The organism is Nocardioides pollutisoli (assembly GCF_040045055.1).
Taxonomy (GTDB): domain Bacteria; phylum Actinomycetota; class Actinomycetes; order Propionibacteriales; family Nocardioidaceae; genus Nocardioides; species Nocardioides tweenelious.
Genome location: NZ_JBDZDU010000001.1, coordinates 2,991,720 through 3,049,390 on the forward strand (window position 1 = coordinate 2,991,720; position 57,671 = coordinate 3,049,390).

The 57,671-nt window shown below is 70.4% G+C and carries 52 protein-coding genes (1 of these 52 only partly in view); 40 read left to right on the plus strand and 12 right to left on the minus strand.

Annotation, left to right across the window (positions count from 1 at the left end; translation table 11 throughout):
* The 9 genes from ABLE68_RS14675 to ABLE68_RS14715 form a co-directional block, all read left to right on the plus strand.
* Nucleotides 1-131, plus strand: the 3' portion of a protein-coding gene (locus ABLE68_RS14675) for a 5'-3' exonuclease (RefSeq protein ID WP_348872330.1). The gene continues 907 nt to the left of window position 1, outside the view; the window shows 131 of its 1,038 coding nt (coding positions 908-1,038); the start codon falls outside the window, past its left edge; it ends in the stop codon at nt 129-131.
* A 68-nt stretch (nt 132-199) separates the two neighbouring features.
* On the plus strand, nt 200-679 hold the full coding sequence (locus tag ABLE68_RS14680) for a hypothetical protein (RefSeq protein ID WP_348872331.1): 480 nt from the start codon (nt 200-202) through the stop codon (nt 677-679).
* Nucleotides 680-714: 35 nt separating this feature from the next.
* Nucleotides 715-1,629, plus strand: coding sequence for a glycosyltransferase family 2 protein (locus ABLE68_RS14685; protein WP_348872332.1), 915 nt, complete (start codon nt 715-717; stop codon nt 1,627-1,629).
* Nucleotides 1,626-2,534, plus strand: coding sequence for a glycosyltransferase family 2 protein (locus tag ABLE68_RS14690; protein ID WP_348872334.1), 909 nt, complete (start codon nt 1,626-1,628; stop codon nt 2,532-2,534). The genes ABLE68_RS14685 and ABLE68_RS14690 overlap by 4 nt, the downstream gene beginning before the upstream one ends.
* A 3-nt stretch (nt 2,535-2,537) precedes the next feature.
* A complete protein-coding gene (glf, locus tag ABLE68_RS14695) occupies nt 2,538-3,716 on the plus strand; it encodes a UDP-galactopyranose mutase (protein WP_348873280.1) in 1,179 nt (392 codons plus the stop codon).
* On the plus strand, nt 3,713-5,707 hold the full coding sequence (locus tag ABLE68_RS14700) for a glycosyltransferase (RefSeq protein WP_348872335.1): 1,995 nt from the start codon (nt 3,713-3,715) through the stop codon (nt 5,705-5,707). The genes glf and ABLE68_RS14700 overlap by 4 nt, the downstream gene beginning before the upstream one ends.
* A complete protein-coding gene (locus tag ABLE68_RS14705; protein WP_348872336.1) occupies nt 5,700-6,611 on the plus strand; it encodes an ABC transporter permease in 912 nt (303 codons plus the stop codon). The genes ABLE68_RS14700 and ABLE68_RS14705 overlap by 8 nt, the downstream gene beginning before the upstream one ends.
* On the plus strand, nt 6,611-7,402 hold the full coding sequence (locus ABLE68_RS14710) for an ABC transporter ATP-binding protein (protein ID WP_348872337.1): 792 nt from the start codon (nt 6,611-6,613) through the stop codon (nt 7,400-7,402). Before ABLE68_RS14705 ends, ABLE68_RS14710 begins: the two co-directional genes overlap by 1 nt.
* A 466-nt stretch (nt 7,403-7,868) precedes the next feature.
* Nucleotides 7,869-10,805 carry an FG-GAP-like repeat-containing protein gene (locus ABLE68_RS14715; RefSeq protein ID WP_348872339.1) on the plus strand — a complete coding sequence of 979 codons (2,937 nt, stop codon included), beginning with the start codon at nt 7,869-7,871 and terminating at the stop codon, nt 10,803-10,805.
* Nucleotides 10,806-10,835: 30 nt separating this feature from the next.
* Here the strand turns inward: ABLE68_RS14715 and ABLE68_RS14720 are convergent, their stop codons facing one another.
* A complete protein-coding gene (locus tag ABLE68_RS14720; RefSeq protein WP_348872340.1) occupies nt 10,836-11,564 on the minus strand; it encodes a TIGR03089 family protein in 729 nt (242 codons plus the stop codon).
* A 17-nt stretch (nt 11,565-11,581) separates the two neighbouring features.
* Here ABLE68_RS14720 and ABLE68_RS14725 point away from each other — a divergent pair, with 17 nt between their 5' ends.
* The gene (locus ABLE68_RS14725) at nt 11,582-12,658 is read left to right on the plus strand and encodes a mannose-1-phosphate guanylyltransferase (protein WP_348872342.1); all 1,077 of its coding nucleotides are present in this window, start codon (nt 11,582-11,584) and stop codon (nt 12,656-12,658) included.
* Nucleotides 12,659-12,674: 16 nt separating this feature from the next.
* Here ABLE68_RS14725 and ABLE68_RS14730 read toward each other — a convergent pair whose 3' ends face one another.
* The 3 genes from ABLE68_RS14730 to cofD are packed head-to-tail and all read right to left on the minus strand — an operon-like array spanning nt 12,675 to nt 15,469.
* Nucleotides 12,675-13,430, minus strand: a complete 756-nt coding sequence (locus ABLE68_RS14730; protein ID WP_348872343.1) for a DUF3105 domain-containing protein — start codon at nt 13,428-13,430, stop codon at nt 12,675-12,677.
* Between the two features lie 60 nt (nt 13,431-13,490).
* A complete protein-coding gene (gene cofE, locus ABLE68_RS14735; protein WP_348872344.1) occupies nt 13,491-14,453 on the minus strand; it encodes a coenzyme F420-0:L-glutamate ligase in 963 nt (320 codons plus the stop codon).
* Nucleotides 14,450-15,469, minus strand: coding sequence for a 2-phospho-L-lactate transferase (cofD, locus tag ABLE68_RS14740; RefSeq protein ID WP_348872345.1), 1,020 nt, complete (start codon nt 15,467-15,469; stop codon nt 14,450-14,452). Before cofD ends, cofE begins: the two co-directional genes overlap by 4 nt.
* 202 nt (nt 15,470-15,671) lie before the next feature.
* On the opposite strand from cofD, the gene ABLE68_RS14745 reads away from it, so the two are divergent.
* The 3 genes from ABLE68_RS14745 to ABLE68_RS14755 all read left to right on the plus strand — a co-directional run bounded on the left by ABLE68_RS14745 (nt 15,672) and on the right by ABLE68_RS14755 (nt 20,326).
* A complete protein-coding gene (locus tag ABLE68_RS14745; RefSeq protein WP_056154191.1) occupies nt 15,672-15,926 on the plus strand; it encodes a WhiB family transcriptional regulator in 255 nt (84 codons plus the stop codon).
* A 111-nt stretch (nt 15,927-16,037) separates the two neighbouring features.
* Nucleotides 16,038-18,902 (plus strand): glycosyltransferase, encoded by a 2,865-nt coding sequence (locus ABLE68_RS14750; RefSeq protein ID WP_348872346.1) that lies wholly within the window; start codon nt 16,038-16,040, stop codon nt 18,900-18,902.
* Complete coding sequence (locus ABLE68_RS14755; protein ID WP_348872347.1) at nt 18,899-20,326, plus strand: DUF5719 family protein; 1,428 nt, start codon at nt 18,899-18,901, stop codon at nt 20,324-20,326. Before ABLE68_RS14750 ends, ABLE68_RS14755 begins: the two co-directional genes overlap by 4 nt.
* A 27-nt stretch (nt 20,327-20,353) precedes the next feature.
* Here the strand turns inward: ABLE68_RS14755 and ABLE68_RS14760 are convergent, their stop codons facing one another.
* A complete protein-coding gene (locus ABLE68_RS14760) occupies nt 20,354-20,821 on the minus strand; it encodes a metallopeptidase family protein (protein WP_348872348.1) in 468 nt (155 codons plus the stop codon).
* Between the two features lie 49 nt (nt 20,822-20,870).
* Here ABLE68_RS14760 and ABLE68_RS14765 point away from each other — a divergent pair, with 49 nt between their 5' ends.
* The 18 genes from ABLE68_RS14765 to secA all read left to right on the plus strand — a co-directional run bounded on the left by ABLE68_RS14765 (nt 20,871) and on the right by secA (nt 42,390).
* The gene (locus tag ABLE68_RS14765; RefSeq protein WP_348872349.1) at nt 20,871-21,230 is read left to right on the plus strand and encodes a DUF3499 domain-containing protein; all 360 of its coding nucleotides are present in this window, start codon (nt 20,871-20,873) and stop codon (nt 21,228-21,230) included.
* A 10-nt stretch (nt 21,231-21,240) separates the two neighbouring features.
* On the plus strand, nt 21,241-22,617 hold the full coding sequence (locus tag ABLE68_RS14770; RefSeq protein WP_348872350.1) for a phosphomannomutase/phosphoglucomutase: 1,377 nt from the start codon (nt 21,241-21,243) through the stop codon (nt 22,615-22,617).
* On the plus strand, nt 22,614-22,799 hold the full coding sequence (locus tag ABLE68_RS14775; RefSeq protein ID WP_425475634.1) for a Trm112 family protein: 186 nt from the start codon (nt 22,614-22,616) through the stop codon (nt 22,797-22,799). Before ABLE68_RS14770 ends, ABLE68_RS14775 begins: the two co-directional genes overlap by 4 nt.
* 8 nt (nt 22,800-22,807) lie before the next feature.
* The gene (locus ABLE68_RS14780; protein ID WP_348872351.1) at nt 22,808-23,839 is read left to right on the plus strand and encodes an SIS domain-containing protein; all 1,032 of its coding nucleotides are present in this window, start codon (nt 22,808-22,810) and stop codon (nt 23,837-23,839) included.
* 28 nt (nt 23,840-23,867) lie between these two features.
* Nucleotides 23,868-24,968 (plus strand): acyltransferase family protein, encoded by a 1,101-nt coding sequence (locus ABLE68_RS14785; RefSeq protein ID WP_348872353.1) that lies wholly within the window; start codon nt 23,868-23,870, stop codon nt 24,966-24,968.
* A gap of 10 nt (nt 24,969-24,978) precedes the next feature.
* Complete coding sequence (locus tag ABLE68_RS14790) at nt 24,979-25,959, plus strand: cation diffusion facilitator family transporter (protein ID WP_348872355.1); 981 nt, start codon at nt 24,979-24,981, stop codon at nt 25,957-25,959.
* A gap of 52 nt (nt 25,960-26,011) precedes the next feature.
* The gene (locus ABLE68_RS14795; RefSeq protein ID WP_348872356.1) at nt 26,012-27,466 is read left to right on the plus strand and encodes a basic amino acid/polyamine antiporter; all 1,455 of its coding nucleotides are present in this window, start codon (nt 26,012-26,014) and stop codon (nt 27,464-27,466) included.
* A 19-nt stretch (nt 27,467-27,485) separates the two neighbouring features.
* Nucleotides 27,486-28,727 (plus strand): arginine deiminase, encoded by a 1,242-nt coding sequence (locus ABLE68_RS14800; RefSeq protein WP_348873282.1) that lies wholly within the window; start codon nt 27,486-27,488, stop codon nt 28,725-28,727.
* Between the two features lie 49 nt (nt 28,728-28,776).
* Nucleotides 28,777-29,742 (plus strand): lysylphosphatidylglycerol synthase domain-containing protein, encoded by a 966-nt coding sequence (locus ABLE68_RS14805; protein WP_348872359.1) that lies wholly within the window; start codon nt 28,777-28,779, stop codon nt 29,740-29,742.
* Between the two features lie 118 nt (nt 29,743-29,860).
* The gene (gene ahcY / locus ABLE68_RS14810) at nt 29,861-31,291 is read left to right on the plus strand and encodes an adenosylhomocysteinase (protein WP_348872360.1); all 1,431 of its coding nucleotides are present in this window, start codon (nt 29,861-29,863) and stop codon (nt 31,289-31,291) included.
* A 38-nt stretch (nt 31,292-31,329) separates the two neighbouring features.
* The gene (gene mtrA, locus ABLE68_RS14815) at nt 31,330-32,064 is read left to right on the plus strand and encodes an MtrAB system response regulator MtrA (RefSeq protein ID WP_425475635.1); all 735 of its coding nucleotides are present in this window, start codon (nt 31,330-31,332) and stop codon (nt 32,062-32,064) included.
* An 8-nt stretch (nt 32,065-32,072) separates the two neighbouring features.
* Complete coding sequence (gene mtrB, locus ABLE68_RS14820; RefSeq protein ID WP_348872361.1) at nt 32,073-33,704, plus strand: MtrAB system histidine kinase MtrB; 1,632 nt, start codon at nt 32,073-32,075, stop codon at nt 33,702-33,704.
* Nucleotides 33,701-35,440 carry an LpqB family beta-propeller domain-containing protein gene (locus ABLE68_RS14825; RefSeq protein ID WP_348872362.1) on the plus strand — a complete coding sequence of 580 codons (1,740 nt, stop codon included), beginning with the start codon at nt 33,701-33,703 and terminating at the stop codon, nt 35,438-35,440. Before mtrB ends, ABLE68_RS14825 begins: the two co-directional genes overlap by 4 nt.
* Before the next feature lie 57 nt (nt 35,441-35,497).
* Nucleotides 35,498-36,229, plus strand: coding sequence for a ComF family protein (locus tag ABLE68_RS14830; RefSeq protein WP_348872364.1), 732 nt, complete (start codon nt 35,498-35,500; stop codon nt 36,227-36,229).
* Nucleotides 36,230-36,652: 423 nt separating this feature from the next.
* A complete protein-coding gene (gene hpf, locus ABLE68_RS14835) occupies nt 36,653-37,267 on the plus strand; it encodes a ribosome hibernation-promoting factor, HPF/YfiA family (protein WP_348872365.1) in 615 nt (204 codons plus the stop codon).
* 114 nt (nt 37,268-37,381) lie between these two features.
* The gene (locus tag ABLE68_RS14840; protein WP_348872366.1) at nt 37,382-38,077 is read left to right on the plus strand and encodes a response regulator; all 696 of its coding nucleotides are present in this window, start codon (nt 37,382-37,384) and stop codon (nt 38,075-38,077) included.
* A 198-nt stretch (nt 38,078-38,275) separates the two neighbouring features.
* On the plus strand, nt 38,276-39,478 hold the full coding sequence (locus ABLE68_RS14845; RefSeq protein WP_348872367.1) for a winged helix-turn-helix domain-containing protein: 1,203 nt from the start codon (nt 38,276-38,278) through the stop codon (nt 39,476-39,478).
* Between the two features lie 98 nt (nt 39,479-39,576).
* Nucleotides 39,577-42,390 (plus strand): preprotein translocase subunit SecA, encoded by a 2,814-nt coding sequence (secA, locus tag ABLE68_RS14850; RefSeq protein WP_348872368.1) that lies wholly within the window; start codon nt 39,577-39,579, stop codon nt 42,388-42,390.
* 193 nt (nt 42,391-42,583) lie between these two features.
* Here the strand turns inward: secA and ABLE68_RS14855 are convergent, their stop codons facing one another.
* The 3 genes from ABLE68_RS14855 to ABLE68_RS14865 form a co-directional block, all read right to left on the minus strand.
* Complete coding sequence (locus tag ABLE68_RS14855) at nt 42,584-43,084, minus strand: Rv3235 family protein (protein ID WP_348872371.1); 501 nt, start codon at nt 43,082-43,084, stop codon at nt 42,584-42,586.
* Between the two features lie 14 nt (nt 43,085-43,098).
* A complete protein-coding gene (locus ABLE68_RS14860; protein ID WP_348872372.1) occupies nt 43,099-43,743 on the minus strand; it encodes a LysM peptidoglycan-binding domain-containing protein in 645 nt (214 codons plus the stop codon).
* A 137-nt stretch (nt 43,744-43,880) separates the two neighbouring features.
* The gene (locus ABLE68_RS14865) at nt 43,881-44,408 is read right to left on the minus strand and encodes a hypothetical protein (RefSeq protein WP_348872374.1); all 528 of its coding nucleotides are present in this window, start codon (nt 44,406-44,408) and stop codon (nt 43,881-43,883) included.
* Nucleotides 44,409-44,476: 68 nt separating this feature from the next.
* Between ABLE68_RS14865 and ABLE68_RS14870 the strand changes: the two genes are divergently transcribed.
* Nucleotides 44,477-45,010, plus strand: coding sequence for a hypothetical protein (locus ABLE68_RS14870; RefSeq protein WP_348872376.1), 534 nt, complete (start codon nt 44,477-44,479; stop codon nt 45,008-45,010).
* Nucleotides 45,011-45,012: 2 nt separating this feature from the next.
* Here ABLE68_RS14870 and ABLE68_RS14875 read toward each other — a convergent pair whose 3' ends face one another.
* From ABLE68_RS14875 to ABLE68_RS14890, 4 genes are read right to left on the minus strand one after another with little or no spacing between them, the layout of a single operon-like run.
* Nucleotides 45,013-45,345 (minus strand): sec-independent translocase, encoded by a 333-nt coding sequence (locus tag ABLE68_RS14875; protein ID WP_348872378.1) that lies wholly within the window; start codon nt 45,343-45,345, stop codon nt 45,013-45,015.
* An 18-nt stretch (nt 45,346-45,363) separates the two neighbouring features.
* On the minus strand, nt 45,364-46,527 hold the full coding sequence (locus ABLE68_RS14880; protein WP_348872379.1) for an Mrp/NBP35 family ATP-binding protein: 1,164 nt from the start codon (nt 46,525-46,527) through the stop codon (nt 45,364-45,366).
* Nucleotides 46,528-46,538: 11 nt separating this feature from the next.
* Nucleotides 46,539-47,081 carry a DUF1003 domain-containing protein gene (locus tag ABLE68_RS14885; RefSeq protein WP_348872380.1) on the minus strand — a complete coding sequence of 181 codons (543 nt, stop codon included), beginning with the start codon at nt 47,079-47,081 and terminating at the stop codon, nt 46,539-46,541.
* Nucleotides 47,074-48,348 (minus strand): magnesium transporter MgtE N-terminal domain-containing protein, encoded by a 1,275-nt coding sequence (locus tag ABLE68_RS14890; RefSeq protein WP_348872381.1) that lies wholly within the window; start codon nt 48,346-48,348, stop codon nt 47,074-47,076. Before ABLE68_RS14890 ends, ABLE68_RS14885 begins: the two co-directional genes overlap by 8 nt.
* Nucleotides 48,349-48,560: 212 nt before the next feature.
* Between ABLE68_RS14890 and ABLE68_RS14895 the strand changes: the two genes are divergently transcribed.
* The 8 genes from ABLE68_RS14895 to ABLE68_RS14930 all read left to right on the plus strand — a co-directional run bounded on the left by ABLE68_RS14895 (nt 48,561) and on the right by ABLE68_RS14930 (nt 57,577).
* On the plus strand, nt 48,561-49,655 hold the full coding sequence (locus ABLE68_RS14895; RefSeq protein ID WP_348872383.1) for an endonuclease/exonuclease/phosphatase family protein: 1,095 nt from the start codon (nt 48,561-48,563) through the stop codon (nt 49,653-49,655).
* 95 nt (nt 49,656-49,750) lie between these two features.
* Nucleotides 49,751-50,926 (plus strand): phospholipase D-like domain-containing protein, encoded by a 1,176-nt coding sequence (locus ABLE68_RS14900; protein ID WP_348872386.1) that lies wholly within the window; start codon nt 49,751-49,753, stop codon nt 50,924-50,926.
* A 53-nt stretch (nt 50,927-50,979) separates the two neighbouring features.
* The gene (locus tag ABLE68_RS14905; protein WP_348872387.1) at nt 50,980-52,578 is read left to right on the plus strand and encodes a class I SAM-dependent methyltransferase; all 1,599 of its coding nucleotides are present in this window, start codon (nt 50,980-50,982) and stop codon (nt 52,576-52,578) included.
* On the plus strand, nt 52,569-52,784 hold the full coding sequence (locus tag ABLE68_RS14910) for a DUF6752 domain-containing protein (protein WP_348872388.1): 216 nt from the start codon (nt 52,569-52,571) through the stop codon (nt 52,782-52,784). Before ABLE68_RS14905 ends, ABLE68_RS14910 begins: the two co-directional genes overlap by 10 nt.
* A 7-nt stretch (nt 52,785-52,791) precedes the next feature.
* Nucleotides 52,792-53,850: a hypothetical protein gene (locus ABLE68_RS14915; RefSeq protein WP_348872389.1), complete on the plus strand. Its 1,059-nt coding sequence runs from the start codon at nt 52,792-52,794 to the stop codon at nt 53,848-53,850.
* A 103-nt stretch (nt 53,851-53,953) separates the two neighbouring features.
* Nucleotides 53,954-55,303: a phospholipase D-like domain-containing protein gene (locus ABLE68_RS14920; RefSeq protein WP_348872391.1), complete on the plus strand. Its 1,350-nt coding sequence runs from the start codon at nt 53,954-53,956 to the stop codon at nt 55,301-55,303.
* 4 nt (nt 55,304-55,307) lie between these two features.
* A complete protein-coding gene (locus tag ABLE68_RS14925) occupies nt 55,308-56,327 on the plus strand; it encodes a hypothetical protein (protein WP_348872392.1) in 1,020 nt (339 codons plus the stop codon).
* Nucleotides 56,328-56,380: 53 nt separating this feature from the next.
* On the plus strand, nt 56,381-57,577 hold the full coding sequence (locus ABLE68_RS14930) for an acyl-CoA dehydrogenase family protein (protein ID WP_348873284.1): 1,197 nt from the start codon (nt 56,381-56,383) through the stop codon (nt 57,575-57,577).
* Nucleotides 57,578-57,671: the final 94 nt, after the last annotated feature.

A 57,671-nucleotide genomic window follows, 5' to 3' on the forward strand; every position in this document is an offset into this window, starting at 1 on the left:
TCCGCGAGACGGGGCCGCGTGCCGACACGCCCGAGCCTGCATGGGTCGGCGCACCGGCTCCACAGCGCTTTCCCAGGCTCGTCCGGCCCGCTCCGGTCGAGGAGCGCTCGGTCCAGGAGGCGTTGTTCTGATCCGCGTCGGCTGACGACGCGATAGGTTTCCCGGGACCCGGGGGGATCCGCTCTCGAGAGGTATCCCCATGAAGCGCTCCACCCTGCTCCTGCCCGCGCTGGCCCTGGTCCTCGGTGGCCTCGTCGCCGGGTGCGGCGGCTCCGACGGTTCGGACGGCAGCGACGCCGGCTCCGACGCCAGCTCGGCAGCCCCGACGATCACGCACGACGACTTCGTGACGCAGGCCAACGCGATCTGCACGGACGCGGCCGCAGAGCTCCAGACCGCCGGCGCGGAGCTGACCGACACCTCGACCCAGGACGAGGTCGTCGCGTTCATCACCGACACGGCGATCCCGAGCTTCCAGAAGCAGCACGACGACATCGCCGCCCTCGGGGTGCCGGAGGGTGACGAGGACGCCGTCGACACGCTGCTCACCTCGCTGCAGGCCGACATCGACAAGGTCGCCGCCGACCCCGCCGCCTTCACCACCGCCACGGACCCGTTCGCCGAGGCCAACGCCGCGGCCGACGACCTCGGTCTGACCGAGTGCGGCAGCAACAGCTAGCGGCTGCGCGGTGACCGACCTCTAGGGTGGTCGCCGTGAGTGGGAGCGACGGACGACGTGTCATCGCCGTCGTCGTGACCTTCAACCGCCTCGACCTCGTCCAGCGGCTCGTCGAGCGGCTGGGCGAGGTGCCGGAGCTCGCCGAGGTCCTCGTCGTCGACAACGCGTCGACCGACGGCACGGGGGAGTGGCTCGCCGGTCTCGACGGGTCGGTCCACGGCCGCACCCTCGCGGAGAACAGCGGCGGCGCGGGTGGCTTCCACGACGGACTGGCCTGGGCGATCGAGCGCGACGCGGACCTCGTCTGGCTGATGGACGACGACGGCCTGCCCGACCCCGACTGCCTCGCCCTGTTGCTCCAGGAGCCCGGCCTCGACTTCTGGGGGCCGCTGGTCGTCGACCAAGACGACCCGACCCGCCTGGTGTTCCCGATCCGCCTACCCGGCGGGACCCGGGTGGTGCACCGGATCGGGGACGTCGAGCGCGCCGCCACCGATGGCCGGATCGACGGGATCGTGATCCCCTTCAACGGTGTGCTGGTGACCCGCGAGCTGGTCGAACGGATCGGCCTCCCGCGCGCCGAGTACTTCATCTGGGGCGACGACCACGAGTACCGCCTCCGTGCCGAGGCCGCCGGCGCCAGGATCGCGACCGTCGTCGGCGCGCAGGTCAGGCACCCGGCCGTCGGTGAGCTCGGCACACCGATGCTCTTCGGCCGGACGACGTACAACCACACGCCGAGCGACCTCAAGCACTACTGCATGGCGCGCAACAACCTGCTCAACCTCCGCGACTACCGCGGCTGGCCGCACGCGCTCGCGTTCGTCGCGAAGACGATGTGGTTCTACACCTTCACCCGGCCCAGCGCCGGTCGGATCGCGATGAGCTTCCGGGCGATGTACGCCGGCCTCCGCGGCGACTTCACCGGCCACCGGAAGTACCTGCGATGAGCGCCGCGCCGGAGACGGTCGCGGTCGTGGTCGTCACCTACAACCGCGCCGAGCTGCTGGTCGGCATGCTCGACGGCCTGGCCGCGCTCGACCGGCTGCCGGACGCGGTCATCGTGGTCGACAACGCCAGCACCGACCGCACGCCCGAGGTCCTCGCCGCGGCGACCAACCCGGGTCTGCAGGTGGTCCGGTCCGAGGACAACCTCGGCGGCGCGGGTGGCTTCCACCTGGGGGTCCGCACCGCCTACGAGCGCGGCTTCGACCGGATCTGGCTGATGGACGACGACGTCGTCCCCGCGCCCGACTGCCTCGGCGTCCTGCTCGCGCAGGACGAGGCCTGCCTGATGGCCGTCCGTGAGGACACCCACGGCCGGCTTGTCGAGAAGGCCGCCACGCGCTTCGACCTCACCAGCCCGCTGGCGATCCGGCCCAAGACGGGCATGGTCGAGACGACGTACGGCCGCCGGGACGCCATGCCCGAGCGGGTCGAGCTCGAGAACGTCGCCTTCGAGGGCTTCATGGTGCGCCGGGACGTGGTCGACGCGATCGGGCTCCCGGACCCGTCGTACTTCATCTTCTACGATGACGTCGACTACGCCCTGCGGGCGCGTCGGGCCGGCTTCCGGATCTGGGCGGTCCGCGACGCGGTGCTGGTCCGCCAGCTCGACTTCGACCAGCAGCACGACCTGAGCGGCTGGAAGGGCTACTACATGTACCGCAACCTCTTCGCGGTCCACCTGCGGTACGGCGAGAACGCGCTGGTCCGCCTCAAGCCGTGGCTGATCACCGCGGCCGTCGTCGTGCTCAGCCCGTTCCGGGGCGGACGCCGCGAGGCCGGCAATGTGATCCGAGCCATGCGCGACGCGCGGGGAATGCGGGTCGTACCCGCGCGATCCGTAGACTGACCGATCGTGTCAGCACCTGATCTCGTCGTTGTCGGCTCCGGCTTCTTCGGCCTCACCATCGCCGAGCGCTGCGCCTCGGAGCTGGGGCTCAACGTCCTCGTGCTCGAGCGTCGCTCCCACCTCGGCGGCAACGCCTACAGCGAGTTCGACGAGGAGACCGGCATCGAGGTGCACGTCTACGGGACGCACCTCTTCCACACCTCGAACAAGAAGGTGTGGGACTACGTCACCGGCTTCACCGACTTCACGGGCTACCAGCACCGGGTCTTCGCGAAGTACCAGGGGCAGGTCTACTCGTTCCCGATGAACCTGGGCCTGATCAACCAGTTCTTCGGCAAGGCGCACACGCCCGACGAGGCGCGCGCGCTGATCGCCGAGCAGGCCAGTGAGATCGCCACCGAGGACGCGACCAACCTCGAGGAGAAGGCGATCAGCCTGATCGGCCGCCCGCTCTACGAGGCGTTCGTGAAGGGCTACACCGCCAAGCAGTGGCAGACGGACCCGAAGGAGCTTTCGGCCGACATCATCACGCGGCTGCCGGTGCGCTACACCTTCGACAACCGCTACTTCAACGACACCTACGAGGGCCTCCCGGTCGACGGCTACACCGCCTGGCTGGAGCGGATGGCCGACCACCCCAACATCGAGGTGCGTGTCGACACCGACTTCTTCGACGTCGCCGACGAGTTCAAGGGCAAGGTCCCGATCGTCTACACGGGCCCGGTCGACGAGTACTTCGGCAACTCCGAGGGCCGGCTCTCGTGGCGCACCATCGACCTGGAGCGCGAGACCGTCGACGTCGACGACTACCAGGGCACCGGTGTCGTCAACGCCAACGACGAGGACCTTCCTTACACCCGTACGCTGGAGTTCAAGCACCTCCACCCTGAGCGGACGTACCTCCCCGGCAAGACGATCGTCGTGCACGAGTACTCCCGCTTCGCGGAGGAGGGCGACGAGCCCTACTACCCGATCAACACCGCCGATGACCGCGCCAAGCTGCTGAAGTACCGCGAGCTGGCGAAGAAGGAGCCGATGGTGCTCTTCGGCGGTCGGCTCGGCACCTACAAGTACCTCGACATGCACATGGCCATCGGTTCGGCCCTCTCCATGTTCGAGAACAAGCTCCGGCCGCACTTCTCCGAAGGCGAGCCCCTCACGAGCGGAGGCGTCGACGAATGACCACCCGACTCCTGCAGCGCCAGATCCTTCCCCAGGACCGTGACTTCGAGGTCATGGCCCTCTACGTCGACCCCGAAGAGGCCAAGCTCGACGCGGACAAGTACGAGATCGGCGGCAACCGGGCGGCCAAGGACCTCAACAACGCTGCCATCCGGCAGTCCACGTCGACCGGTCTCTCGATCCACCCCGACCAGATCGAGTCGCGCACGGCGCTCCGGGTCCGGTCCGGCGAGCGGCTCTCGTTCGGCACCTACTTCAACGCGTTCCCGGCCAGCTACTGGCGCCGCTGGACGATCGTCAAGGACGTCGAGCTCACCGTGAAGGTGGCCGGCGCCGGCGCCACGGTCATCGTCTACAAGTCGATGGCCCGGGGCCACGCCCAGCGGGTCGCGTCGGCGAGCACCGGGCTCGAGGGCACCGGCACCTTCGTCTTCGAGCTGCCGCTCAAGCCCTTCGTCGACGGTGGTTGGTACTGGTACGACGTGATCGCCGGCGACGACGACGTGGTCGTCGAGTCCGCCGAGTGGACCGCCGAGGTGCCGGACGACCGGGCCGAGCACGGCACCGTCGACATCGCGATCACCACGATGAACCGCCCCGACTTCTGCGCCAAGCTGATCGGCCAGCTCGCTGACGACGAGGTGCTGCGCCCCTACCTCGACACCGTGCTGGTGATGGAGCAGGGCACCGACAAGGTCACGGACTCGCCGTACTTCGCCAAGGCGGAGGGTGCGCTCGGGGAGACCCTGCGCGTCATCGAGCAGGGCAACCTCGGCGGCTCGGGCGGCTACGCCCGCGGCCAGCTCGAGTCGGTCCGCAAGGGCACCGCGACCTACGCGATGATGATGGACGACGACGTCGTCTGCGAGCCCGAGGGCGTCATCCGTGCGATCACCTTCGGCGACCTCGCCCGCCGCCCCACGATCGTGGGCGGCCACATGTTCAACATCTACTCCCGGGCCCGGCTGCACAGCTTCGGCGAGATCATCCAGCCGTGGCGCTTCTGGTGGCAGTCGCCGCTCGACACCTACAGCGACTGGGACCTCTCCTCGCGCAACCTGCGGTCCAGCCGCTGGCTGCACAAGCGGATCGACGTGGACTTCAACGGCTGGTTCATGTGCCTGATCCCGCGCTCGGTGCTCGAGGAGATCGGCCTCTCGCTGCCGCTCTTCATCAAGTGGGACGACTCGGAGTTCGGCCTGCGCGCCAAGGCCGCCGGCTACCCGACCGTGACGTTCCCGGGTGCGGCCGTGTGGCACGTCCCGTGGACGGACAAGAACGACGCGACCGACTGGCAGGCCTACTTCCACCACCGCAACCGGCTCGTGGCGGCGCTCCTGCACTCGCCATACCCCAAGGGCGGCCGGATGGTCCGCGAGAGCCTCAACCACCAGATCGCCCACCTGGTCTCCATGCAGTACTCCACCGCCGAGCTCCGCCTGATGGCGATGGAGGACGTGCTCGCCGGGCCCGAGGGACTGCACGCGCTGCTGCCCACCCGGCTCGCCGAGGTCAACGCCTTCCGCAAGCAGTTCCCCGACGCGCAGCTCGAGGTCGACCCCGACGCCTTCCCGTCGGTGCGGCGCAAGAAGCCGCCGCGCAAGGGCAAGGACAACGCCGAGATCCCGGGTCGGCTCTCGCAGCTGATCAGCGCCGGGCTGCAGCCGATCCGCCAGCTCAAGGCGCCCCGAGAGATGTCTCGCGAGCACCCCGAGGCCGAGGTCCGCGCGATGGACGCCAAGTGGTACCGCCTCGCGAGCTACGACTCGGCGATCGTCTCGATGAACGACGGCTCCTCGGCCGCGTTCTACCGCCGCGACTCGGCCCAGTTCCGCGACCTGATGAAGCGCACCCTCGCCATCCATGAGCGCTACCGCCGCGAGTGGCCGCGGCTGGCCGAGGAGTACCGCGCCAAGCTGGGCGACATCACGTCGCCCGAGGCGTGGGAGGAGACGTTCCGTCCGTGGATGGACGGGGGACTCGATGACTGACCTCTCCGACCCGGTCGCCGCCACGCCGCGACCCGTCCACCACGTCGAGGGCCCGCTCGTCTCGCCGGCGTCGACCACCGGCCTGCTGGAGGTCTTCCGGCGCCGCTACCTGCTCCGCCTGCTCGTGCGCCGCGAGGTCAGCGCCCGCTACCAGGGCTCGTTCCTGGGGCTGCTGTGGTCGTACGTCAACCCGCTGTCGCAGTTCCTCATCTACTACGTCGTGATGGGCGTGCTGTTCCAGCTGCACAAGGATGTGCCGAACTTCGCCATCCACATGTTCTGCGGCATCATCATCGTCCACTTCTTCAACGAGACCTTCAACGCCGGCACCCGCTCGATCGTGCGCAACAAGGCGCTGGTGCAGAAGATGGCGCTGCCCCGCGAGATGTTCCCGGTGGCGTCGATGCTCGTCTCGGGCTACCACGTCATCCCGCAGGTCGTGATCCTCCTCATCGCCTGCCTGCTGCTCGGCTGGACACCTGCGGTCGGGGGGCTCGCCGCGTTCGTGCTCGCCCTCCTGATCATCGGCCTCGTCGGTACGGCGATGGCGTTGCTCTTCAGCGCCGCGAACGTCTTCTTCCGCGACGTCTCCAACGTCGCCCAGATCATGACCAACCTGGTCCGCTTCGGCGTCCCGATGATCTACCCCTACTCGTTGGTCCAGGAGCGGTTCGGCGAGGCAGCTCGCTTCTACCTCTACAACCCGCTCGCGGACGCCGTGCTGCTCTTCCAGAAGGCGTTCTGGGTGGGCACCACCGACGACCCCGCCGCGACGTCGGCCAAGCACATCCCGAGCGACCTCTGGGCCTACTCCTTCCTCGCCCTCGGGGTCGGCATCGTGCTGCTCGTGGTCGGCCAGCTCGTCTTCTCCCGGCTGGACAACAAGATCCCGGAGCGCCTCTGATGTCGGGCAACGAGTCGATCGTCGTCGACCACGCGACGAAGTCCTTCACGCTGCGCTACCACCGCACGTTCAAGCAGATGACCGTGGCCGCGATCCGTCGCCAGGAGATCAGCAACACGTTCCGTGCGGTCGACGACGTCTCGTTCACCGTCAACCAGGGTGAGTCGATCGGACTGATGGGCCTCAACGGCTCCGGCAAGAGCACCCTGCTCAAGCTGATCAACGGCGTGATGCGCCCCGAGGGCGGCCAGGTCCTCACCCGGGGCCGGATCGCCGGCCTGATCGCGACCGGAGCGGGCTTCCACCCCCAGCTGACCGGCCGCGAGAACGTCTACCTGAACGCCGCCGTGCTCGGCATGTCCGAGGCGGAGACCCGGCGGAAGTTCGACGCGATCGCCGACTTCGCCGACCTCGGCAAGTTCCTCGACTCCCCGGTGGGCCACTACTCGTCCGGCATGAACTCGCGACTCGGCTTCGCCGTCGCGATCCACGTCGACTCCGACATCTTCCTCGCCGACGAGGTCCTCGCGGTGGGGGACAAGCCCTTCAAGAAGAAGTGCCTCGAGAAGATGCAGGAGATCCGCGACGGCGGCCGCACCCTGGTCTACGTCAGCCACGCCGCGGGCTCGGTCCGCAAGATGTGCGACCGCGTGATCGTCCTCGAGAAGGGTCGGGTCGGCTTCGACGGCGACGTCGACGAGGGCATCAAGTACGTCAAGTACGACTCCGACGAGGAGAACGAGAACGACCTCGAGCAAGACGAAGACTCGGACTACGGCGCCGAGATCTGAGCTGCCCGAGCCTGAGCCTGCGAAGGCTCGGATGCTGCAGCCAGGTCGAGTAGCCGCGCGAGCGACGCAGGAGCTCGCGACCGGCGTATCGAGACCGCATCAGGGTCTCGATACGCTCGCTGGCGCTCGCTACTCGACCAGCGAGTAGCTGAGGACGCTCGCTACTCGACCAACGAGTAGCTGGGGACGCTCGCTACTCGACCAGCGAGTACGCCTGAGCGATGGCGGAGCCTGCGGCTTCCGTTTCCTCCCTGGCCTGCTCGACGTACGAGGTCGTCGTGGTCTGGACCTGTCCACGCCTGGGGCAGGAATTACACGTCTGAGATTTCTTGACAAATCTCGGATTCATCGGCGTGGCGAGTGGAAATTACACGTTTGTAGTTACTCACGAAACCTTCCGTCACTCCTGTGACGCGTGTGAAAGTTGCGCACTGTGTGAACTTCCCCGCGCACTGGAGTACAGCCGATGCCCCCCAGCAAGATCCGCTTCGTCACCGCCTGCCAGCAGCTGCTGGCCCTCGGTGTCGTGCTCGCCGCGCTCACGCCGGCAGCCAGCGTCGTCAGCCTCGACGTCGTCCGTTCGAGCCCCGACAGTGACGGCCTGACGACCACCACCGACGGGCTCTCGGCCGAGATGAGCGCCTACACCAAGGCAGCCCTGAAGCCGTCGAAGGTCCCGACCGAGGTCGTCGACCCCACCGTGCACGAGGTGGCCCTCACAGCGCCCGCCGGTGCCTCGCAGCGCGAGCGCTCTGCCGTCGAGAAGAACGTCGTCGCGCACGGGTCGGTGGGCCGCACCAAGGCCGACGCCCTGGCCGACGACGAGGTCACCAGCGTCCCGTCGCCGGTCGTCGGGTACGGCGCGGTCGGCGTCACCTGGGCGCACGGCATCGTCCTCCCGGAGGACGGCATCAGCCTGAAGGTGCGCACCCGCACGGACGACACCTGGTCGAAGTGGATGGACCTCGAGTACCACGACGACCACGGTCCCGACCCGGGCAGTGCCGAGGCGCGGCACGCCCGCCCGGGCACCGACGCGCTCCTCGTGGGCGACGTGGACGACGTCCAGGTGCAGATCGACACCACGCGTGGCACGCTGCCCGCCGACCTCAAGCTCGCGGTCATCGACCCGGGCAAGGCGAAGACGAGCGCGGTGGAGAAGCCCGCCCTTGACACGAACGAGATGGACGGTGGCACCGAGTCCGCCGAGGACGTCGTCGCGGACGCCGCGACGCTGCCCGGCTCGATCGAGACGGATGCGGGCGAGGGCACCGACGGTTCCGACCAGATCAGCCTGCAGGCCGCGACGTTCACCCCGAAGCCGGTGATCTACTCGCGGGCCCAGTGGGGCGCCGACGAGAGCATGCGCCAGGCCAGCTCGCTGCACTACTACGAGGTGCATGCCGGCTTCGTCCACCACACGGTCAACGCCAACGACTACAGCCGCGCCGAGGTGCCCGCGATCCTGCGGAGCATCTACGCGTACCACACGAAGTCCCGCGGCTGGTCGGACATCGGCTACAACTTCCTGGTCGACCGGTTCGGTCGGATCTGGGAGGGCCGGTACGGCGGCATCGACCGGCCGGTGGTCGGCGCGCACACGCTCAACTACAACGACTACTCCTTCGCGATGTCCGCGATCGGCAACTACGACATCAAGCAGCCGTCACAGGCGATGGTCGAGGCGTACGGCGCCCTGTTCGCCTGGAAGCTCTCCCTCCACGGGGTCGACGCGTCCTCGACCAAGCAGTGGGTCGGCTCGAAGTACTTCGAGGCGATCAACGGCCACCGCGACGCCGCGGCGACCGCCTGTCCTGGGCGATATCTCTACGCCAAGATCCCCGAGATCAGACAGCTCGCCGCCCAGGCCCAGCGAGGCTGGTCCGGACGTGAGCTCGAGTCCGACCTCGCCTCCTCACAGCATCCCGACCTCATCGTCAGGCGGGCCAGCGACGACCATGCCGTCATCCTCCCGACCGGTGGTCTCACCGCCTTCGGGCCGGCGGCCACCGCTGCCTCGGGCCTGGCAGATAGTGACACGACCGTGGTCTCGCCCGACCTCACCGGCGACGGCATCGACGACCTGCTGGTCAGCGCGGCGGACGGGACCGCCCAGATCCGCCCCGGCACCGGCAGCGGCACCTTCGGGGACGCGCAGAAGAAGGTCCTGACCTCGCTGGCGGGCCACGACCTCGTCACCGCGGTCGGCGACCTCAACGGCGACGGGCGCAACGACCTGGTCGCCCGCGCCGCAGGGACCGGTCGCCTGGATGCCTACCTCGGCCGCAAGAAGACCGGTTTCAAGGTGAAGCACCTCGCGAACGTGTGGGGCGACTACAACCTGCTCGTCGGAGCCGGCGACCTCGACGGTGACGGACGCGCCGACCTGCTGGCTCGCGATCCGAGCGGGACGCTGTGGCTGCACCCGGGCAAGGGCAACGGCACCTTCACCGCTCGCGTCCAGGTGGCCGGGAGCTGGAAGGGCTACTCCACGATCACGGGGTACGGCGACTTCGACGGCGACGGCCACTCCGACCTGTTCGTCCGCTCGGCCGACACGGGCTACGCCGCGGTGATCCCGTCCCACGGCGACGGCACCTTCGGGCACGCCCTCGGTCCGTTGACGGGCTTCGCCAAGGTCGGCAAGGTGGTCGGAGCCGCTCAGGTGGCCGGTGACGCCACCCCGGACGTCGTCGTCCGAGGCAGCGCCGGTCGGGTGGTGGTGCTCACCAACAAGGGCACGACCGAGATGCACAGCCCGATCGACACCGGGGTGACCATCGCGGGCGCCAACGCGGTCTTCAACGCCGGCGACTGGGACCGCGACGGGCACGGTGACATGATCACCCGCAACGCGGCCGACGGCGCCCTCTACCTGCGTCGCGGCGACGGCCAGGGCCACTTCGGGCCAGCGACCAAGATCGGCACCGGCTTCAAGGGCGTCGGACTGCTCGCCGCGGTGGGCGACATGACCGGCGACGGTTGGCCCGACCTGATGGGCCAGCCCAAGGGTGCTGCGATCCGGATCTACCCCGGCAACGGGATGTCCGGCCTGAAGACGAGCTACGTCGCCCATGGCGCGATCGACGCCGGCAAGCAGGTGGCGGTGGGTCGTTGGAACGCCGACGGCGCTCCGGACTCGCTGTTCCGCAAGGGTGCCAAGCTGACCCTCTACCCGGGCAACGGTCCGGGCGGGTTGACCAGCGGCAAGCCGCTGAGCCTCGACCTGTCGCCGTACGACTGGGTCGTCGGCATCAGCGACGAGGGCCTCACCGGCCACCCGGACCTGGTCGTGCGCGAGAAGAAGACCGGCTACCTCTGGCTGGTCCCCGGCACCAACAGCGGTTTCGGTGCCCGACGGTTCCTCGCTGAGGGAATGGGGGGCTACGACCTCGCCGGATGATCGGCGAGAGGACGTGCTGGTCGACCCGTTCTAAGGGAAGCGAGCCGTGGCGCGCTCGGCGACGTAGGTCGTCTCGAGACGTTCCGGTTCGGTGCGGGTGACCAGGACCAGTGAGCCGCCCCGTGTGAGCGGCTCCGTGAAGGTGGCGATCTCCGGTGGGGAAGCCGGGTTCGCCTCCGACAGGAGGCGGCCGCCGTCGGTGAGGAGACTCCCGGCGGCGGCCGCTCTCCACATTTCGCCGTGGCTGGTGACGGCACCGTCGACGGCGTACGCCGGGTCGTCGGCACCGGGCGGGTCCCAGGCCGTGAAGGCGTCGGGCTGCGACCAGACGTCGATGCCGACGTCGTGCACGCCCGGCGGCACGGGGTCGGCGAACCGCACGCCGAGCGGCAGCAGCGCGCAGGCCAGCACCGGGAGGTCGTCGGCGCGCTCGGCCCAGGTGGAGAGGGTCGCGGGTCCGCAGACGACCGCGTCCGGCTCGCCGGGCTCGCCGGGCCCGGTCACGACCAGGCCGATCGACCAGGCGGCGCCGAGGAAGACCGGTCCGAGCCAGTGGGTGGGCAGGTCGACGCACAGCGTCTGCCCGCGCTCGAGGTCGTGCTCCTCGACGAGCAGCGAGGCCGTCTTGGCGACCCAGTTGGCGTAGGTGGTCACCGAGAGCTCGACGCGCTCGCCGGTCGCGCCGTCGTAGAAGGTGATCAGCGGCCGTCCGGAGTCGCCGCGCAGCTGGCGAGTCAGGACCTCGGAGAAGGTGGTCACCCGCCTAGGCTGCCAGCATGTCTCCCATCGACCACTTCTGGGCCGTGATCCCGGCCGGTGGCGCCGGCACGCGGCTCTGGCCGCTGTCCCGCTCCTCCGCGCCGAAGTTCCTCCACGACCTCTCGGGTGGGGGGCGCAGCCTCCTCCAGGAGACGCACGACCGGTTGGTCCCGCTGGCGGCGGACCGGTTCGTGGTGGTGACCGGTCGGGCCCACCGCGATGCCGTGCTCGGCCAGCTGCCCGACCTGGCTCCCGACGCGGTCGTGGCCGAGCCCTCGCCCCGCGACTCGATGGCCGCGATCGGCCTGGCGGCAGCGCTCCTCGAGCGCTCCGACCCGGACGCCGTGATGGGGTCCTTCGCGGCCGACCACGTGATCACCGACCCGGAGAACTTCGCCGAGGCGGTCCGGCTCGCGGCCGAGGTGGCCCGCGACGACTGGCTGGTGACGATCGGCATCGAGCCGCGCTTCCCCTCGTCGGCGTTCGGCTACATCCACGTGGGCGAGCCGCTCTACCGTCAGCCGACGGCGTCGGTGGTCCGTGCGTTCGTCGAGAAGCCGTCGGTGGAGACGGCGGAGGAGTACCTCGCGAGCGGGGACTACCGCTGGAACGCCGGCATGTTCGTCGTACGCCCCACGATCCTGCTCGACCTGCTGGAGCGCTGGCACCCGGAGTTCGCGGCCGACCTGCGCGCCATCGCCGCCGATCCCTCGCAGCTCGAGGAGGTCTGGGACCGGCTCCCGAAGATCGCCCTCGACCACGCCATCGCCGAGCCCGCCGCCGACGCCGGGCGGGTGGCCGTGGTCCCGTCTGCCTTCCACTGGGAGGACATCGGTGACTTCGACGCGCTCGCGACGCTGCTCGACGACGGCACGCCGAAGACCGTGCTGGGTGAGAGCGCCGACGTGCTCACGCTCGACGCCACCGGCCTGGTGGTCCCGGCCTCGGGACGGGTGGTCGCTGTGATCGGGCTCGACGACGTGGTCGTCGTCGACACCGCGGACGCCCTGCTCGTCACCACCCGCGCTCGCGCGCAGGACGTGAAGCAGATCGTGAACGAGCTGAAGGAGCTGGGTCGGACCGACCTGACGTAGTCAGGCTGGTCCGTGCTCACATCGCTGCGGGCTCGGGCGAGTCGGTGTAGGGGTACGTGTCCATGAACTTCTGGAGCGCCTCACCGCTGACGTCGGAGCAGTACTGGAAGGCGCCGACCTGCTTGGTCGCGTCGGTCACGCCGTTGCCACCGGCGGACCAGTGCGTGAAGGCCACGTGGGTGCCGCTGGGGAACTTCTTGCCGTTCTCGTCGCTCGAGGTCCACGGCGCCGCGATGAACTTGTCGCGGAAGTTGGTGTCGCCGAACTTCTTCGAGATCGCCTCGATCTCGGCCAGCTGGTCGGCGTCGTCCGCGATGGTCTTGTCGTACCAGAGGATCGTGTAGCCGTGCTCGAGGTTGTGCACCAGCGCCTCGAGCGCCGGGCGGTCCTGCTCGGTGTAGAACTTCTTCGCGAACGACGCGGGCGCGAGGCCGGCCACGTTCCAGTGGGCACCGAACGCCGGCGGCGCGGTCGTGTAGTCGACCGTCTGCCCCTCGGGCACGTGCTGCTGGTTGCCGTCGGCCTTCTGGGTGGTGATCTTCTGGCAGGTCGACGCCGGGACGCCGATCTCGTCGAGCGCCTTGCTGGAGTACTTCCGGGCGTCCCACTTGTCCTTGGCGATCGGGATGACGGCCGCGGCGACGATGCCGAGGGCGATGACGACGCAGACGGTCACGATGATGGCTCCGCGGCGGCGCTCGGCGCCCTTCTGCTGCTTGCGCATCTGATCGATGACCGCCTGGCGGTCGGTCTTGGCGGGCTTCTTGGCCACGGTCGGGATCCTCGGTCGTGCGGTGTGGTCGGTCGGACAGCGGCAGAGTCTACGGGGGGTTCATAGGTGTGCGGGCCGCAGTCGGACATCCGCGGGTGTGTCAGTCGCGACGACCTCCCAGCCGTGGGCGAACGCGACCGCCGCGACGGCGCGCGCCAGCGTCCGTGGGTGGGTCACCAGGAGCTCGTCACCGCGAGGCCCCGCGGGCGAGGGGCGCAGGCCGACGGTCGAGGTGATCGCTGCCGACAGCTCGGCGGCGGGCGCCGGGGCGCCGAACGGTCGACGGTCCGCGGGGTCGCCGATGAGCGCTCGGACGACGGCTTCGCGGGCGCCGTACCCGAACAGGTCGGCGCCCTCCGCGCGGATCAGGGATGCCGCGCCCGGTCCGTGCTCCTCGATCGGCAGGACCAGGTCGGCCCGACCGCGGACGACCGCGAACGGACGCCCGCCGAGCTTGCCGGTCACCAGCTCGGCGAGGCCGGCGATCTCGTCGGCGACGGCGGGGAGCGTCACCGCGAGCTCGTTGCCGTGGGTGTCGGTGCGACCCGCATAGTCCTCGGCGACGACGAGTCCGGCGGCACCGATCGCGATATCGGTCTGTCCCTCGCGCCACGCACGCCCTGCGGTGTCCGTGACGATGACGCCGACGTTGACCCCGGCGAGCTCGAAGAGCCGGTCGCGCATGCCGCGAGCCGACTCGTCCGGGTCCACGGGCAGCAGCACGATCGAGCCGGCCTCGACGTTGGAGTTGTCGATCCCGGCAGCGGCCATGGTCAGGCCGAGGTGGTTGCGCACGATCTGGGTCTCGCCGCGACGCGCGACCACCCGCACCGTCTCGCCGGCCAGCGCTGCCTCACGGCTGCCGGACCGGATCCGGCCCTCCGCCTTGCTGACCACCTTGCTCGTCACCACGACGATGTCGCCGTCGACGAGTGCGACCAGCGGGAGCAGCAGCGCGACCAGGTCGTCACCGGGCAGCACCTCGGGCGCGCCGTCGGGCGCGGTGACCTCGATCCGGGTCATCCGCGGACCAGCTCGACGGCCGCGGCGGCCATCGCTGCCGTGGCGTCGTGGTCGGTCATCATCAGAGGTACGGCGCGGCAGGGGATCCCGGCCTCGGTCAGCCGCTCGACCTGGTCCGCGTCGACCTCGTCGACGAGCCAGCCGTCGAGCACGCCGCCCTGCGAGCGGGCGCCGTAGTGGAGCCCGACACCGGCGGCGCTGACCTCCACGCCGATCGAGCTCAGCATCTGCTCGGCCATGCCGCGGACGTGGGTGCCGCCGACGATGGGGGACAGGCCCACCACGGGCGCCGTCGTCGCGGCGAGTGCCTCGCGGACGCCGGGCACGCCGATGATCGTGCCGACCGACACGACCGGGTTGGACGGCGGCAGGAGCACCAGGTCGGCGCCGGTGATCGCCTCGACCACACCGGGCGCCGGGGCGGAGTCCTCGAGCCCGACGAAGAGCACCGTCTCGGCCGGGACCGAGGCGCGCAGGCGCACCCAGTACTCCTGGAAGTGCACGACCCGGCGGCCGCTGGGGGAGTCCGGGTCGGCGATGGCGACATGGGTCTCCACGCGGTCGTCGGTCATCGGCACCAGGTTGACCCGCTCGCCGAGGACGGGGGTGAGCCAGCGGCGGCAGAGCGCAGCGGTGACCTGCGAGAGCGAGTAGCCGGCCTCGAGCATCTGGGTGCGGACGAGGTGGGTCGCGATGTCACGGTCGCCGAGCCCGAACCAGGTCGGCTCCACGCCGTACTCTGCGAGCTCGGTCTTGACGCTCCAGGTCTCGGCCCGGCGTCCCCAACCGCGGTCGAGGTCGATGCCGTCGCCGAGGGTGTACATGACGGTGTCGAGGTCGGGGCAGACCTTGAGGCCGTGGATCCAGAGGTCGTCGGCGGTGTTGGCGATGACGGTGACGGTGACGTCGGCGGGGTCCGCCACGCCGGGCAGTCGGCCCGTCTCGATCGCGCGCAGGAGACCCTGGAGGAAGCGGGCGCCGCCCATTCCCCCCGAGAGCACCGTGATGTTGTGCATGCGGATACCTTGCCGCACGGGTGGGAGCCACCGGTTGTCGGCTGGTCTCAGGTCCACGGGTCGGGCGGGTGCCATAGCAGATCCGGGGTTGACTTCCGGGGTACGACAGGCATGTAATTCCCATAGTGTCGTTCACGGGCTCGGGACGTTTCTCCGGGGCTCGTGGGCGTGGGAGCAACACCGGGTCGAAAGGGCGAGTGCCGTGAGAGAGCTTTTTCTCCTCGACGGGGACGCCGAGGAAGCGGGTTGGCAGGATCGTGCGCTCTGCGCACAGACCGACCCCGAGGCGTTCTTCCCGGAAAAGGGAGGATCCACGAGGGAGGCCAAGAAGGTCTGCCTCACCTGCGAGGTGCGTGACGACTGTCTGGAGTCCGCCCTCATGAACGACGAGCGTTTCGGCATCTGGGGTGGTCTCTCCGAGCGAGAGCGCCGCAAGCTGAAGAAGCGCGCCGTCTGACGCACGTTCCACCAGCGTCGGCGAGGACACCCCGCGCCTGAGGGGTGCCCCCGCCGACGCTGGCTTCTCACGAATCTGCACTTCAGGTCCCGGCCGTTAGGGTTCGGGATCGTGGTTCCCTCGGTCATGGCATTGCTGGTCAGTCACGACGGTGGTCGTTGGCTTCCCGCCGTGATCGACGGGGTGCGCGCACAGCGCGCTCCCCTCGCCGGTGTGGTCGCTGTCGACACCGGCAGCAAGGACGACAGCGCCTCCCTCCTCGACGCCGCGTTCGGCGACGTCGTCGGCGCGCCCGGATCCACCTCGTTCCCCGCTGCGGTCGAGCTCGGCCTGGACCGGATCCGCGAGCGAGACGTCTCCAGCGGCCAGCCCACGGAGTGGATCTGGATCCTGCACGACGACGCCAACCCCGACCCCGGGGCGCTCGAGGCGCTGCTGGCGGCAGCCGATGCGGACCCCACCGCCGACGTGCTCGGTCCCAAGCTGCGCGAGTGGCCCTCGTTGAAACGGCTGCTCGAGCTCGGCATCACCATCTCCGGCACCGGGCGTCGCGAGACCGGCCTGGAACGCGGCGAGTACGACCAGGGCCAGCACGACGAGGTCCGCCAGGTGCTCGCGGTCAACACCGCCGGGATGCTCGTGCGCCGCTCCGTCCTCGAGGAGCTCGGCGGCTTCGACCGCCAGCTGCCGATCTTCGGCAACGACATCGACTTCGGCTGGCGGGCCGCTGCCGCCGGCCACCGGACCCTGATCGTCCCCGACGCGGTCGTGTTCCACGCGGAGGCGGCGCACCGAGGTGCGCGGCGTACGCCGTTGACCGGGCGGCACACGCACTACCAGGAGCGGCGGGCCGCGCTCTACACGCTGCTGGCCAACGCGCGCGGCCGGGCGCTGCCGTGGCTGGTGGTCCGGCTCGCGTTCGGCACCGTGCTCCGGATGATCGGCTTCCTCGTGGTCCGCTCGGTGGGCGAGGCGCTCGACGACCTGGCCGCCCTGCTCAACCTCTACGCGCACCCGCGCGAGATCCGCGCGGCCCGTCGGGCGCGTCGCGATGCCGGCGGTGGCGACGACGAGCACGCCCGCGGACTTCTCGCGCCCTGGTGGGTGCCCTACCGCCACGGCCTCGACTTCGTCGGCGACCTGGCTGCGGCCGCCACCAACCAGGCGCAGGACGTGGCGGAGCGGCGTCGCGCCGCGGCAGCGGAGCGCGCCCCTGCCAGCTACGCGCCCCGACCGCGTGTCGACGACGAGGACCTGATCCTCGAGGACAGCGGCTTCGTGGCCCGCTTCCTGACCAGCCCGATCGCCCTCGCGCTCACGCTGGTCGTCGTGCTGGCCCTGGTCGGAGCCCGGGTGGCGTTCGGGTCCCTCGCCGGAGGCGGCCTCTCACCGGTGCCCTCCAGCGCGGGGGACTGGTGGCGGCTGCAGGTCGAGACCTGGCACCCGCTCGCTCAGGGCACGGCGGTCCCGGCCCCGCCGTACGTCCTCCCGATGGCCCTGCTCGCGACCCTTCTCGGAGGCAGTCCCTCGGCCGCGGTGTCGGTGGTGTTCCTGCTCGCCGTGCCGTTCGGTCTCTGGGGTGCCTGGCGATTCCTGCGGGTCGTCGGCCGGTTGGTGGTCTTCACCGGTGCGTCGCGACTGGTGCTGCTCTGGGGCGCCACGACGTGGTGCCTGGTCCCCGTGGCCGCCGGCGCGTGGGGCGACGGCTGGCTCGGCCTGGTCGCCGTGTCCGCGCTGCTGCCGTGGCTCGCCCACGCGGCCCTGGGGTTCGCCGACCCCGACGCCGAGCGCCGCTGGCGCGCGGCGTGGCGGGTCGGTCTTCTCCTCGCGCTCGCCTGCGCGTTCGCCCCGGTGCTGTGGGTGTTCGCGACGTCGCTCGGGCTGGTCGTCATCGCGGCCGCCGCACTGGTGGTCCGCGGTGCGGTCCGCGACCGCTCCGTGTGGGGGCCGCCGGCCGCAGCGCTCGGGCTGGTCCCGCTGCTGCTGTCACCGTGGTGGATCCCCGCCCTCCAGCGGGGCTCCGCCGAGGGACTCGTGCTCGACATGGGTCGGCTGCCGACCCCGACCGTCGACACGGTCGACCTGGTCACCGGTCGGCTCCACGGCCTCGGTGCGCCGTGGTGGTTCGGGGCCGTCCTGGCGGTCCTCGCGCTGCTCGCGCTGATCCCGCGCGCCACCCGGATCCCGGTCCTGGTCTGCTGGGTCGTCGCTGCGGTGACCGGCGCGGTCGCGGCACTGCTCGGACTCTGCTCCTTCTCGCTCGCGGCGACGACCACCGACGCCGGGCTCGGCGTGCTCGTCGTGGTGCTGCAGGGTGCCTTCATCGTCGCGGCCACCATCGGCGCGGTCGGGATGGGCTCCGGGCTGCGGTCCTGGCGCCGGGCCGGGGCTGCGGTCCTGGCGGTCGTCGCTGCCGCCGTACCCGTCGCGGGCCTGGCCTGGTGGCTCACCTCCGACCCCGTGGTCGACGACGGGATCGACACCGACATCCCCGTCTACATGGTGCAGAGCGCCGAGACCGGCCCCGGTCACGGCATCCTCGTCATCCGCGGCAGCGTCGACGACGGCCTCACCTACACGATCCGCCGCGGCGACGGGGTGACGCTCGGCGAGGACGAGATCATCAACCTCACCGCCGAGGACGCCGACCTCACGGCCGAGCTGCAGGCCCTGGTCTCGCGGCCGACGCCCGAGGTGATCGACGGCCTGGGCGAGAGCGGCATCGAGTACGTCGTGCTCCCGTCGCCGGCCGACGGCGACGTGGCATCGGTCCTCGACGCGGCGACCGGCCTCGTGCAGGCCAGCGCCGAGGACCGCACCACCCGTGCGTGGCAGGTCGACCGGCCGCTGCACACCGCGTGGCTCGACGGCTCCGTCTCGTGGCTGCGCGTCGTGCTGCTCGTCGTGCAGGGCGTCGCGATCGTCGTGCTGATCGTGCTCTGCCTCCCCACCTCGAACCGGAGGCGCGAGAGATGACCCACTCCACGCCGCCGGCCCCGGGCCGCCGTACGGCCAACCGCGCACGCGGGACCGGCATCGACCTCACGACGGTGCTCGCCGTCGTGCTGCCGATCGTCTGTGCGCTGGCGCTGCTCGCCGTGAAGCCGGGCGACGTCCCCGACGAGCAGCACCCGCCGACCCGGACGACGCTCACGAGCTCGACGCTCGTGTGCCCGTCCGCGCTGCCGGACGCTCCGACGATCGGCCTCACGACCACCGCCCGTGACGTCGCGGGGCAGGTGACGGTCGGCCTCGGCAAGGACCCGAAGCCCGCCGACGTCGCGACCGACACGGTCACGACGCTCGACGACCCCGATGCCCTCGCCGTCACCGGTGAGGACGAGACCGCGCCCGGCCTGGCCGCCTCGCGGTTCGGCGGGGACGAGCTCGCCGTCGCCGGCTGCCTGCCGCCCGCGGCGCACGAGTGGTTCACCGGCGTGGGTGCAGGTGCCGGTCACACCTCGGTGCTGGAGCTCACCAACCCCGACGCCGGTACGGCGGTCGCCGACGTGACCGTGCTGAGCGGGGCCGGCGTCGTCGACGCTCCGCAGCTCCGCGGGATCTCGGTGCCGGGCGCCAGCAGCATCCAGCTCGACCTCGGCAAGATCCTCCCGCGCCGGGGCGACCTCGCTCTCGAGGTCGTCACCGCCCGCGGCCGGGTCGGGGCGGACGTGCTCGACCGCGTCGACCGGGTGGGCTCGTCGCCGCTGACCCAGGACTGGCTGCCGAGCCAGGCAGATCCGGCGAGGACCAACCTGCTGATGGGCCTCGCAGACGGCGCGGGGCGGCGATCGGTCGTCATCGCGAACGGCGGTCCCGACGAGGTCCGCGCGGAGATCAAGATCGTCAGCGAGGACTCCGTCTTCAGCCCGAAGGGGCTCGACGAGGTCCGCATCCCGCCCCAGAGCGTGGTGCGGGTGACGGTCTCGTCCGTGATCGCCGAGGCGATCAAGGACGGCGCGCTCGGACTCCAGGTCACCGCGTCCGAGCCGGTCACCGCCACCCTGCGCTCCCAGGTCGGCAAGGACCTGTCGCACGCCGTCTCGGGGGTGCCCGTCACGGGTGCAGCGACCGCGGTGCTGCCCGGTGGCGTCGCGAAGGGGCCCAAGGCGACCAAGGTCTCGGTGGTGCTCGCCGGCGCAACTCGGACCGGCACGGTCACGGTCGTCTCCCGCGCCGCCGACGGCTCCGAGCTCGACCGCACCACCGTCGACGTCACCCCTGGGCGCGGGTTCACGATCCCCGTGCCCGCAGCGGCCGTCCAGCTCACGGTGACTCCCGCCAAGGCAGCGGTCACCGGGTCGGTCCTCGTGACCCGGCAGGGGAGCACGGCGGTGCTGCCGCTCACGGTGCCGGTGACGAGCGGGCTCGTGCCCGACGTACGCCCCGGCCTGTCCTGACCCCGCCTCGGCGTCACATGCGGTTGATCAGTCCTGGTCGTCGTAGCGCGGGTCGACCTGCTGGGCGTCGATGCCGAGCAGCTCGGCGACCTGCTCGACCACGACGGTGAGCACCATGGCCTCGAGGTCGGCGCGACTCTCGCAGCGGTGCTCGATCGGGCGGCGGAAGAGCACCAGCCGGGTCGGGGTGGAGCCGCTGCCGCGCACGAGCGAGGAGAGGGGGACGGTGCTCGACGACCAGTCGTCGGGGATCTGGGGCGTGTCCTCGACGGCGTACTCGACCAGCCCGAGCTGGTCCTGCCAGCGGGCGTCGATCTCGGTGACGATGCTCAGCGCCAGGTCGTCGAAGCGCTCGCGCTTGGTGGGCAGCTCCGGGAAGCCGGGTGTCGCCGGGACCACCGCCGGGCCGCGCATGCCCCGACCACGGCGGTCACGGGTCCGGCGCTGCCTGCCGGGGCCGGTGTCGCCGACCAGCTGGCCTCCCACGTCGTCCACGCCGCGAGCCTAATCGGCGACGGCCGGTGCTGCGGGTAGCGTCTGCGCCGTGAGTCCTGCCCGCCGTTGTTCGCGCACGGCCTGTGGTCGCGCCGCGGTCACCACGCTGACCTATGTCTACGCGGACCAGACAGCGGTGCTCGGCCCCCTCGCGACGTACGCCGAGCCGCACGCCTACGACCTCTGCGAGATCCACAGCGAGCGTCTCTCGGCGCCCCGGGGCTGGGACGTCCTGCGGCTCGCCCGCGACCCGGCAGCGGAGGGGCCGTCCAGCGACGACCTCCTCGCGCTGGCCGACGCCGTCCGTGAGGCCGGGCGACCGGTGGCGCCGATCCGCGTGGCCCCGGTCGAGGAGACCGGCCGCGAGACCACCCGACGCGGGCACCTCCGGGTCCTCAGCACCGACTAGGCTCGCCGGCATGGCCGACACCCTCGACCCGGCGAACGTGCATGCCGTCTTCAAGGCGTACGACGTCCGCGGCACCGTCCCCGACCAGATCGACGAGACGCTGGCGCGCGTCACGGGCCGGGCCTTCGTCCAGGTCGTCGGGGCCTCGACCGTCGTGGTCGGCCAGGACATGCGACCCAGCTCGCCCGGGATGGCTGCCGCCTTCGCCGCCGGAGCCGCCGAGGCAGGCGCCGACGTCGTGATGATCGGCCTGGCGTCCACCGACCAGCTCTACTTCGCCTCGGGCCACCTCGGTCTGCCGGGCGCCATGTTCACCGCGAGCCACAATCCCGCTCAGTACAACGGGATCAAGATGTGCCGCGCTCTCGCGCTGCCAGTCGGCATGGAGACCGGCCTGGCCGAGATCCGCGACCTGGTCTGCGACCCTCAGCCCGTCGCGGACGGCGGTCCGACCGGGTCGATCACCGAGCGCGACGTGCTCGACGACTACGCGACGCACCTCCTCACGCTCGCCCCGGTCGCCGGCCGGCGCCTCAAGGTCGTCGCCGACGCCGGCAACGGGATGGCCGGTCACACCGCCCCGGCCGTCTTCGCGAAGCTCGGCGACCAGGTCGACCTGGTGCCGATGTACTTCGAGCTCGACGGCAGCTTCCCCCACCACGAGGCCAACCCGATCGAGCCCGCCAACCTGGTCGACCTGCAGGAGCGCGTGGTCGCCGAGGGCGCCGACATCGGGCTCGCCTTCGACGGGGACGCCGACCGCTGCTTCATCGTCGACGAGCGCGGCCGAGCGGTCTCGCCGTCCACGCTGACCGCACTCATCGCGTCGCGCGAGCTGGCCAAGGAGCCGGGCGCGACCGTGATCCACAACCTGATCACCAGCCGCTCGGTGCCGGAGATCGTCACCAGGCTGGGCGGCACCCCCGTCCGCACCCGGGTCGGCCACTCCTACATCAAGGCGACGATGGCCGAGACCGACGCCATCTTCGGCGGCGAGCACAGCGGCCACTTCTACTTCCGCGACTTCTGGCGCGCCGACTCCGGGATGCTCGCCGCGCTGCACACCCTGGCCGCGCTCGCCGAGACCGACCGGCCCCTCTCCGAGCTGCTCGCGGAGTTCGAGCTCTACGTGCTCAGCGGCGAGATCAACTCCGAGGTCGCCGACCAGGTCGCCGTCACGGCCGAGATCGAGGCTACGTACGCCGACGTGGACGGTGTCACGACCGACCGGCTCGACGGGCTCACCGTCAGCCACGCCGACTGGACCTTCAACGTCCGACCGTCCAACACCGAGCCGCTGCTGCGGCTCAACGCCGAGGGCCGCGACGAGGCCACCATGGTGGAGGTACGCGACCGCGTGCTCGCCCAGATCAGGAGAGACCGATGACCAGCCCCCAGAACGCCGTGAACATCGACCCGGCGCTGCTCGAGATCATCGTCTGCCCGGCCGACCGTGCCGAGCTGAAGCTGGTCGGCGCCGAGCTCGTCTGCCAGGGCTGCGGGCTGGCGTACCCGATCAGGGACGACATCCCGGTGCTCCTGGTCGACGAGGCCCGCAAGCCCGGCTGAGCGCCGCGATGCCGACCTGGTTCGACGAGTCCCGCCTCGACGACGAAGCCGCCCTCGAGGCGGGCGACGCACGCCTGCGCCACCTGGCCGAGTCAGGTGCCCGCGTCCGGCTCGCCGCCGGCGACGTGGCCGAGGCGACCGCGGAGGCCGTCATCCGGTCCGAGGACCTCAACCGTCCCCGGGCCGTCCTCGCGGCCGGTCCCGACTCACGACTGCTGCGCGCCGTGCTCGAACCCTGGTGCCCGGTCCCGTTCGTCGCGTGGCCGGCGCCCGCCCTCCCCGGGTGGGCGGGCAGCCTCGACCTCGTGGTCGTGCTCGCGCCCGACGGTGCCGACACCGGCGCGGCGTCCGCCGTCGCGGAGGCCGTACGCCGCGGCTGTCAGGTGATCGTCGCGTGCCCGCCGGGCTCGCTCGTCGCGGACCACGCGGCCGGCCGCTGGAGCACCATCTTGCCGACCACCGCGCGCGACCAGCTCGCGACCGCGGTGGTGGTGCTGGAGTACCTCAGCAAGGTCTCGCTGGGGCCGAGCGCCAGCGCCGACGAGGTCGCCGAGGCGCTCGACGCCGTGGCGATCTCGTGCTCGCCGCTGCGCGACCTCGCGGTCAACCCCGCCAAGATGCTGGCCATCGCGCTCGCCGACGCCAACCCGGTCGTCTGGGGTGGCTCGGTGCTCGCCGCCCGCGCCGCGCGCCGTGTCGCCGAGTCGATCCGGCGGGCGACGGGCCGCGCGACCCTTGCCGGCGACGCCGAGCACCTGCTGCCGGTGATCGAGGCGGCCCGCCCGCGCGACGTCTTCGACGACCCGTTCGCCGACGGCCCGGGCGAGCTGCGCCCGATCCTGCTGATGCTCGACGACGGCGCCGAGGAGCACGTCGTCCGCGAGCAGCGCGGCCGCCTCCTCGCGGCAGCCGCCGAGCGCGGCGTACGCGTCGAGACGGTCACCACGGACGCGACGACCGAGGTCGCCCGCTACGCATCGCTGCTGCTCAGCGGCACCTATGCGGCGGAGTACCTCCGGATCGGTTTCGTCGAGGACTGAAATCGCGCGACCCGGGTAGGACGGGTTCGTGGCTCATCGTGATCCGTGGTTCGACAACGCCAAGATGGCGCTGGTCACCCTCGTCGTGGTCGGGCACTCCTGGGTGCTCCTGCCTGACACGGCCGTCATCAACCACTGCTACGACTTCCTCTACGCGTGGCACGTCCCGGCGTTCGTGTTCGTCACCGGCTACCTCTCACAGCGCTTCAGCTACACCCGCGAGCGGATGTGGCAGCTGGTCCGCACGGTGGTGGTCCCGTACGTCGTCTTCGAGTGCGCGCTCGCGCTGTTCCGGATCTACGTCGGCGGCGAGAGCATGGACGACCTGTTCCGCGACCCGCACTGGCCGATGTGGTACCTCTCGGCGCTCTTCTTCTGGCGGCTGCTGACCCCGATCTTCCGCCCGATGTGGGGTGGTCTCGCGGTCGCCGTGGTCGTCAGCCTGGTCGCGGGCATGTACGCCGGCGACACGCTCGACATCGCCCGGGTGCTCGGCCTGCTGCCGTTCTTCGTGATGGGCCTCAAGGCCACTCCCGAGCGTCTCGAGCTGCTCCGCAAGAAGCCGGCCCAGGTCGCGGCGGTCGTCGTGTTCGTGTCGCTGTGGATCCTCACCACCTGGACCGACGTCTGGGCCAGCACCGAGTGGCTCTACTACCGCTCGCGCTACGACGAGATGGGCTACGGCGACGACATCCAGGCGCTGCTCACCCGGGCCTTGGTGCTGGCGATCGGCACCCTCGGCGCCTGGGCGTTCATGGCGCTCGTGCCTCGGCTCCACGGCTGGTTCACGCGGATGGGCGCCTGGACGCTGGTCGTCTACCTCTTCCACGGCTTCTTCGTGAAGTCCGCCGAGTACGCCGGCTACGGCAGCTGGGCCGATGCCCACGCCGTGATCTCGTTCGGCGTGACCTCGGCCTCCGCCGTGCTGCTCGCGCTGTTCCTGGCCTGGGAGCCCGTCGCCGTCCGCCTCAACAACTTCGTGGACCCGATCGGCTACGCCCAGAAGCACCTGCGGCACGCCGTCGACCTGACCGTGGCCAAGGACCAGGTCCAGCCGGAGGTCCAGGCGGAGGTCGAGGCCAAGGTCGAGGCCAAGGTCGAGGCGGAGGTCGAGGCCGGCGCCCGATAGGTTTCCACCCATGGCAGCAGATGGTGGGACCAAGGCGGTCGTCGCGGCCCTGCTCGCGAACACCGGCATCGCGATCACGAAGTTCGCTGCGTTCGCGCTGACCGGCATCAGCTCGATGCTCGCGGAGGCCATCCACTCGGTCGCCGACTCCGGCAACCAGCTCCTGCTGCTGCTCGGCGGCAACCGCGCCAAGCGCGAGGCGACGCCCGAGCACCCGTTCGGCTTCGGTCGGGAGCGCTACATCTACGGCTTCATCGTCGCGATCGTGCTGTTCTCCGTGGGCGGCCTGTTCGCGCTCTACGAGGCCTACCACAAGTTCCACGAGGTCCGGTCAGGTCACTCCCACCTGGAGGAGGGCTGGGTGCGGTGGGTGCCGATCGTGGTGCTGCTCATCGCGATCGCGCTCGAGAGCATGTCGTTCCGCACCGCGATCAAGGAGACCGACAAGCTGCGGGGCGAGGCGTCGTACTGGACCTTCATCCGACGCGCCAAGGCACCCGAGCTGCCGGTGATCCTGCTCGAGGACTTCGCCGCGCTGATCGGTCTGTTCTTCGCCTTCCTGGCGGTCTCGCTGACGATGATCACGCACAACCAGTACTTCGACGTCGCCGGCACCGCGCTGATCGGGGTGCTGCTCGTGTCGGTCGCGGTGACCCTCGCCATCGAGACCAAGAGCCTGCTGCTCGGTGAGTCGGCCGGCCTCGAGGCCCAGCAGCGGATCGAGGACGCCCTGACCGGCACCGCCGGCGTCGAGCGCATCATCCACATCAAGACGCTGCACCTCGGCCCGGAGGAGCTGCTGGTCGCCGCCAAGATCGGGGTCGCGCCCGGCGCCGACGCCGCGGCGATCGCGGCGGCGATCGACGCCGCCGAGGTGGCGATCCGGTCGGCCGAGCCCACCGCCCAGCAGATCTATCTCGAGCCCGACATCTACCGCGCGGACCACGTGCCGGCGGAGCGTCCGGAGCCACCAGCCCCAGCGGGACACTGATCACCTGAATCGGGTGTAGGCGGGCAGTCGTACGCGGCCGTAGACATGTGCCATGGCCACGACCGAGTCGACCACGACCCAACCGAGCCCGGCCAAGCTCTCGCTGCTGGCGCTGACGGCCATGGTCGTCGGCGGCATGGTGGGCGCGGGCGTGTTCTCGTTGCCGGCCCGGTTCGGCGTCGCCACCGGCATCCTCGGCTCCCTGATCGCGTGGGGGATCGCCGGCGCCGGCATGCTGATGCTCGCCTTCGTCTTCCAGAACCTCGCGATCCGCCGGCCCGACCTCGACTCCGGTGTCTTCATCTACGCCAAGGCCGGCTTCGGCGACTACGCGGGCTTCAACTCCGCGATCGGCTTCTGGGCGAGCACGGTGGCCGGCAACACCTTCTACTGGGTCTTCATGACCGCGACCATCGGCGCTTTCTGGGACGGCCTCGGTGACGGAGACACCGTCCTCGCGGTGGCCATCGGCAGCGCAGGGGTCTGGATCTTCCACACGCTGATCGCCCGCGGCGTGCGCGACGCCGCGGTCATCAACCAGATCGTCACGATCTTCAAGATCATCCCGATCCTGCTGTTCATCGTCGTGCTCTTCGTGAACTTCGACGCCGGCGTCTTCTCCGACAACTGGACCGCCACCGGCTACGGCGAGCTCGGCGACCTCAACGAGCAGATCCGCAACACGATGCTGATCACCACGTTCGTCTTCATCGGGATCGAGGGTGCGAGCGTCTACTCCCGCTACGCCAAGAAGCGGGAGGACGTCGGCAAGGCCACGGTCATGGGCTTCCTCAGCGTGCTGTCGATCTTCGCGCTCGTGACGCTCTCGAGCTACTCCGTCGTCCCGCAGCCCGAGCTCGCGGCCACCCGCCAGCCGTCGATGGTCGGCGTCTTCCAGTCGGTGGTGGGGGACTGGGGCGAGGTCTTCATCAGCGTCGCCGTCATCGTCTCGGTGCTCGGCGCTTACCTCGCCTGGACGCTGATGGCGGCCGAGGTCATGTACATCCCGGCCCGCCAGGAGGACTTCCCGGCGTTCCTGGGCCGGGAGAACGAGGCCGGCGCGCCGATCACCGCGCTGGTCGTCACCTCCCTGGCCGTGCAGGGCATGCTCGCGCTGACGCTGTTCGTCACCGACGCCCTCAACTTCATGCTCGACCTCTCGACCTGTCTCGCGCTGGTGCCGTACGTGCTGGCTGCGGCGTACGCCCTCAAGCTCGGCCTGACCGGCGAGACCTACGAGGGCGTCAGCGCGGGCGTCCGACGCAAGGAGACGATCGTCGCCGGGATCGCGACGGCGTACACGATCTTCCTGTTCGACGCGGCCGGCATGAAGTTCGTGCTGCTGATGACGGTCATCCTCGCGCCGGCCTCGCTGCTCTACGTGAAGGCCCGGAGCGAGCACGGCCGCCGGATCTTCTCGCCGGCCGAGATCGGGCTCTTCGCGCTGATCCTGATCGGCGGCGTCGTCGGTGCCGTCGGGCTCTGGACCGGCAGCATCACCCTCTGATGAAAGGTTCCGCATGACCGTGTCCTCGACGTACGGCGTCCACTCCGAGGTCGGCCGGCTCCGCAAGGTGCTGGTCTGCCGCCCCGGGCTGGCGCACAAGCGACTCACTCCCAGCAACAACGACGAGCTGCTGTTCGACGACGTGATGTGGGTGGAGAACGCCCAGCGTGACCACGCCGACTTCGTCAACAAGCTGACGCAGCGCGGCGTCGAGGTCGTCGAGCTCCACGACGTGCTCGCCCAGACGCTCGCCGTGCCGGGTGCCCGCGACTGGCTGTTGGACCGCAAGATCGTCCCCAACCAGGTGGGTCTGGGGCTCGTCGACGACACGCGCAGCTACCTCGAGACGCTGCCCGAGAAGGACCTCGCCGAGTTCCTCATCGGTGGTCTCGCGACCAACGACCTCCCGGACGACTTCCGTACCGACTACGTCAACCTGGCGCGCGAGTCGACCGGTGCGCGGGAGTACCTCATGCCCCCGCTGCCCAACACGCTCTACACCCGCGACACGACGTGCTGGCTGTACGGCGGCCTCACCATGAACCCGCTCTACTGGCCGGCCCGCAAGGAAGAGACCCTGATCTACAAGGGGATCTACCAGTACCACCCCGACTTCGTCGGCTCGACCGTGTGGTGGGGCGACCCCGACCAGGACTGGGGTCAGGCGACCTTCGAGGGCGGCGACGTGATGCCGGTCGGCAACGGCGTCGTGCTCGTGGGCATGAGCGAGCGGACGTCGCGCCAGGCGATCACCCAGGTCGCGAAGGCGCTCTTCGAGCAGGGGGCGGCCACCCGGGTGATCGTGGCCGGGATGCCCAAGCTGCGGGCCGCCATGCACCTGGACACGGTCTTTACGTTCGTCGACCGCGACATCGTCACGCTCTACCCGACGATCATGGACGCGGTGCACACCTTCACGCTGACGCCGTCGGACACCGCGCCCGGTGTCGAGGTGCGCGACGAGGGCTCGGCGAGGTTCGTCGACGTGGTCGCCCGCGAGCTGGGGCTGCCGTCGATCCAGGTGATCGACACCGGCGGAGACGTCTACCAGTCCGAGCGGCAGCAGTGGGACAGCGGCAACAACGCGGTCGCCCTCGAGCCCGGTGTGGTCTTCACCTACGACCGCAACACGCTCACCAACACGCTCCTGCGCAAGGCGGGCGTCGAGGTGATCACCATCGTCGGCGCCGAGCTCGGCCGCGGGCGCGGAGGCGGTCACTGCATGACCTGCCCGATCATCCGGGAGCCCGTTGACTACTGACGTCGCACCCCCGCTGGCGCGAGCGGGGCGTCGCGCGTGGGTGTCGCGCGTGGTCCTGCTGGTCGTCGCGGCCCTGGTGCTCTGGACCGCTGTCCAGCTGGTCGGTCGGGTCGACTGGCACGCGGTCGGGAGCGCGCTCGGCGAGCTCGCCTGGTGGCAGTTCACGGTCCTGGTGGTCGTCCTCGTCGCCCGTCAGGTCTTCAACGGGCTGCCACTCGCCTTCTACATCGAGGGCCTGTCCGTCCTCCGGGCCACCCTCAACGACCTCGCGTCGGTGCTCATGGCCCTGGTCGCGCCACCGCCGAGCGACCTCGCGATCCGGCTGGCGATGTTCAGCTCGTGGGGGATCCCGGTGTCGCGCGGCGCCGGGGGAGCGGTGATGAACACCGTGACGTTCTACGTCGCGCGGTTCTCCGCGCCGCTGATCGGCCTGCTGCTGCTCGCGATCGGCTGGCACGACATCGGCCCGGTCTGGTACGCCGCCGTCAGCACGCTCATCGCGGCGGCGATCCTCGTGGTCCTGGTCCTCGTCCTGCGCGGCCAGTCCTTCGCGGCCCGCGCCGGCGCGACCGCGGCCCGGATCGTCGGCCGGTTCCGCAAGGGCACCGACCCGGAGGCGTGGTCCGACGCGTGCCTGCGGTTCCGCGCCGAGATGTCGTCGACCTTCCGACGCGGGTTCCCACGCTCGATCCTGGCGATGCTGGCCCTGCTCCTCACCGACGGCACCATGCTGCTGCTCTGCCTGCGCTTCGTCGGGGTCGGACCTGGTGACCTGCCGGCCGTCGTCGTCTACGGCGCCTTCCTCTACGCCTACCCGCTGACGATCTTCCCGATCGCCGGGATCGGGGTCGTCGACGCCGCGCTCCTGGCCGCGTTCGTCGAGGTCGGCGGCCTCGACATCGAGGCCGGTGTCGTCGCCGCTCTGCTCGTCTGGCGGGTCCTCACCGTGCTCGGCCCCGCCGCGATGGGGGCGGGTGTCGTGGGGTGGTGGCGCACCACGGCGCGGCAGCCCTGACGGATCCCGCAGCCGCCGACGTCGTGCGAGGTGCGTCGAGGATTCTTCGGTTCGACAGAACCAGTTCTAACGTTGGAATCCAGGCCCTCCCGACGTTCTCGACACCGCAGGAGCAGACATGGACTTCAAGGTCGCAGACCTCACCCTGGCCGACTTCGGTCGCACCGAGATCAAGCTCGCCGAGCACGAGATGCCCGGCCTGATGGCGATGCGTGAGCGCTACGGGGCCGAGAAGCCCCTGGCCGGCGCGAAGATCGCCGGCTCGCTGCACATGACGATCCAGACCGCGGTGCTCATCGAGACCCTCGTCGCTCTCGGCGCCGACGTCCGCTGGGCGTCCTGCAACATCTTCTCGACCCAGGACCACGCGGCCGCCGCGATCGCGGTCGGCCCTAATGGCACTCCCGAGGACCCGCAGGGCGTCCCGGTCTTCGCCTGGAAGGGCGAGACGCTGGAGGAGTACTGGTGGTGCACCCAGCAGATCCTCGCGTGGCCCGGCGACGAGCTGCCGAACATGATCCTCGACGACGGTGGCGACGCCACGATGCTCGTCCACCTCGGCGTCCAGGCCGAGAAGACCGGCCAGGCGCCCGACCCGGCGTCCGCCGGCAGCACCGAGCAGCGGATCGTGTTCGAGGTCCTCAACGCCGTGCTGGCCGAGAACCCGAACCACTGGACCCCGATCGCCAACTCGATCAAGGGCGTCACCGAGGAGACCACGACCGGTGTCCACCGTCTCTACGAGATGATGAACGAGGGCACGCTGCTCTTCCCGGCCATCAACGTCAACGACTCGGTGACCAAGTCGAAGTTCGACAACAAGTACGGCTGCCGCCACTCGCTCATCGACGGCATCAACCGTGCGACCGACGTCCTCATCGGCGGCAAGGTCGCCGTCGTCTGCGGGTACGGCGACGTCGGCAAGGGCTGCGCCGAGTCCCTCAAGGGTCAGGGCGCCCGGGTCATCGTCACGGAGATCGACCCGATCTGCGCGCTGCAGGCCTCGATGGACGGCTACCAGGTCACCACGCTCGAGGAAGCCCTCCCGTTCGCCGACATCATCATCACGGCGACCGGCAACAAGGACGTCGTCACCATCGACCACATGAAGTCGATGAAGCACAACGCGATCGTCGGCAACATCGGTCACTTCGACAACGAGATCGACATGGCCGGCCTGGAGGCCGACGGTGTCGCCGAGCGCAAGACCGTGAAGCCGCAGGTCGACCTGTGGACCTTCCCGGGCGGCAAGGCGATCATCGTGCTCTCCGAGGGTCGCCTGATGAACCTCGGCAACGCGACCGGCCACCCGTCGTTCGTCATGTCGAACTCCTTCACCAACCAGGTGCTGGCGCAGATCGAGATCTTCACGAAGACCGAGGACTACCCGACCGGGGTCTACGTGCTGCCCAAGCACCTCGACGAGGAGGTCGCCCGCCTCCACCTCGACGCCCTCGGCGTCAAGCTCACGACCCTGAGCGACGCGCAGGCGTCGTACCTCGGCGTGGACGTGGCTGGTCCGTACAAGACCGAGCAGTACCGCTACTGAGCGACAACGACGCCGCCGGGTTCCGGCGGGCTGGCACTATGGACACCATGAGTGAGCCCGCCGGAACCTCGTCCGGTCAGCCGAGCGAGATGGCGGCCAAGGGGAGGATCCTCGTCGTCGACGACGACGCCGCCCTGGCCGAGATGCTCACCATCGTGCTGCGCCAGGAGGGCTTCGAGAGCCGGATGGTCACCCGCGGTGACCTGGCCCTCGACGAGTTCCGCGCCTACCGCCCCGACGTCGTCCTGCTCGACCTGATGCTGCCCGGCAAGGACGGCATCGACGTCTGCAAGGAGATCCGGGCCGAGTCCGGCGTCCCGATCGTGATGCTGACCGCCAAGGGCGACACGGTCGACGTCGTGGTGGGGCTCGAGTCGGGTGCCGACGACTACGTCGTGAAGCCGTTCAAGCCCAAGGAGCTCGTCGCGCGGATCAGGGCTCGGGTACGCCGCTTCGACTCGCCGACGCAGGAGAACCTCGTCATCGGCGACCTCTCCATCGACGTCGCCGGTCACTCGGTGACCCGCGCGGGGGAGCAGATCGGGCTGACCCCGCTCGAGTTCGACCTGCTCGTCTGCCTGGCCCGCAAGCCGTGGCAGGTCTTCACCCGCGAGGTCCTCCTCGAGCAGGTCTGGGGCTACCGGCACGCCGCCGACACCCGCCTGGTCAACGTGCACGTGCAGCGCCTGCGCTCCAAGGTCGAGCACGACCCGGAGAACCCCGAGATCGTCGTCACGGTCCGCGGTGTGGGGTACAAAGCCGGAACGGCCTGAGCGACCCGATGCTGCACGTCCGCAACCCCGGCTCGCACTGGCTCCCCGAGCCGGTACGCCGGGGGCTGACCTTCTGGCGTCGCTCGATCCAGGCGCGCGTGGTCGCCAGCACGTTGCTGCTCTCGGCCGCGGTCATCAGCGTGGTCGGCTGGTTCCTGCTGCAGCAGACCCGCGACGGTCTGCTCGACCACCGGGTCGACGCCGTCGTCGCCCAGTCGAACGACGAGACCGAGGCGGCGCGCAAGCTGCTGAGCACCGCACCCGGCACGGACAGCGACGTCGTCAGCCAGCAGCAGGCGCTCGCGGCGACGATCATCCAGCGCGGGGAGACCCGTGGCTTCTCCGCGGTCCTCTTCGGGCCGGCCGACAGTGGCGGCCGGATCGACGACGGTGGTGCGACCTTCACCCCGCGCCTCGACACCTCCAGCGTCCCGGAGTCGCTCGAGGAGCACTTCGACGACAGCTCCGAGACCGCGTGGACCTACACGACGATCAGGACCACCTCCGCGGACGGCGTGCCCTCCGAGGAGCCGGGGATCGCGGTCGGCTCGCAGGTGCAGCTCCCCGCCGACTCCCAGACGTACACGCTCTACTACCTCTTCCCGCTCAGTGAGCAGGACGAGACGCTCGACCTCGTCAGCCGGGCACTGCTCACCGCAGGTGCGCTCCTGCTGGTGCTGGTCGCCGGGATCACCTGGCTGGTGACCCGTCAGGTGGTCACCCCGATCCGGATGGCCCGGCGGGTGGCCGAGCGACTCGCCGCCGGCCAGCTGCAGGAGCGGCTCAAGGTGTCCGGCGAGGACGACCTGGCCCGGCTCGCGACCTCGTTCAACCAGATGGCCAGCAACCTGCAGCGTCAGATCCGTCAGCTCGAGGAGCTCAGCCGGGTGCAGCGACGCTTCGTGTCCGACGTGTCCCACGAGCTGCGCACCCCGCTGACGACGGTCCGGATGGCGGCCGACGTCCTCCACGACGCCCGCAAGGACTTCGACCCGACCACCGCGCGCGCTGCCGAGCTGCTCCAGATGGAGCTGGACCGGTTCGAGACGCTGCTCGTCGACCTGCTCGAGATCAGCCGGTTCGACGCGGGCGCGGCCGTCCTCGAGCTGGACGACGTCAACCTGGTCGACGTGGCCCACCGCATCGTCGACGCGACCCGGCCGCTCGCCGAGCAGCGCCACGTCACCGTGGTGGTGAGCGCCCCGGACCACCCGTGCCTGGCCGAGGCCGACGTACGCCGCGTCGAGCGGATCGTGCGCAACCTGGTGACGAACGCGATCGACCACGCGGCGACCGACCGGCTCGAGGCCGGGATCGTCGTGCACGTCGGCGGCGACGAGAACGCCGCGGCGATCGCCGTCCGCGACTACGGCGTCGGTCTCGCGCCCGGCGAGGCCTCGATGGTCTTCAACCGCTTCTGGCGTGCCGACCCGGCTCGCGCGCGCACCAGCGGCGGCACGGGTCTGGGCCTGTCGATCTCGCTCGAGGACACCCACCTCCACGGTGGCTGGCTGCAGGCGTGGGGACGTCCCGGGGAGGGTGCGCAGTTCCGCCTGACGCTGCCCCGCCGTGCCGGTGGGGTGCTGCGGCACAGCCCGCTCCCGCTGGTGCCGGCCGACGTGACGGAGCCCGTCGGATGAGGCGGCCCGCCCTGGCCGGCGTCGCCGCCGTGGCCGCCCTGCTGCTCACCGGCTGCGTCCAGATGCCCGACAGCGGACCGGTGACCGAGAGCCACTCCGACACCCGCGTGTCGGCCGGCTCCGGCGTCTACATCAACCCGAGGCCGCCGCAGCAGGGCGCCAGCACCACCGACATCGTGCGCGGCTTCCTGGCCGCGATGCAGGCGACGCCGATCCAGACCAAGACGGCGCGCGAGTTCCTCAGCGACGAAGCCGCCGCCAGCTGGGATCCGCAGCAGCAGACGGTGACGTACGCCGTCCCGCCGACGCCGCGCGAGACCCAGGACGGCGTCGCGGTCACGCTCGACGAACCGGACCGGCTCGACAGCCGCGGCGCGTGGCAGGGCGAGCTCCCGGTGGGCCAGCGGACGATCAGGTTCCCGATGGTGCTGGTCGACGGGGAGTGGCGCATCGACGCCGCCCCGAACGCCCTGATCGTCCCGGAGGGCTGGTTCGAGGACAACTACCAGCCCGTGTCGCTCTACTTCTTCGACCCCACCGCCAGCATCCTGGCTCCCGAGCCGGTCTACGTGCCGCGCGGCCAGACCCTGGCCTCGACGCTGACGCGCAGCCTCCTGCTCGGGCCGGGCGACGGCATGGACCGGGTGATCCAGAGCTTCATCCCGTCCGGCCTGAAGATCGCCGTCGGGGTCGCGGTCTCCGACGACGGCATCGCCAACATCTCGCTCACGGGAGATGCCGGCACCCTCACCTCCGACGCGGTCGGGCTGATGATGGCGCAGTTCGCCTGGACGCTGCGGCAGGACCCGTCCGTCACGGGGATCAAGGTCTCCATCGACGGTGAGCCCCTGCCCCTGCCCGGCGGGATGAGCTCCTACCGGATCGACGGCGGCGCGGAGTACGACCCGGCCGGCTTCCGGGCCAGCCCCCTCCTGTACGGACTCCGCGACGGTGTGCTCGCCTCCGCCACGACCGGCGCCCTGACCGCGGTCAGCGGGCCGATGGGCACCGACGCCCTCGGCCTGCGCAGCGTCGGGGTCGACGTCGACGCGACGACCGCCGCGGGGGTGACCGACGACGGCCGCTCGGTGATCGAGGCCCCGGTCAGCAGCTCGGACGACGGCCGCCCCCGCACCGTCTTCAACGGCACCGACCTGCTGGCCCCGCGCTGGGACTTCGCCGACCGGATGTGGCTGGTCGACCAGACCGCCGACGGAGCCGAGGTGTCGTGGGTCCGCGACGGGCGCTCGGCGACGGTCGACGTGCCGGGCGTCACCGGCGAGCAGGTCCGCGCGTTCCTGGTCTCGCGCGACGGGACCCGGTTCGTGGCCGTCGTACGACGCCCGAGCGGTGACTCGCTGATGATCAGCCGGATCGCGCACAGCCGCTCGGGACGGGTCCTGTGGGCGACGTCGGCCCGCCGGATCTCGACCGACTCGGACACCCAGCTCCCCGTGCGCGCCATCGCGTGGCGCACCAGCTCGAGCATCGCCCTGCTGAACCCGTTCACCACGGCCACGTCCCAGGTCCGCAGCGCGTCGGTCGACGGCTCGCCGGCGGGCTCGGACACCCCCGCGGCCACGGTCCAGGGGCGGCTGCGCTACCTCGCCGGGTCTCCCGTCCTCGACGAGCGGCTCTTCGGGATCACGTCGGGCAGCCTGATCGACCTCACCTCGCCGGACCACCGGTCGGTGCCGCTGTCGGACGGCGTCGACGCCGTCACCTACGCGGGGTGATCCACAGGCCGCTCGCGCGGCCTTGAGACCGGCCGGCCGCACTGGTGGCATCGACGCATGCCCACATCGCGAGGTCAGCTGGTGGACGGCTGGCTGGACCTCCTGCTCGGCGGTCGGTGCGTCGGCTGCGAGCGCCCGGGCCGGTTGGTCTGCGACGCCTGCGCCGCGGGGCTCCCGAGCGGAGGGCGACCCGCCTGGCCGCAACCGGTGCCCGCCGGGCTGGTCGCGCCCTGGACCGCGGCGGAGTACGCCGGGGTACCGCGGGCGATGGTGATCGGCCACAAGGAGCACCGCCTGCTCGGCCTGCGGGCACCGCTGGGACGACTGCTGGCCGGGGCGGTCGCCGCGGGGGTGGCCGACCGGACCGGACCGGTCGTCCTGGTCCCGGTCCCGTCCCGGCCCGGCGCGGCGCGCGGCCGGGGCCACGACCCGACCGGTGCCATGACCGCGCGCGCGGCACGCGAGCTGCGGTCCGTGGGCGCCGACGCCGTGGCGCTGCCGCTGCTGCGCAGCCGGCGCGGGGTCGCCGACCAGGCGGGCCTCGGGGCAGAGGCACGCGCGGCCAACCTGGCGGGCTCGATGCACTGCCCGACCGAGCTCCTCCGTCGCCTCGCCGTACGCCGCCCCCGGGCGCGCCTGGTCGTCTGCGACGACGTCCTCACGACCGGTGCGACGGCTCGCGAGGCACAACGGGCGCTCGAGGGCGTCGGGCTCCACGTCGTCGCGATCGCCACCGTCGCCGCGACACGCCGTCGGATCGGCGGGGCGTCCCGATCCGCGGACCCCTAGACCTGTTGCTGGGTTGGTCGACGGACTAACGTCTCTGTATGGAGTCCGTCCGGGTCCGTGGTTGCGTCGTCCAGACGCCCAGGTTCGCCCGGGTGGAAGGTCGGCTAGCCGATGCCAGTCGCAGGCGAAACGGTCCACGTAACCACGCCCTCGCCGGCGTGGGATCACGGTGCGGCTTAGTCGTAAGTCCTGCCTCGGCCCCGTCGTCAGATGCGACGACGGTCGGGAGAAGGTCAGTAGTGGCATCCAAGCTGCGAGAGCCTCAGCAGGCGATTGTGGGGTCGAAGACCAGGTCGGCCGGACGGACTCCTCTCCCTGGACGCCCGGGGCTCGTCACGAGCGCTCGGTGCTTCCGCATGCCCGAAAGAGGGTGCGTCCGGGGCTAGTACCGCCGAACACCAGATGTGCAATCGGGAGGTTCACATGGAAGTTGTGGTCACAGGTCGACACTGCGAGCTGACGGATCGATTCCGCAGTCACGTGGAGGAGAAGCTGTCGAAGCTCGAGAAGCACGATCACCGGATCATCCGGGTCAACTGCGAGGTCGAGTGCGAGAAGAACCCGCGCCAGGCAGACCGCGCCGTACGCCTCCAGCTCACCGCGTTCTCGAAGGGGCCCGTGATCCGGGCCGAGGCGTGTGCGGCCGACAAGATGGCTGCGCTGGACCTGGCCCTCGACAAGATGGCATCCCAGATGCGCCGGGCCTCCGACCGTCGGCGCGTCCACCACGGGCGCCACAACCCGGTCTCGGTCGGTGAGGCCCTGGCCGGCGTCGACGACGCGCCGGAGACCGACATCGTCACCCACGACCGCGAGGTCGGACCGATCTCGGTGACCGGTGACGGACCGCTCGTGGTCCGGGAGAAGACCCACCCGGCGGCACCGATGACCCTCGACCAGGCGCTCTACGAGATGGAGCTCGTGGGGCACGACTTCTACCTGTACGTCGACAAGGAGAGCGAGCGTCCGGCGGTCGTCTACCGGCGACGTGGCTACGACTACGGCGTCATCTCGCTGGACGTCGAGGCGACCGTCTGAGCGCGCTCGCCAGCTGAACCACAGGACGGGATGGCCCAGACGGGCCATCCCGTTCCGCCGTTCTGACCACCTCACTGCGCGCGTGGAGGGGCCCGCTCGTGCCATGATGCCTCCGTGGCCCCGCCGACGACCGAGCCGACGACCGACGCCGAAGGCGAGTCGATCCGCGTCCTCGTGGTCGACGATCAGGAGCTCTTCCGCCGTGGGTTGGTCATGCTGCTGGCCGCCGAGCCCGGCGTCGAGGTGATCGGCGAGGCCGGTGACGGCATCGAGGGCACGCTCCTCGCGGAGCGCACCGCACCCGACGTGGTGCTCCTCGACGTCCGGATGCCGAAGCGCACCGGCATCGAGGCGTGCCTGGCGATCAAGGAGGCCGTCCCGTCCGCCAAGATCGTGATGCTCACCGTCTCCGACGAGGAGGCCGACCTCTACGAGGCCGTCAAGAGCGGGGCCGCCGGCTACCTGCTCAAGGACTCCTCGATCGAGGAGGTCGCCCAGGCGATCCGCGTGGTCGCCGACGGGCAGTCGCTGATCAGCCCGTCGATGGCGGTGAAGCTGATCGACGAGTTCAAGCAGATGTCGCGCCCCGAGCGCGACCACGTCTCCGGCCTCCGGCTGACCGACCGCGAGCTCGAGGTGCTGCGCCTGGTCGCCAAGGGCATGAACAACCGCGAGATCGCCAAAGAGCTCTACATCAGCGACAACACGGTCAAGAACCACGTGCGCAACATCCTCGAGAAGCTCCAGTTGCACTCGCGGATGGAGGCGGTCATGTACGCCGTCAAGGAAAAGCTGCTTGACCTGCCCTAGTGCCGGCTTGCCGGCGCTAGGAATCTGCAGGCAGGTCGAGTAGCCGCGCGACCGAGGAACGAGGTCGCGACCGGCGTATCGAGACAGCGGTGGGCTGAGAAGCAGGCTGGAATCTGAGATCTGGTCTCGATTCGCTCGCTGGCGCTCGCTGCTCGACCGACGACGGGCCTTGTCGGCGGGTTCCTCTAGCCTCACCGCATGGAGTCGATGAGCGTCGCCCAGGCGCGGCGTACGGCGCTGGCGGGCCAGGGCTTCCTCGACAAGCCGCACGCCGAGCCGACGATGCGCACCTTCCAGCGCACGCTCGAGCGCACCGGCGTGCTGCAGGTCGACTCCGTCAACGTGCTGCAGCGCGCGCACTACATGCCGCTCTACTCCCGGATGGGTCCCTACGACGTCGACCTGCTCCGCCGTGCCGCCGAGCAGCGGCCGCGCCGCATCGTGGAGTACTGGGCCCACGTCCAGGCGTTCATGCCGGTCGAGCTCTGGCCGGTGATGCAGCACCGGATGGACGACCAGCGGGCCAAGCGAGGCAAGTGGGGCTTCGTCGCCACGAACGACGATCTCGAGCGCACCCTGCTCGCCGAGATCGCCGACCGCGGCGCCTCGACCGCCCGCGACCTCGACGACGGACTTCCGCGGCAGAAGGACAACTGGGGCTGGAACTGGTCCGAGACCCGCCAGGTGCTCGACTTCCTCTTCGCGTCGGGACAGGTCGCGATCGCCGGCCGCAACAGCCAGTTCGAGATCCGCTACGACCTCCCCGAGCGGGTGATCCCGGCGGCCGTGCTCGCGCAGCCGACGCCGACCCGCGAGGAGGCTGCCCGCGAGCTCGTCGTACGTGCGGCCCGGTCCCACGGCGTCGCGACGGTGCAGGACCTCCGTGACTACTACCGGATGGGGGTCGCCGACGCCGCGACCGCCGTGGCCGCGCTCGTCGAGGACGGCGAGCTGGTCCCGGTGAGCGTCGAGGGGTGGAAGCGACCGGCCTACCTCCACCGCGACGCCCGGGTCCCGCGCTGGATCAGGGCGCGGGCCCTGCTGAGCCCCTTCGACCCGGTCGTCTGGGAGCGGGCACGCACCGAGGCGCTCTTCGACTTCCACTACCGGATCGAGATCTACGTCCCCGCCGAGCTGCGGGTCCACGGCTACTACGTGCTGCCCTTCCTGCTCGGCGACCGGATCGTCGGCAGGGTCGACCTCAAGGCCGACCGGCAGTTCGCCGGAGGTGCCGGCCGGCTCGTCGTGAAGGCGGCGTACGCCGAGCCCGGCGCACCTGCCGACACCGCCGAGGAGCTGGCGATCGAGCTCGACCGGCTCCGCGGCTGGCTGGGCCTGGCGACCACGACGGTCGAGCCCCGGGGCGACCTCGCTCCCGCGCTGCTGACGCTGGTGTCCTGACGCGGCAGCGCGGGTTAGGGACCGCTTCGCGCGCTGGGTAGAGTGGCGCCGCCCCTGCTTTCGGCAACTTTTGGCAATCTCAGGAAGTTGGACCACACGTGCCCGTCATTCTCGACAAGATCCTCCGCATCGGCGAAGGCAAGATCCTGCGCCAGCTCGAGGCGGTCGCGAAGGCCGTCAACGCGATCGAGGACGACTTCGTCGCCATGACCGACGAAGAGCTCCGGGGGATGACCGAGGAGCTCCGCGAGCGCTACGCCAACGGCGAGCCGCTCGACAACCTGATGCCCGAGGCCTTCGCCACCGTGCGCGAGGCGTCGAAGCGGGTCACGGGCATGCGTCCGTTCGACGTGCAGATCATGGGTGGCGCGGCGCTCAACCTCGGCAACATCGCCGAGATGAAGACCGGTGAGGGCAAGACGCTCGTCGCGGTCGCCCCGGCCTACCTCAACGCGCTCACGGGCAAGGGCGTCCACGTCGTCACGGTCAACGACTACCTCGCCAAGTTCCAGTCCGAGCAGATGGGCCGCATCCACCACTTCCTCGGCCTCACCGTCGGCGTGATCCTCCCGGAGATGCGCCCGGACGAGCGTCGCGAGGCCTACAACTGCGACATCACCTACGGCACCAACAACGAGCTCGGCTTCGACTACCTGCGCGACAACATGGCGGGCTCGATCGAGGAGTGCGTCCAGCGCGGTCACCACTTCGCGATCGTCGACGAGGTCGACTCGATCCTGATCGACGAGGCGCGGACCCCGCTCATCATCAGCGGTCCGACCCAGGACGAGGTGCACTGGTACGCCGAGTTCGCCAAGATCGCCAAGACCCTGGTCAAGGACGAGGACTACGAGGTCGACGAGAAGAAGCGCACCATCTCGGTCCTCGAGCCCGGCATCACCAAGGTCGAGGACCACCTCGGCATCGACAACCTCTACGACTCGGTCAACACGCCGCTCATCTCCTTCATGCACAACTCGATCAAGGCGAAGGAGCTGTTCCGCAACGACAAGGAGTACGTCGTCATCGAGGGCGAGGTCCTCATCGTCGACGAGCACACCGGTCGCATGCTCGCGGGTCGCCGCTACAACGACGGCCTGCACCAGGCGATCGAGGCCAAGGAGGGTGTCGAGGTCCGTGAGGAGTACCAGACCCTCGCGACCGTCACCCTGCAGAACTACTTCCGTCTCTACGAGAAGCTCTCCGGCATGACCGGTACGGCCATGACCGAGGCCTCCGAGTTCGACAAGACCTACAACCTCGGCGTGGTCCCGATCCCGACCAACAAGCCGATGGCCCGCGTCGACCAGGCCGACCTCGTCTACCGCACCGAGGAGGCGAAGTACGACGCCGTCGCCCTCGACATCGCGGAGCGGCACGAGAAGGGCCAGCCGGTCCTGGTCGGCACCGTCTCGGTCGAGAAGTCCGAGTACCTCTCCACGATCCTCCGCAAGCGCGGGATCCCCCACAGCGTCCTGAACGCCAAGGTCCACGCCGACGAGGCCAAGATCGTCGCGCTGGCCGGTCACAAGGGCGCGGTCACGGTCGCGACCAACATGGCCGGTCGAGGCACCGACATCATGCTCGGTGGTTCGATCGAGTTCCTCGCCGACGCGGCGCTGCGCAAGAAGGGCCTCGAGCCTGCCGGCGAGACCGCCGAGCAGTACGAGTCCGAGTGGCCGGGCATGGTCGAGCGGATCAAGGCCCAGGTGTCCGACGAGCACGAGGAGGTCCGCGCGCTCGGCGGCCTCTACGTCGTCGGCACCGAGCGCCACGAGTCGCGACGCATCGACAACCAGCTGCGCGGTCGGTCCGGCCGTCAGGGTGACCCGGGCGAGTCCCGGTTCTACCTGTCGCTGCAGGACGAGCTGATGCGGCTCTTCAAGTCCGAGTGGGTCGACCGGGTCCTCCAGGTCCTCAAGATCCCGGACGACGTCCCGATCGAGAACAAGCGCGTCACCAGCGCCATCGCCAACGCGCAGGGCCAGGTCGAGTCGCAGAACTTCGAGTCGCGCAAGAACGTCCTCAAGTACGACGACGTGATGGATCGCCAGCGCAAGGTGATCTACACCGAGCGTCGCGAGGTCCTCGAGGGCAAGGACCTGCAGGAGCAGATCCGCGGCTTCCTCGACGACACCATCACCGGCTACGTCACCGGCGCGACCGCGGAGTTCCCGGAGGAGTGGGACCTCGAGGCGCTCTGGAGCGCGCTGCGCCAGATCTACCCCGTCAGCGTCGAGCTCAAGACGCTCGAGGAGGCGGCCGGCGGCCAGGCCAACATCGACCGCGACGAGCTCATCGAGGTGCTCAAGGCCGACGCGCACGCGGCGTACGACGTCCGCGAGGAGACCATCGGCGAGGAGGTCATGCGTGAGCTCGAGCGACGGGTGATCCTCTCGGTCCTCGACCGCAAGTGGCGCGAGCACCTCTACGAGATGGACTACCTGCGCGAGGGCATCTACCTGCGTGCCTACTCCCAGCGCGACCCGCTGGTCGAGTACCAGCGCGAGGGCTTCGAGATGTTCGCCGCCATGATGGACGGCATCAAGGAGGAGGCCGTGGGCTACCTCTTCAACCTCGAGGTCCAGGTCGAGGCCAACGAGGACGAGGTCGAGGACGAGGAAGAGGTCTTCGAGCCGATGCGTCAGGCGGTGCCCTCGGGCGCTCCTGCCGAGGCCCCGCAGATCCGGGCCAAGGGCCTGGAGCGGTCGCCCACCCCGCAGAACCTCTCCTACTCGGCACCCTCCGAGGACGGTGAGGTCGAGGTCAAGGGCGTCACGGCGTCCAGCGAGGACGACGAGTTCGCTGGTATCGGCCGCAACGACAAGTGCCCGTGCGGGTCCGGCAAGAAGTTCAAGCAGTGCCACGGCCGCCCCGGCGGTCCGACGGGACTCACGGCCCGCATCTCGTAACAGTTCTTCGGTCGAGTAGCGAGCGCCAGCGAGCGTATCGAGACCCGGCCGTGCAAGGCGGCGATCCTGAGGGGTCGCCGCCTTTGCTCGTCTCACCGGGTCTCGGTACACCGCGTCGCGGCCTCGCAAGCTCGGCCGCGGCGGCACTCGACCTGGTAGGCCACGCGCGACGAGCTCCGCTCGCCGACGCTGCCTACGCAAACTCGAGCGCGACGCAGCACCAGCGCTTGTCGGTCCGCTCGAAGCGGGCCGCCACGGCGCGGGAGCGCTCGCCGTACCTCACGTGCACGCTGACCTCGACCGCCTCGCGGGACAGGAAGCAGGTGTGGACGCCCTGCACGCGTGGCCGGACCGGCTGCACCCGTCCCTGACCGGGCTGGTGCCGTCCGGCCCGGGCGACGAGCTGGGCGCGGCGCTCGAGGTCGTCGTAGACCTCCCGGGAGGTCCAGCGCAGCAGCTGGGTGACCGGACGGTCACCGCCGACGATCTCCACGGCGGCCTGGGCGTAGCGGCGTGCCCACTCCTCGATGCTGCGGCGGGTGGGTGCCTCGATCGAGATCACGTCCGCCGAGGTGCCTCCGGCCCGCCAGTCCGGTCGCGGCGGGTCGTGCCGCGGCTGCAGGTCCAGGGCCAGCGTGCCCTGCACGCTCGCCAGGGGCGTCGCCGGCGTCAGGGGTACGACGTTCTCGGTCATGGCTTCCTCCTGGTTCAGTGGAGACGGAGTCGGGTGGCGGGCTGGATGAGATCGGGGTCGGGTCCGATCTGCGCGAGGTTGAGGCGGTACAGCTCGTGGGTGCGGCCAGCGACCTGCGCGTCGCTCGCCCCTGGACCGAGGTCCCGGCTGGCGATCGCCCACAGGCTGTCGCCCGGGGCGACCACCACCTCGGCCGTGCGGTCGCGCGAGCGGACCGGGCCGGTGTGCACGTGCGCGCCGCCGGGGAGGGCCGTCGACACCGCGCGGTCGGGCAGCGGCAGCCCGGCCAGCGAGACCGAGCCGCGAGCCTCGTGCGGATCGCCGGGCGTGGCGATCGCGGGGGTCGCCAGCCCGCCGACCAGTGCGACCCCGCAGGCAGCGAGGACGACCCGGCGGACCGAGGCGGGGACTCCAGGCGTGGCGTCGGTGCGTCCGGTCAGTGCCTCGAGGGCGACGAGGCCGGTGACGAGCCACAGCCAGGAGGCGACGGCGACTGCGGCGACCGCGCAGACCCACACGAGCGCCCGGTCGAGCCGGACCTCTTCGGGCCCGGCCGCGATCGTCGGCAGCAGACAGGCGACCAGGGCTCCTGCGACGACCGTGCTGCCCAGCCAGACCGCCCCGCAGCGGGGGAGCGACGCCGTACGCGAAGTGTCCATGCCCGAGAGTTCCAATGCTTGCGTTTGCTTCTGTTTGATTAAGAAAACGCCTTTTTACCTACGGAGTCAACGGTCTCTCCACAGCTGCCCGGGCGCGCAGCGTCGACTCACGGCCCTGCGCCGCGAGCACCGGAGGCTCAGTGGTCGAGGGGCTCCATCGACACCGTCGCGGACCCGACGATCCGGCCGTCGCCGTCCGTGCCGTTGACGTAGGTGACCGAGACGTCGCCGTAGTAGTGGTAGCGCGAGTCCTGGGAGTTCAGGTTCTGCCCGTAGACGGTGAACCCGTCGCGCGGTTGCTCGTCGGACCCGAGGAAGAAGGCATGGCAGGAGCCGAGAATCTCGTCGCGGTCGTACTGATCACGATCGGCGGACGGGAGCCGGTCGAACGCCTTCTCCATCCAGTTCGCCGCCTCGACGCACGTCTGCTCGCCGTCGGCGAGGTCGACCTCGGACTCCCAGGCTGCGACGTGCGATCCGTGCGCCATGCCCGCGAGGTCGTCGCTGGTGTCGACGGCTTCCCAGCCCTGCCCCGGCGTGGAGATGCTCGTGAAGGCCGCCATGCCGTGTGCGCGATCGTCGTGGTGGACGGTCGTCCAGGCGAACCACGCGGCGACCGCCAGCGCCGCGAGGAGGAACGTCACCACGACCGTCCGGTTCGGCATGGGTCGAGCGTGTCATCCGAGCCCGGTCCGTGCGGTCAGACGCGCGGCAGATCTGTCAGGCTTGGCCCATGGCGTGGGAGGAAGAGCTCTTCGCGGTGCTCGACGACCTCGAGCAGCAGGCCGAGGCGCTCTACGACGCCGAGCGCGAGGTGGACCTCGCCGACCGCAGCCGGGCGGAGTACCAGCAGGTCACGCTCGCCAGCCGGCTGATGGCCACGGCGGGGAGCGAGATCGGCCTCGACGTCCGCGGCGTCGGCGCTGTCACCGGCACGCTGGAGCGGGTCGCGAGCGGCTGGTGCCTGGTGCGCGGGAACGCCCAGGACTGGGTGGTCGCCCTCCCAGCCGTGACGGGCGTGCGTGGTGCCTCGGGGCGCTCGGTCCCGGAGGTCGCGTGGTCGCCGGTGGCGCGTCTCGGGCTCGGCTCGGCGCTGCGCCGGGTCGCCGACGCGGGGGAGCGGTGCGTGCTCCACCTTCTCGACGCGACGTCGTACGACGCGGTGCTCCGGCGGGTCGGAGCGGACTTCGTGGAGGCGACGGTCGGCGACGGCCGCACCGTCCTCGTGCCGTTCGCCAGCCTCGCGGCCGTGCAGAGCCGGGAGTAGGTCTACGTCGCGTCGGCGTCGTACGGCGGGATCTCGCCGTCGCCGAGAGGCCGCAGGCCGCGGCGAGGCGGGCGTACCGGCTCGTCGTCGTCCTCGAGCGCCTCGGCGATGTGCTTGCGGACGATGGTCCTCGGGTCGAGGTCGCGCAGCTCGAGGTCGGCGTACTCCGGGCCGAGCTCGGCGCGCAGCTCGTCCCGGGCGGTGTTGGCCAGGACCCGGGCCTTGCGGACGAGCTGACCGAGCTGACGGGCCATCTCCGGGAGCTTGTCGGGGCCGAACACGAGCACGGCGATCACCGCAAGCACCGTGAACTCCGGCAGGCCGACTCCGAACACGGTCCAGAACCTACTGGGTCAGAACTTGCTGGTGGGGGTGAGGCCGAGCTGCATGCCGGCGAGTCCGCGACCGCGCCCGGACAGCGCAGCGGCGATCGCGGTCAGCACCACGGCACCAGGGGCGGTCGGGTCGGAGTCGACGATCGGCTTGCCGGCGTCGCCGCCCTCGCGCAGCGAGACGTCGATCGGGATCTCACCGAGCACCGGCACGTCGTAGCCGAACCGCTCGGAGAGCGTCGCGGCGACGCGGGCGCCGCCGCCCGACCCGAAGATCTCGAGCCGGTGGTCCGTGCCCTCGGCGGTGCAGTGCGGGCAGGGGAGGAAGCTCATGTTCTCGACGACCCCGACGACACGCTGGTGCATCATCGAGGCCATCGTGCCGGCCCGCTCGGCGACCTCGGCGGCCGCCTCCTGCGGGGTGGTCACGACGACGACCTCGGCCCCCGGTAGGTGCTGGCCGAGCGAGATGGCCACGTCACCGGTGCCCGGGGGCAGGTCGAGCAGGAGCACGTCGAGGTCGCCCCAGTAGACGTCGGCGAGCATCTGCACGAGGGCGCGGTCGAGCATCGGCCCGCGCCAGGCGACCACCTGGTCGCGCCGCGGCTTCAGCATCCCGATCGAGATCACCGAGACGCCGCTGGACGTCGGCACCGGCATGATCAGGTCGTCGACCTGCGTGGGCCGGTGGTCGGCCACGCCGAGCATGGCGGGGACCGAGTGGCCGTAGATGTCGGCGTCGACCACGCCGACCTTGAGGCCCTGCTTGGCCATCGCCAGCGCGAGGTTGACGGTGACCGACGACTTGCCGACCCCGCCCTTGCCGCTGGCGATCGCGAAGACCTTGGTGAGCGAGCCCGGCTGGGCGAAGGGGATCTCGCGCTGGGCCTGGCCGCCGCTCAGGACCTCCTTGAGACCGGCGCGCTGCTCGGCGGTCATCACGCCCAGCGTGAGGTCGACGTCGGTGATCCCGTCGATGCGGGCGACCGCGCCGGTGACGTCGCGGGTGATGGTGTCCTTGAGCGGGCAGCCGGCCACCGTGAGGAGGACGGTCACGTGCACCACGCCGGCGTCGTCGATCTCGACGGACTCGACCATCCCGAGCTCGGTGATCGGACGCTTGATCTCGGGGTCGTTGACGGTCGCGAGAGCGGCGTTGACCTGCTCGAGAAGGGGGGTGCTCATGATCCCCGAGTCTACGTGGAGGACCCGGAGGCCTCGTCGTCGCCCACGTGACTCTGCGCACGCTCGTCGGCGCGTTCCTCGATGTCCTGCAGCAGCGAGCGCAGCTCGGAGCGGAGGAAGTCGCGGGTCGCGACCTCGCCGACCGCCATCCGCAGCGACGCCATCTCGCGCGCCAGGAACTCCATGTCGGCGTGCGCCCGGGCGTTGACCTGGCGGTCCTGCTCGGCGATCACCTTGTCGCGCTGCTCCTGGCGGTTCTGCGCGAGCAGGATCAGGGGCGCGGCGTACGACGCCTGCAGGCTGAGGATCAGCGTCAGGAAGATGAACGGGTAGTCGTCCCACTTCATCTGCTCCGGCGCGAGGGTGTTCCAGCCGATCCAGATGACGACCACGGCGGTCATCCACATCAGGAACCGGGCGGTGCCCATGTAGCGGGCGAACTGCTCCGCGAAGACGCCGAAGGCGTCGGAGTCGTACGACGGCCGCCGGACCAGCGTCCGTCGGGTCTCCTTCGGGGTGTCAAGCCGCGAGCGCGGCGGACGGGACTCAGCCACGGCGCACCCCCTGCGAGCGGTCCGACGAGCGGATCGCCTGGTCGCGCCAGTTCTCAGGGAGCATGTGGTCGAGCAGGTCGTCGACGCTGACCGCGCCGAGCAGGTGCCCGTTGTCGTCGACGACCGGCGCCGCGACGAGGTTGTAGGTGGCCAGGTGGGCGGCCACCTGGTCGATGGTCGCCTCGGGCCGCAGCGGGTCCATCGAGTCGTCGAGGACGCCGGCGACCAGGGTCGACGGGGGCTCGCGGAGCAGCCGCTGGATGTGGGCGACCCCGAGGAAGCGTCCCGTCGGCGTCTCGAGCGGCTGCCGGCAGATGTAGACCAGCGCGGCCAGGGCCGGGGTGAGCTCGGGGTTGCGCACGTGGGCGAGCGCGTCGGCGATCGTGGCGTCCGGCCCGAGGATGACCGGCTCGGAGGTCATCATGCCGCCGGCGGTGTTCTCGACGTACGACATGAGCCGCTTGACGTCGTCGGCCTCCTCGGGCTCCATCAGCGCGAGCAGCGCCGCCGCCGTCTCCGGCGGCAGGTCGGCCATCAGGTCGGCGGCGTCGTCGGGCGACATCTCCTCGAGGACGTCGGCCGCGCGCTCGGAGTCGAGGTGCTCGAGGATCTCGACCTGGTCCTCCTCGGGCATCTCCTCGAGGACGTCGGCGAGTCGCTCGTCGTCGAGGGCGGCCACGACCGCCCGTCGGCGCTCGGGCGGCAGGTCGTGGATCATGTTGGCCGCGTCGGCCGCCCGCATCTCGTTGAGGGACGCGATCAGGTGGGTGGCGCCCTGGGTCTCGTCGCGCTGGGTGAGCCCCTCGACGTCGCGCCACTCGCAGACGTAGGTCTGGCCGCGGCGGCGCAGCGCCTTGGCCGGCTCCTGGAGCGCGACCCGGCTCAGCACCCAGTCCCGGTTGCGTGCCTGCTCCATCGCGACGTCGTACACCGTGCCGGTGACCCCGGTGCTGGGGACCGTGACGGTCTTGTCGAGCATCTGCCCCACCACGAGCGTCTCGGTCGGGCGCTGCTCGAAGCGCCGCATGTTCAGCAGCCCGGTCGTGTAGACGTGCCCGCTGTCGATGTTCGTGACCCGGGTCATCGGCACGAAGATCCGGCGCCGGCCGAAGACCTCGACCACCAGACCGAGGACGCGGGGCTGCTGGACCTCCGAGCGGACCGCCACGACGAGGTCGCGGACCTTGCCGACCTGGTCCCCCTGGGGGTCGAAGATCGGCAGCCCGACGAGCCGGGCTGCGTAGACGCGCGCGGGGGTGGTGCTCACGGAGCCACACGCTACCGGTCAGGGTGGCCCGCCCAGCGCACGGAGGGGCATGTCCGGAGAGACGGTTTTCCGGCGGGTTTCCTACGATTCCGGGCCGTTCGGCCGATGGGTTGAGTGCAGTCATGCCCGGGTAGAGTTCGGGCAGTCTCGTCGGGCACCAGCCCGGCCACCAGGGTGCGGTCACGCAGTGGTCGCGGAAGGATCGCGAGGCCATGTCCAAGCACGCCGATCCTCGTCAGCGCGAGGAGCGGAACGGCGCTGCTGTGGCGACCGTCGTCGTGGTCGGGCTGCTCGGTCTCGTGGTGGCCCTCCTGGCGATCTTCCGGCCCCACACCGACCCCTCGGACGCGGCCCGCGAAGCGGCCCAGAACATCGGGATCGCGACCCCCGGCGGAGGAGGCGCGGCGCCGCCTGCCGGCGAGCAGAAGGTCCTCCAGGCAGCGACCCTCCAGCTCTCGAAGGCCGGCAAGCTCGGCAAGCTGGGCTCCGTCGGCAAGCTCGGCCACCGCCTGCGCAGCAAGACCGAGCGCGTCGCCTCGGCGGAGCCGACCACGTTCCGGGTGGCGACCTTCAACGTCCTCGGCGCCTCCCACACCAATGCCGGCGGCAACAAGCGCGGCTGGCTCCCGGCCTCGGTGCGGATGGGCTACGCCGTCTCCACGCTCGACACGTACGACGTCGACGTCGTCGGGCTGCAGGAGTTCGAGTCGTCGCAGTACCAGACCTTCGCGTCGCGGACCGGGGGCGCCTGGGGCGTCTACCCCGGGCTCAGCGGTGACCCGCGCGCGGTCCGCAACTCGATCGCCTGGCGCAACGACACGTGGGAGCTCGTGCAGGGCTCGACGTTCTCGATCCCCTACTTCCACGGGTCGCAGGTCCCGACGCCGGTGGTCCTGCTGAAGAACATCGCGTCCGGCCGCGAGGTCTACTTCATCAACGTGCACAACCCGGCCACCACGGGCCGCTGGGGCAACAACGAGCGCTGGCGCGACGCCGCCACCGCGATCGAGGTCTCGCTGATCACCCAGCTGCACACGGCCGGCTACCCGGTCGTGCTGACCGGCGACTTCAACGAGCGCGAGGAGGTGTTCTGCCGGGTCACCGGCAGCACCACCATGCACGCCGCCAACGGCGGCTCCGTCGGGACGCCCTGCCTCCCGCCGGGCAACCTCAACGTCGACTGGGTCTTCGGCTCCCCGGAGATCGAGTTCACCGACTTCCTCGCGACCAAGGCGGGCGTGATCCCGCGCGCGACCGACCACCCGCTCGTGGTCGCCGACGCGAGCCTGCTGCCGGACCTGTCCTAGGGCCGCGGCGGAGGTACTACGACCTCCGTACGGGTGGCAATCTGAGTGACAGATGTGACACTAGTGACGACATGCCCCCGGCAAGGAGCTCGCTCGTGACCGTCCGCCCTGCCCGTCCGTCCCTCGTCGCCCTGGTCCTGGGCGCCGTCCTGCTGACCTTCCTGGTCCCGGCCTCGGCGCCCGCCGTCACCCGGTCCGCGCGGGACACCTGGAAGCCGCACGCCGGGCCGGTGTTCAACCGGCCGATCGGCGACTCCGTCCAGCAGCGCCGGCTGCTCGACCGGGTCATCAGCGCCACCGACCACGCGACGCCCGGATCGACCATCCGGATGGCGGTCTTCTCCTTCGGTGACCCGGAGACCGCCGACGCGCTGCTCGCGGCGTACCGCCGGGGGGTGAAGGTCAAGCTCGTCTTCTCCGGCAGCAACGACTACCCCGCGATGAAGCGGCTCCAGGCCGGGATCGGCGACGACATCACGAAGTCGTCCTTCGTCGTCTTCTGCGAGCGCAGCTGCCGGGGCACGCGCGGCGAGATGCACGCCAAGTACTTCGCCTTCTCCCACACCGGCGCGGCCCGGTGGGTGACCATGGTCGGCTCGGTCAACCTCACCCAGTACAACGCCCAGAAGCAGTGGGCCGACCTGTACGTCAAGGTCGACGACCGGCCCTACTGGAAGGCGTACCGCCACTGGTTCGCCCAGCTCAAGCGCGACGAGCCGGTCGACCCGACGTTCGTGCGCCACCACGTCGGCGACACCGAGATCGAGATGACGCCGACCGACACCGGCATCGAGACCGACCCGGTCGCCGACGCGCTGGGCAAGATCCGGTGCGAGGTGCCGATGGGCGAGATCGACCCCGACTCCGAGACGCCGGACGACGTGGTCAGGACCCGCCTCGACATCAGTGCGCACGCCTGGAACGAGGACCGCGGCAAGACGCTCGCCTGGCAGGTCGTCCGCCTCGACCAGGCCGGCTGCCAGGTCCGGGTCTTCTACGGCGTCGGCATGGGTGCCGCCGTGAAGTCCATCCTCGCCAACAACGGCGTCGAGATCAGCAACGGCACCCACAAGGGCATCTACACCCACCAGAAGATGATGATCGTCAGCGGCGGGTACGACGGGCTGCCGAGCACCGTCCGTGCGTGGACGGGGTCCCACAACTGGAGCAACCTGGCGCTGGGCCGCGACGACCTGATCGTCACGGTCGAGGACCAGGCGGACGCCCAGGAGTACGCCGACCGGTTCAACTGGATGTGGAACCACGCCTGACCGATCGTCGGTGGGGGACCGGCAGGGGCATCGGGATAGGCTGACCTGCCGATGTGCGCACCACCCTCTCGACCCGTCCCTCGACCAGCAGGAGTCCCGACGCCGTGATCTCCGCTGCCACGGTCGACGACGCGGGGATCTCCGCCCGGTCGCCGCGCGAGGTCGTCCTCGACGTCTCCTTCGACGGTCGCCGCATCCACTCCTTCTGGCTGCACCGCGACGGGTCCCGCACGGGTCCGCCGGTGCTCGGCACCTGGCAGGTGCCGTGGCCCCCGAGCCTGCGGCGCTTCCTGTCCGGCACCACCCGGGTCACGCTGACCGTCCACGAGACCGGCAAGGTGGTCTTCGACCAGGACGTCACCCTCGGCACCGGCGGCGGCCGGATCGCCGTGGTCAACGCCTCCGGCCAGCCGCTGAGCCTCGACAAGTCGCTGCGCCTGGTGCAGACCTTCGACACCCGCAGCGAGCAGAACGTCCGCCCGCTGCTCGACGCGATCGACGAGGTCCTGACCGCGCTCAAGTCCACCGGTCTCTCGCCGTTCCTCGCCTACGGGACCATGCTCGGTGCGGTCCGCGACGGCCGCCTGATCGGTCACGACAGCGACGCCGACCTCGGCTACGTCAGCGAGCTCGAGCACCCGGTCGACGTGATCCGCGAGTCCTACCGCGTCCAGCGCGAGCTGGCCCTGGCCGGCTACACGATCACCCGCTACTCCGCGCTCGCCTTCAAGGTCGACGTCGTCGAGGGGGACGGGGTCGTCCGCGGCCTCGACGTCTTCGGCGGCTTCATGCGCGACGGCCACCTGCACCTGATGGGCGAGATCCGGACGCCGTTCGAGCGCTCGTGGGTCACCCCGCTCGGCACCGCCCAGCTCGAGGGCCGCGAGTTCCCGGTGCCCGCCGACACCGACCGGTTCCTCGCCGCGACGTACGGCCGGTCCTGGCGCGTGCCGGACCCTGCCTTCCACTTCGAGACACCGCGCGCCACCAACCGCCGCTTCGACGGCTGGTTCCGCGGCATCCGCGTGCACCGCCCGCTGTGGGACCGGGCCTACTCCCGCAAGGTCACCCCGCGTCCGCGCGCCAGCGGCTTCGCCCGCTGGGTCGCCGGTCAGGAGGACGGCGCCGTCCCGGTCGTCGACCTCGGCTGCGGCACCGGCGGCGACGCACTCTGGTTCGCCCGGCGGGGCCACCCGACCACGGGGATCGACTTCGTCCGAAGGGCCTTCGAGCCGGCCGAGCAGCAAGCGGTCGACGAGGGCCTGCCGGCACGCTTCCTGGTCTGCAACTTCCTCGAGCTGCGCCCAACGCTGGCCACCGCTGCGCTCGTGGCCGTCGAGCCAGGCCGCCGGGTCGTCGTCGCGCGGCACCTGGCCGACAACCTCAACCTGCAGGCCCGGCTCAACGCCTGGGCCGCCGCGAAGGTGATGCTCCACGACGGCGGCCGCCTCTACGTCGAGTTCCTCGCCGACGCCGGTGACGGCACCTACGCCCAGCGGCACCGTGCGCACCAGCGCCGCCCCAAGCAGGTGGCCCGCGAGCTGCGCGCGCTGGGTGCCACAATCGTCGAGCGCGAAGTCGTGCGTGTGTCCGACGCCGGTCCCGAAGGACCGAGCGCGAAGATCTGTCGAATGGTGGCGACATGGGAGTGAAGAACGTGGCTCGACGTCTGCGGACGCCGAACGCCGACCTGCGACGCCGGGTCGCCGAGCTCGAGGTCGAGGTCCAGGAGTGCCGCCAGCTCAACCAGCGGCTCGCCGAGCTCACCGACATCGTCACGGACCTGCTCGTGCCGCTCGCCCGCGGCGACCGAGCCGGTCTGGACGAGACCCTGGCCAAGTACCACGAGAGTCTCTGAGCCCGACGTGGTCGAGCGGGTCTACCTGCACATCGGGCTCCCGAAGACAGGGACGACGTACCTCCAGGGTGTCCTGTGGGACAACCGCGACCGCGTACGCCGTGAAGGTGTCCTGCTGCCGGGCGCCGGGCACCACGAGCACCTGTGGGCGGCCCTGGACCTGCAGGAGCGCAAGGGCATCGACCGGCGCGGACCGCGTGCGCGCGGGTCGTGGGGCCGGCTGGTCAAGGAGCTCGCCGGTGCGTCCGGGACCGGGCTGATCACCCACGAGTTCTTCTGCGGCGCCTCCCGTCGCCAGGCCGCCCGTGCGGTCGCCGACCTCGCGCCCGCCGAGGTCCACCTCGTCATCACGGCCCGCCACACCGCGGGCATGCTCGCCGCCGGGTGGCAGGAGATGGTCAAGAACGGCGGCACCGAGCGCCTCGACGAGATCCCGCACCGCAAGGGCGCCGGGTCGGAGTTCAGCTGGCGCACCTGGGACCTGCACGGCGTCCTCGAGCGGTGGGGCGACGTCGTCCCGCCCGAGCGCGTCCACATCGTGCCGATGCCGCGCAAGGGCGAGCCGGCAGACCGTCACTGGCGCAACGTCGCCGGGGTCGTCGGCCTGCAGGGCGACTACCCGTTGCCCGACCGGGCGGCGAACCAGTCGCTCGGCGTGGTCCAGGTCGAGCTGCTCCGACGGGTCAACGGGCACCTCTCGGGCTTCAACGGGCCGGCCAACCGCGGCCGCTGGATCCGCGGGTACCTCGCGGAGGGACAGCTCGCCACCCAGGACGGCGAGCCCTTCGGCCTGAGCGACGACCTCGTGGCCGACTGCCGAGCACGCAGCGAGCGTGCGGTGGCCCTGATCCGCGAGCGTGCGTACGACGTCGTCGGCGACGTCGACAGCCTCCTGGTGCCTGCCGATCTGCCCCCGCAACGGGCCGTCGAGTCGGTGACTGACGCCGAGCTCGTCGATGCTGCCGGCGATCTCATCGCTGCTATGCTCACCGACGTTCGTGAGTTGTCCGTGGGCACGGCCAAACGCCGTGTGCGTCGCCCGGCGAAGACGGCACCCTCTCATTGACCAGTGTCGCGCTCGCGTGACCGGTCGTCTCTGGGGGTGGGCCGGAGCGGCGTGGGGAGACGCTGCCTCCTGCGGCGCGAAGGTGTCGTCGAGGGGTGTGGGCGTGAGATCGAAGTTCCTGGCTCTGGTGGGAGCGGTGGCGTTGAGCGCCACGCTGCTCGCCGTACCCGCCCATGCCGGCGACGGCGGGAGCAGCGGCGGGTCCGGTGGCTCCGGGTCGGCCACGACTCGCTGGACGCCGCCGACGGGCGGGTTCTTCAACAACCCGTGGGGCACCACCGAGGCCAAGTTCAACAACGAGCGCCAGATCGTCGCCGCCATCCAGCACGCGCGCAAGGGCTCCTACATCCGGATCGCGGTCTACTCCTTCGACCGCGTCAACGTCGCCAGCGCCCTCATCGCCGCCCACAACCGCGGGGTCCACGTGCAGGTCCTGCACAACGACCACCAGGTCACCAAGGCGATGATGATGCTGAAGCACGCCTTCGGGGTCAACCGGAGCAAGAAGAGCTTCGACTACACCTGCAAGACCGGCTGCCGCAGCAACCAGGGTGTCCTGCACGACAAGATCTACCTCTTCGAGCACACCGGTGGCGCCCACGACACCGTGATGACCGGCTCGAGCAACCTGACCGGCAACGCCGCGCTGCACCAGTTCAACGACCTGCTGGTCAAGAACGACGTGCCCAACCTCTACAACGCGCTGACCGACCTCTTCAACGAGCTCAAGAAGGACAAGCTCGCGAAGCCGCTCTTCATCTACAAGGAGCTCCGCGACTACCGGCTGTGGATCATGCCGCACCCGAGGACGACCTCCGCGAATGATCCGATCATGGACATCCTGCGACCGGTCGAGTGCCGGGGCGCGACCGACGGCACCGGGACCAACGGGCGCACCAAGATCCGGGTCTCGATGCACGCCTGGAACGGCGACCGCGGCACCTACATCGCGCGCCGCCTGCGCCACCTCTACGCCCAGGGCTGCGACGTCAAGGTGCTGTGGGCGCTCGGCGGCTCCGGGATGGCGCACGTCATCGGGCTGAAGACGCCGCGCGGCCAGGTCCCGCGCCACTCCGACGGCTACGACACCGACTGCGACGAGCTGCACGAGGTCGACATGTACAGCCACCAGAAGTACATGACGATCTCGGGCCACTACGGCGACGAGACCGGGGCGTCGTACGTCATCACGGGCTCCAGCAACTGGACCCACTCCGGCATGGTCGGTGACGAGATCATCCTGCGGGCCAAGGGGCCCCACCTGGTCAACCAGTGGAACGCCAACTTCGACATGATCTGGAACAACTGGTCGCGGGTCGTCGGAGGTCCCGGCGGCTTCCACCCCGAGGTCACGTGCGACGACGATCCCTCCACGACCACGACGTTCGCCCGCGGACGGACGGCCGCCCAGCCGGCACTCCGCTTCTCGGGCGCTCACTGGGAGAGCGACTGATCTCGTGGCCGAGCGGGTGGTCCTGCACGTCGGGACGATGAAGTCCGGGACGACGTTCCTCCAGAACGTCGTGTCGAACAACCGCGACGTGCTGCGCGAGCAGGGGGTCAGCTTCGTCGGCCGCAAGTGGCGCCAGCAGATCAAGGCGGCCCAGGACGTCATCGAGCGCGGCGGCGACAAGCAGCCGCCGCTCGGCCCCGACGGCCCGTGGGCACGGATCCTCCGCGAGATGGAGGAGTGGCCGGGGACGGCGCTCTTCTCGGTCGAGTTCCTCGGCGCCCGCAAGCCCGCCAAGATCGCTCAGATCGCCGCCGCCTTCGGCGACACCCCGCTGACCATCGTGATCACCGCGCGCGACCTCGCCCGCCAGATCCCGAGCATGTGGCAGGAGTCGATCCAGAACGGTGGCCGCGAGACCTGGGACGACTACCTCCGCGCGGTGCGGGAGGAGGCCCCCGGCGACCCGTTCTGGCGGCACCAGGCCGTCGCGAGCTGGGCGAAGCGCTGGTCGGCCGGCGTCGGTGCCGACAACGTCGTGCTCATCACGGCACCGCCGAAGGGCGCACCGGCCGACCTGCTCTGGGAGAGGTACGCCGGGGTGGTGGGCATCGATCCTGGTTCCTGCAGCCTCGAGGTGCCGGCCAACCCGTCCCTGGGCCTCGCGTCGTCGCTCGTGCTCCGCGAGCTGAACGAGGCCCTCGCGAAGGACCCGCTCCCGCGCAACCACTACCACCAGCGCGTGAAGCGGGTGCTCGCCAAGGACGGTCTCGCCCGGCACCGCCGCGACGAGCCCGCGCTCGGTCTCGACGAGCCCTGGGTCTACACCCGCTCGGAGCAGGAGATCGCGGCCCTGCGCAAGGTCGGCTGCCGGGTCGTCGGTGACCTGGCCGAGCTGACGTCGTACCCCGTCCCCGGCGTGCAGCCCTCGGACGTCTCCGTCGAGCAGCAGCTCACCGCCGCGATCCAGGGGCTGGAGCAGACCGTGCGCCATCTCACGTGGGCCAAGGACGGCATCAGCGAGTAAGTTACTGGCGAGTTTTCAACTCTGCCGTGAGTGAAGCCGAACGGAAGGACGTCATGGGCCGCCTGTGCGAGACCGAGGGACTGACCGAGGACCAGAGCGAGATCCTCAAGGCGGTGCGGACCTTCGTCGACGAGAAGATCCTCCCGGTCGCGACCGAGCTGGAGCACGCCGACGAGTACCCCACCGAGATCGTCGAGGGGCTCAAGGAGCTCGGCATCTTCGGCCTGATGATCCCCGAGGAGTACGACGGCCTCGGTGAGTCGCTGCTGACCTACGCGCTGTGCGTCGAGGAGATCGCGCGCGGCTGGATGAGCGTCTCCGGCGTCATCAACACCCACTTCATCGTCGCCTACATGCTCATGAAGCACGGCACCGACGAGCAGAAGCAGAAGTACCTCCCGCGGATGGCGACCGGCGAGGTCCGGGGCGCGTTCTCGATGTCGGAGCCGTCGCTCGGCTCGGACGTCGCGGCGATCAAGACCAAGGCCACCAAGACCGACGACGGCGGCTACTCGATCACCGGTCAGAAGATGTGGCTGACCAACGGTGGCAGCTCCAACCTGGTCGCGGTGCTCGTGAAGACCGACGAGGGCGAGGACTCGGTCTACAAGAACATGACGACGTTCCTGGTCGAGAAGGAGCCGGGCTTCGGCGAGACCGCCCAGGGTGTCACCGTGCCCGGCAAGATCGACAAGATGGGCTACAAGGGCATCGACACCACCGAGATGGTGTTCGAGGGTCACGAGATCTCGGCCGACCAGATCCTCGGCGGCGAGCCCGGCAAGGGCTTCTACCAGATGATGGACGGCGTCGAGGTCGGCCGCGTCAACGTCGCCGCGCGCGCGGTCGGCATCGCCAACCGCGCCTTCGAGCTCGGCGTCACCTACGCCCAGACCCGGGAGACCTTCGGCAAGCCGATCGCCGAGCACCAGGCGATCCTCTTCCGCCTCGCGGAGATGGCGACCAAGGTCGAGACCTCCCACGCGATGATGGTCCGCGCCGCCCGCAAGAAGGATCGCGGCGAGCGCAACGACGTCGAGGCCGGCATGGCCAAGATGGTCGCCTCGGAGTACTGCAACGAGGTCGTCCAGGACTCCTTCCGGATCCACGGCGGCTACGGCTACTCCAAGGAGTACGAGATCGAGCGGCTCTACCGGGAGGCGGCGTTCATGCTCATCGGCGAGGGCACCTCGGACATCCAGAAGATGATCATCGGCCGCAGCCTGCTCAAGGACTACAAGCTGCGCTGAGCGTGACGCCCGTGTGCTAATGAGGCGTATGTGACGGATGGGGCGGTACAGTGCTGCCGTCCCCTGGTGGTGGTCGGGTGCCATCGCCACCTTC

Excerpts from the sequence above, each read along its gene's own strand:
- ABLE68_RS14680 (WP_348872331.1), top strand. The coding sequence starts at position 200 with ATGAAGCGCTCCACCCTGCTCCTGCCCGCGCTGGCCCTGGTCCTCGGT.
- ABLE68_RS14690 (WP_348872334.1), top strand. The coding sequence starts at position 1,626 with ATGAGCGCCGCGCCGGAGACGGTCGCGGTCGTGGTCGTCACCTACAAC.
- ABLE68_RS14700 (WP_348872335.1), top strand. The coding sequence starts at position 3,713 with ATGACCACCCGACTCCTGCAGCGCCAGATCCTTCCCCAGGACCGTGAC.
- ABLE68_RS14705 (WP_348872336.1), top strand. The coding sequence starts at position 5,700 with ATGACTGACCTCTCCGACCCGGTCGCCGCCACGCCGCGACCCGTCCAC.
- ABLE68_RS14710 (WP_348872337.1), top strand. The coding sequence starts at position 6,611 with ATGTCGGGCAACGAGTCGATCGTCGTCGACCACGCGACGAAGTCCTTC.
- ABLE68_RS14715 (WP_348872339.1), top strand. The coding sequence starts at position 7,869 with ATGCCCCCCAGCAAGATCCGCTTCGTCACCGCCTGCCAGCAGCTGCTG.
- ABLE68_RS14725 (WP_348872342.1), top strand. The coding sequence starts at position 11,582 with ATGTCTCCCATCGACCACTTCTGGGCCGTGATCCCGGCCGGTGGCGCC.
- cofE (WP_348872344.1), bottom strand. The coding sequence starts at position 14,453 with ATGACCCGGATCGAGGTCACCGCGCCCGACGGCGCGCCCGAGGTGCTG.
- cofD (WP_348872345.1), bottom strand. The coding sequence starts at position 15,469 with ATGCACAACATCACGGTGCTCTCGGGGGGAATGGGCGGCGCCCGCTTC.
- ABLE68_RS14755 (WP_348872347.1), top strand. The coding sequence starts at position 18,899 with ATGACCCACTCCACGCCGCCGGCCCCGGGCCGCCGTACGGCCAACCGC.
- ABLE68_RS14770 (WP_348872350.1), top strand. The coding sequence starts at position 21,241 with ATGGCCGACACCCTCGACCCGGCGAACGTGCATGCCGTCTTCAAGGCG.
- ABLE68_RS14775 (WP_425475634.1), top strand. The coding sequence starts at position 22,614 with ATGACCAGCCCCCAGAACGCCGTGAACATCGACCCGGCGCTGCTCGAG.
- ABLE68_RS14780 (WP_348872351.1), top strand. The coding sequence starts at position 22,808 with ATGCCGACCTGGTTCGACGAGTCCCGCCTCGACGACGAAGCCGCCCTC.
- ABLE68_RS14790 (WP_348872355.1), top strand. The coding sequence starts at position 24,979 with ATGGCAGCAGATGGTGGGACCAAGGCGGTCGTCGCGGCCCTGCTCGCG.
- ABLE68_RS14795 (WP_348872356.1), top strand. The coding sequence starts at position 26,012 with ATGGCCACGACCGAGTCGACCACGACCCAACCGAGCCCGGCCAAGCTC.
- ahcY (WP_348872360.1), top strand. The coding sequence starts at position 29,861 with ATGGACTTCAAGGTCGCAGACCTCACCCTGGCCGACTTCGGTCGCACC.
- mtrA (WP_425475635.1), top strand. The coding sequence starts at position 31,330 with ATGGACACCATGAGTGAGCCCGCCGGAACCTCGTCCGGTCAGCCGAGC.
- mtrB (WP_348872361.1), top strand. The coding sequence starts at position 32,073 with ATGCTGCACGTCCGCAACCCCGGCTCGCACTGGCTCCCCGAGCCGGTA.
- ABLE68_RS14825 (WP_348872362.1), top strand. The coding sequence starts at position 33,701 with ATGAGGCGGCCCGCCCTGGCCGGCGTCGCCGCCGTGGCCGCCCTGCTG.
- ABLE68_RS14830 (WP_348872364.1), top strand. The coding sequence starts at position 35,498 with ATGCCCACATCGCGAGGTCAGCTGGTGGACGGCTGGCTGGACCTCCTG.
- hpf (WP_348872365.1), top strand. The coding sequence starts at position 36,653 with ATGGAAGTTGTGGTCACAGGTCGACACTGCGAGCTGACGGATCGATTC.
- ABLE68_RS14845 (WP_348872367.1), top strand. The coding sequence starts at position 38,276 with ATGGAGTCGATGAGCGTCGCCCAGGCGCGGCGTACGGCGCTGGCGGGC.
- ABLE68_RS14855 (WP_348872371.1), bottom strand. The coding sequence starts at position 43,084 with ATGACCGAGAACGTCGTACCCCTGACGCCGGCGACGCCCCTGGCGAGC.
- ABLE68_RS14860 (WP_348872372.1), bottom strand. The coding sequence starts at position 43,743 with ATGGACACTTCGCGTACGGCGTCGCTCCCCCGCTGCGGGGCGGTCTGG.
- ABLE68_RS14865 (WP_348872374.1), bottom strand. The coding sequence starts at position 44,408 with ATGCCGAACCGGACGGTCGTGGTGACGTTCCTCCTCGCGGCGCTGGCG.
- ABLE68_RS14870 (WP_348872376.1), top strand. The coding sequence starts at position 44,477 with ATGGCGTGGGAGGAAGAGCTCTTCGCGGTGCTCGACGACCTCGAGCAG.
- ABLE68_RS14880 (WP_348872379.1), bottom strand. The coding sequence starts at position 46,527 with ATGAGCACCCCCCTTCTCGAGCAGGTCAACGCCGCTCTCGCGACCGTC.
- ABLE68_RS14895 (WP_348872383.1), top strand. The coding sequence starts at position 48,561 with ATGTCCAAGCACGCCGATCCTCGTCAGCGCGAGGAGCGGAACGGCGCT.
- ABLE68_RS14910 (WP_348872388.1), top strand. The coding sequence starts at position 52,569 with ATGGGAGTGAAGAACGTGGCTCGACGTCTGCGGACGCCGAACGCCGAC.
- ABLE68_RS14930 (WP_348873284.1), top strand. The coding sequence starts at position 56,381 with ATGGGCCGCCTGTGCGAGACCGAGGGACTGACCGAGGACCAGAGCGAG.